At 41.2% G+C, this 57671-nt stretch carries 51 protein-coding genes and 3 pseudogenes (1 of these 54 running past the window's edge); 26 read left to right on the top strand and 28 right to left on the bottom strand.

The genetic code is table 11. The annotated features are described in order from the left end of the window. Positions 1-203: the 5' end (the start) of a hypothetical protein gene (locus H6H03_RS05495; RefSeq protein WP_190954142.1), read on the bottom strand. 451 nt of this gene lie to the left of the window's left edge; only the first 203 of its 654 coding nucleotides appear in the window; the start codon lies at positions 201-203; its stop codon lies beyond the left edge, outside the window. A gap of 602 nt (positions 204-805) precedes the next feature. Between H6H03_RS05495 and H6H03_RS05490 the strand changes: the two genes are divergently transcribed. Continuing rightward, positions 806-2257: an APC family permease gene (locus H6H03_RS05490; RefSeq protein WP_190954141.1), complete on the top strand. Its 1452-nt coding sequence runs from the start codon at positions 806-808 to the stop codon at positions 2255-2257. Here H6H03_RS05490 and H6H03_RS41155 read toward each other — a convergent pair. Continuing rightward, positions 2238-2369, bottom strand: a complete 132-nt coding sequence (locus tag H6H03_RS41155; RefSeq protein ID WP_277926145.1) for a hypothetical protein — start codon at positions 2367-2369, stop codon at positions 2238-2240. The genes H6H03_RS05490 and H6H03_RS41155 overlap by 20 nt on opposite strands. Before the next feature lie 26 nt (positions 2370-2395). On the opposite strand from H6H03_RS41155, the gene H6H03_RS05485 reads away from it, so the two are divergent. From H6H03_RS05485 to H6H03_RS05475, 3 genes are all read left to right on the top strand, one after another. After that, complete coding sequence (locus H6H03_RS05485) at positions 2396-3025, top strand: cadmium resistance transporter (RefSeq protein WP_190954140.1); 630 nt, start codon at positions 2396-2398, stop codon at positions 3023-3025. A gap of 110 nt (positions 3026-3135) precedes the next feature. Then, positions 3136-3972 carry a sulfite exporter TauE/SafE family protein gene (locus tag H6H03_RS05480; protein ID WP_190954139.1) on the top strand — a complete coding sequence of 279 codons (837 nt, stop codon included), beginning with the start codon at positions 3136-3138 and terminating at the stop codon, positions 3970-3972. A 1-nt stretch (position 3973) separates the two neighbouring features. Next, positions 3974-4531 (top strand): DUF1634 domain-containing protein, encoded by a 558-nt coding sequence (locus H6H03_RS05475; RefSeq protein WP_190954138.1) that lies wholly within the window; start codon positions 3974-3976, stop codon positions 4529-4531. A 199-nt stretch (positions 4532-4730) separates the two neighbouring features. On the opposite strand, the gene H6H03_RS05470 is transcribed toward H6H03_RS05475, so the two are convergent. Then, complete coding sequence (locus tag H6H03_RS05470; RefSeq protein WP_242057814.1) at positions 4731-5003, bottom strand: hypothetical protein; 273 nt, start codon at positions 5001-5003, stop codon at positions 4731-4733. Positions 5004-5251: 248 nt separating this feature from the next. Between H6H03_RS05470 and H6H03_RS05465 the strand changes: the two genes are divergently transcribed. Both H6H03_RS05465 and H6H03_RS05460 read left to right on the top strand, forming a co-directional pair. After that, a complete protein-coding gene (locus H6H03_RS05465; protein ID WP_190954137.1) occupies positions 5252-5713 on the top strand; it encodes a hypothetical protein in 462 nt (153 codons plus the stop codon). A 207-nt stretch (positions 5714-5920) separates the two neighbouring features. Next, entirely contained in the window at positions 5921-6751 is an 831-nt protein-coding gene (locus H6H03_RS05460; protein ID WP_190954136.1) for a class I SAM-dependent methyltransferase, read from the top strand. Between the two features lie 213 nt (positions 6752-6964). Here the strand turns inward: H6H03_RS05460 and H6H03_RS05455 are convergent, their stop codons facing one another. Continuing rightward, complete coding sequence (locus tag H6H03_RS05455) at positions 6965-7735, bottom strand: class I SAM-dependent methyltransferase (RefSeq protein ID WP_190954135.1); 771 nt, start codon at positions 7733-7735, stop codon at positions 6965-6967. Positions 7736-8590: 855 nt separating this feature from the next. On the opposite strand from H6H03_RS05455, the gene H6H03_RS05450 reads away from it, so the two are divergent. Next, a complete protein-coding gene (locus H6H03_RS05450; RefSeq protein WP_190954134.1) occupies positions 8591-10972 on the top strand; it encodes a beta strand repeat-containing protein in 2382 nt (793 codons plus the stop codon). Positions 10973-11077: 105 nt separating this feature from the next. On the opposite strand, the gene H6H03_RS05445 is transcribed toward H6H03_RS05450, so the two are convergent. The 6 genes from H6H03_RS05445 to trxA all read right to left on the bottom strand — a co-directional run bounded on the left by H6H03_RS05445 (position 11078) and on the right by trxA (position 16737). Further along, a complete protein-coding gene (locus H6H03_RS05445; protein WP_190954133.1) occupies positions 11078-11767 on the bottom strand; it encodes an SDR family NAD(P)-dependent oxidoreductase in 690 nt (229 codons plus the stop codon). 4 nt (positions 11768-11771) lie between these two features. Then, positions 11772-13085: an MFS transporter gene (locus H6H03_RS05440; RefSeq protein ID WP_313931795.1), complete on the bottom strand. Its 1314-nt coding sequence runs from the start codon at positions 13083-13085 to the stop codon at positions 11772-11774. A gap of 181 nt (positions 13086-13266) precedes the next feature. Further along, positions 13267-13932, bottom strand: a complete 666-nt coding sequence (locus H6H03_RS05435; RefSeq protein WP_190954132.1) for a nitroreductase family protein — start codon at positions 13930-13932, stop codon at positions 13267-13269. 258 nt (positions 13933-14190) lie between these two features. Beyond that, positions 14191-15303 (bottom strand): alkene reductase, encoded by a 1113-nt coding sequence (locus H6H03_RS05430; RefSeq protein WP_190954131.1) that lies wholly within the window; start codon positions 15301-15303, stop codon positions 14191-14193. A gap of 142 nt (positions 15304-15445) precedes the next feature. Further along, positions 15446-16399 carry an SDR family NAD(P)-dependent oxidoreductase gene (locus H6H03_RS05425; RefSeq protein WP_242057813.1) on the bottom strand — a complete coding sequence of 318 codons (954 nt, stop codon included), beginning with the start codon at positions 16397-16399 and terminating at the stop codon, positions 15446-15448. A gap of 14 nt (positions 16400-16413) precedes the next feature. Next, positions 16414-16737 (bottom strand): thioredoxin, encoded by a 324-nt coding sequence (trxA, locus tag H6H03_RS05420; protein WP_190954130.1) that lies wholly within the window; start codon positions 16735-16737, stop codon positions 16414-16416. Between the two features lie 81 nt (positions 16738-16818). Here trxA and H6H03_RS05415 point away from each other — a divergent pair, with 81 nt between their 5' ends. Next, the gene (locus H6H03_RS05415) at positions 16819-17178 is read left to right on the top strand and encodes an ArsR/SmtB family transcription factor (protein ID WP_190954129.1); all 360 of its coding nucleotides are present in this window, start codon (positions 16819-16821) and stop codon (positions 17176-17178) included. Positions 17179-17475: 297 nt separating this feature from the next. On the opposite strand, the gene H6H03_RS05410 is transcribed toward H6H03_RS05415, so the two are convergent. Continuing rightward, complete coding sequence (locus H6H03_RS05410; RefSeq protein ID WP_190954322.1) at positions 17476-18747, bottom strand: glycosyltransferase; 1272 nt, start codon at positions 18745-18747, stop codon at positions 17476-17478. A gap of 235 nt (positions 18748-18982) precedes the next feature. Here H6H03_RS05410 and shc point away from each other — a divergent pair, with 235 nt between their 5' ends. Beyond that, the gene (gene shc / locus H6H03_RS05405) at positions 18983-20896 is read left to right on the top strand and encodes a squalene--hopene cyclase (RefSeq protein ID WP_190954128.1); all 1914 of its coding nucleotides are present in this window, start codon (positions 18983-18985) and stop codon (positions 20894-20896) included. Between the two features lie 647 nt (positions 20897-21543). On the opposite strand, the gene H6H03_RS05400 is transcribed toward shc, so the two are convergent. From H6H03_RS05400 to tmk, 4 genes are all read right to left on the bottom strand, one after another. Next, a complete protein-coding gene (locus H6H03_RS05400; protein ID WP_190954127.1) occupies positions 21544-22035 on the bottom strand; it encodes an orange carotenoid protein N-terminal domain-containing protein in 492 nt (163 codons plus the stop codon). A gap of 704 nt (positions 22036-22739) precedes the next feature. After that, positions 22740-23180, bottom strand: coding sequence for an MAPEG family protein (locus H6H03_RS05395; RefSeq protein ID WP_190954126.1), 441 nt, complete (start codon positions 23178-23180; stop codon positions 22740-22742). Positions 23181-23250: 70 nt separating this feature from the next. After that, the gene (locus H6H03_RS05390) at positions 23251-24045 is read right to left on the bottom strand and encodes a hypothetical protein (protein WP_190954125.1); all 795 of its coding nucleotides are present in this window, start codon (positions 24043-24045) and stop codon (positions 23251-23253) included. A gap of 21 nt (positions 24046-24066) precedes the next feature. Continuing rightward, positions 24067-24702 (bottom strand): dTMP kinase, encoded by a 636-nt coding sequence (gene tmk, locus H6H03_RS05385; protein WP_190954124.1) that lies wholly within the window; start codon positions 24700-24702, stop codon positions 24067-24069. A 523-nt stretch (positions 24703-25225) separates the two neighbouring features. Here tmk and H6H03_RS05380 point away from each other — a divergent pair. Beyond that, positions 25226-25502 (top strand): annotated as a pseudogene (locus H6H03_RS05380) (ISAzo13 family transposase); the annotation flags it as partial. A gap of 36 nt (positions 25503-25538) precedes the next feature. On the opposite strand, the pseudogene H6H03_RS05375 reads toward H6H03_RS05380, so the two are convergent. Further along, positions 25539-26245, bottom strand: a pseudogene (locus H6H03_RS05375) (IS1 family transposase). Between the two features lie 32 nt (positions 26246-26277). On the opposite strand from H6H03_RS05375, the pseudogene H6H03_RS05370 reads away from it, so the two are divergent. The 3 genes and pseudogenes from H6H03_RS05370 to rnhA all read left to right on the top strand — a co-directional run. Next, positions 26278-26412, top strand: a pseudogene (locus H6H03_RS05370) (ISAzo13 family transposase); the annotation flags it as partial. Positions 26413-26756: 344 nt separating this feature from the next. Next, complete coding sequence (locus H6H03_RS05365) at positions 26757-27581, top strand: hypothetical protein (RefSeq protein WP_190954123.1); 825 nt, start codon at positions 26757-26759, stop codon at positions 27579-27581. Positions 27582-27618: 37 nt separating this feature from the next. Then, positions 27619-28527, top strand: coding sequence for a ribonuclease HI (rnhA, locus tag H6H03_RS05360; protein WP_190954122.1), 909 nt, complete (start codon positions 27619-27621; stop codon positions 28525-28527). Here rnhA and H6H03_RS05355 read toward each other — a convergent pair. The 3 genes from H6H03_RS05355 to cruF form a co-directional block, all read right to left on the bottom strand. Next, positions 28503-28676 carry a hypothetical protein gene (locus tag H6H03_RS05355; protein WP_190954121.1) on the bottom strand — a complete coding sequence of 58 codons (174 nt, stop codon included), beginning with the start codon at positions 28674-28676 and terminating at the stop codon, positions 28503-28505. The genes rnhA and H6H03_RS05355 overlap by 25 nt on opposite strands. Then, positions 28677-29903 carry a 2'-O-glycosyltransferase CruG gene (cruG, locus tag H6H03_RS05350; protein WP_190954120.1) on the bottom strand — a complete coding sequence of 409 codons (1227 nt, stop codon included), beginning with the start codon at positions 29901-29903 and terminating at the stop codon, positions 28677-28679. It abuts the gene before it with no gap. 134 nt (positions 29904-30037) lie between these two features. Then, positions 30038-30952 (bottom strand): gamma-carotene 1'-hydroxylase CruF, encoded by a 915-nt coding sequence (cruF, locus tag H6H03_RS05345; protein WP_190954119.1) that lies wholly within the window; start codon positions 30950-30952, stop codon positions 30038-30040. Positions 30953-31167: 215 nt separating this feature from the next. On the opposite strand from cruF, the gene H6H03_RS05340 reads away from it, so the two are divergent. Continuing rightward, a complete protein-coding gene (locus H6H03_RS05340) occupies positions 31168-31617 on the top strand; it encodes a hypothetical protein (RefSeq protein ID WP_190954118.1) in 450 nt (149 codons plus the stop codon). Positions 31618-31746: 129 nt separating this feature from the next. Here H6H03_RS05340 and H6H03_RS05335 read toward each other — a convergent pair whose 3' ends face one another. Next, entirely contained in the window at positions 31747-32520 is a 774-nt protein-coding gene (locus tag H6H03_RS05335; RefSeq protein WP_190954117.1) for an MlaE family lipid ABC transporter permease subunit, read from the bottom strand. Between the two features lie 350 nt (positions 32521-32870). On the opposite strand from H6H03_RS05335, the gene H6H03_RS05330 reads away from it, so the two are divergent. Both H6H03_RS05330 and H6H03_RS05325 read left to right on the top strand, forming a co-directional pair. Beyond that, positions 32871-35630, top strand: a complete 2760-nt coding sequence (locus H6H03_RS05330; protein ID WP_190954116.1) for a WD40 domain-containing protein — start codon at positions 32871-32873, stop codon at positions 35628-35630. Between the two features lie 191 nt (positions 35631-35821). After that, positions 35822-38710: a peptidoglycan-binding protein gene (locus H6H03_RS05325; protein ID WP_190954115.1), complete on the top strand. Its 2889-nt coding sequence runs from the start codon at positions 35822-35824 to the stop codon at positions 38708-38710. Between the two features lie 1401 nt (positions 38711-40111). Here H6H03_RS05325 and H6H03_RS05320 read toward each other — a convergent pair. From H6H03_RS05320 to H6H03_RS05290, 7 genes are all read right to left on the bottom strand, one after another. Then, a complete protein-coding gene (locus tag H6H03_RS05320) occupies positions 40112-41257 on the bottom strand; it encodes a SpoIID/LytB domain-containing protein (RefSeq protein WP_190954114.1) in 1146 nt (381 codons plus the stop codon). A gap of 457 nt (positions 41258-41714) precedes the next feature. Continuing rightward, entirely contained in the window at positions 41715-42470 is a 756-nt protein-coding gene (locus tag H6H03_RS05315) for a phosphatase PAP2 family protein (protein ID WP_190954113.1), read from the bottom strand. Between the two features lie 111 nt (positions 42471-42581). Further along, positions 42582-43829, bottom strand: a complete 1248-nt coding sequence (locus tag H6H03_RS05310) for a hypothetical protein (protein WP_190954112.1) — start codon at positions 43827-43829, stop codon at positions 42582-42584. 367 nt (positions 43830-44196) lie between these two features. Beyond that, positions 44197-44931 (bottom strand): redoxin family protein, encoded by a 735-nt coding sequence (locus tag H6H03_RS05305; protein ID WP_190954111.1) that lies wholly within the window; start codon positions 44929-44931, stop codon positions 44197-44199. A gap of 234 nt (positions 44932-45165) precedes the next feature. Then, a complete protein-coding gene (locus tag H6H03_RS05300) occupies positions 45166-46119 on the bottom strand; it encodes an alpha/beta fold hydrolase (RefSeq protein WP_190954110.1) in 954 nt (317 codons plus the stop codon). A gap of 21 nt (positions 46120-46140) precedes the next feature. Beyond that, complete coding sequence (locus tag H6H03_RS05295; protein ID WP_190954109.1) at positions 46141-46965, bottom strand: SDR family oxidoreductase; 825 nt, start codon at positions 46963-46965, stop codon at positions 46141-46143. Positions 46966-47345: 380 nt separating this feature from the next. After that, on the bottom strand, positions 47346-47831 hold the full coding sequence (locus tag H6H03_RS05290) for a glutathione peroxidase (protein ID WP_190954108.1): 486 nt from the start codon (positions 47829-47831) through the stop codon (positions 47346-47348). Between the two features lie 396 nt (positions 47832-48227). Between H6H03_RS05290 and H6H03_RS05285 the strand changes: the two genes are divergently transcribed. From H6H03_RS05285 to H6H03_RS05260, 6 genes are all read left to right on the top strand, one after another. Continuing rightward, the gene (locus H6H03_RS05285; protein ID WP_190954107.1) at positions 48228-48779 is read left to right on the top strand and encodes a 1,2-dihydroxy-3-keto-5-methylthiopentene dioxygenase; all 552 of its coding nucleotides are present in this window, start codon (positions 48228-48230) and stop codon (positions 48777-48779) included. Between the two features lie 36 nt (positions 48780-48815). Then, the gene (locus H6H03_RS05280) at positions 48816-49451 is read left to right on the top strand and encodes an HAD-IB family phosphatase (protein ID WP_190954106.1); all 636 of its coding nucleotides are present in this window, start codon (positions 48816-48818) and stop codon (positions 49449-49451) included. A gap of 103 nt (positions 49452-49554) precedes the next feature. After that, the gene (mtnB, locus tag H6H03_RS05275) at positions 49555-50208 is read left to right on the top strand and encodes a methylthioribulose 1-phosphate dehydratase (protein ID WP_190954105.1); all 654 of its coding nucleotides are present in this window, start codon (positions 49555-49557) and stop codon (positions 50206-50208) included. Between the two features lie 27 nt (positions 50209-50235). Then, a complete protein-coding gene (locus H6H03_RS05270; RefSeq protein WP_190954104.1) occupies positions 50236-50535 on the top strand; it encodes a putative quinol monooxygenase in 300 nt (99 codons plus the stop codon). Between the two features lie 178 nt (positions 50536-50713). Then, on the top strand, positions 50714-51493 hold the full coding sequence (locus tag H6H03_RS05265; protein WP_190954103.1) for a class II glutamine amidotransferase: 780 nt from the start codon (positions 50714-50716) through the stop codon (positions 51491-51493). A 651-nt stretch (positions 51494-52144) separates the two neighbouring features. Beyond that, a complete protein-coding gene (locus tag H6H03_RS05260) occupies positions 52145-52909 on the top strand; it encodes a sulfite exporter TauE/SafE family protein (protein ID WP_190954102.1) in 765 nt (254 codons plus the stop codon). Positions 52910-53118: 209 nt separating this feature from the next. Here H6H03_RS05260 and H6H03_RS05255 read toward each other — a convergent pair whose 3' ends face one another. Beyond that, the gene (locus tag H6H03_RS05255) at positions 53119-53811 is read right to left on the bottom strand and encodes a gamma-glutamylcyclotransferase (protein WP_190954101.1); all 693 of its coding nucleotides are present in this window, start codon (positions 53809-53811) and stop codon (positions 53119-53121) included. Positions 53812-54087: 276 nt separating this feature from the next. On the opposite strand from H6H03_RS05255, the gene H6H03_RS05250 reads away from it, so the two are divergent. The 4 genes from H6H03_RS05250 to H6H03_RS05235 all read left to right on the top strand — a co-directional run bounded on the left by H6H03_RS05250 (position 54088) and on the right by H6H03_RS05235 (position 57623). Then, on the top strand, positions 54088-55233 hold the full coding sequence (locus tag H6H03_RS05250) for a sulfate ABC transporter substrate-binding protein (RefSeq protein WP_190954100.1): 1146 nt from the start codon (positions 54088-54090) through the stop codon (positions 55231-55233). Between the two features lie 314 nt (positions 55234-55547). Further along, positions 55548-56408, top strand: a complete 861-nt coding sequence (gene cysT, locus H6H03_RS05245) for a sulfate ABC transporter permease subunit CysT (protein WP_190954099.1) — start codon at positions 55548-55550, stop codon at positions 56406-56408. Further along, positions 56395-57273 carry a sulfate ABC transporter permease subunit CysW gene (gene cysW, locus H6H03_RS05240; protein WP_190954098.1) on the top strand — a complete coding sequence of 293 codons (879 nt, stop codon included), beginning with the start codon at positions 56395-56397 and terminating at the stop codon, positions 57271-57273. Before cysT ends, cysW begins: the two co-directional genes overlap by 14 nt. Positions 57274-57374: 101 nt before the next feature. Then, entirely contained in the window at positions 57375-57623 is a 249-nt protein-coding gene (locus H6H03_RS05235) for an NIL domain-containing protein (RefSeq protein WP_190954097.1), read from the top strand. Positions 57624-57671: the final 48 nt, after the last annotated feature.

Below are 57671 nucleotides of genomic sequence, written 5' to 3'. Positions count from 1 at the left end.
ATTTTTTGGTCAATTTGCTCTGATGTTGCACCCTCTAATTTAGTTTGTGTTTCTTTGAGAGTTTGCAAATTATTTAACTCTTCAGTCAAATTTATATAATCGGGATTTTCCGAATATTCCGGGCGATCGGCTAAGGAAGGTTCAGCAAATACTAAATTTACAAGTAATAAAACCGCCATCAAAAAATATTTAAAGTTTTTCATGTTTTTTTCCAAATTTTAAAGATTGCAGCTGATGACATTTTAAACACAATTGTCAACATCATAACTAATCTTAAATCTTAAATCTTTCTCAAAAATCACCCCTAAGTCATCGGTTTTTTGGGAGATTACAAGTATTAATTTCTGTTTTACATATCATTTAAATGGTTTTTTGAAAATACCAAATTAGTAATTAATTTATACATCTACTTTTAAGTAATATGCCGAACTGTATTCTATTTGCCAGCTTTTGCAAGGATTTCGCCATCTATAAAAATTTAATTCCAATAATTCCTAGCGAGTAACCGGGTATTATTTTTAACTTAATTTATGATATACATTAGAAAAAATTAATTTGAAATATTTTGCAAATAAAAATTCAGTTCAAATTTTTACTAATGCTTGATTGTAGGAAATACATCAGGTAGTATTAAATCTATCTAGAGAAATACGACTAAAGACATAAGTATGTAAGTTAAAGATATATCAATACCCATAACTATAAATCGGCGGTTGGTCAAAGGATAATTTTACTCAAAAAATCAGATTTAATTACCTGTAACTCTATCGATATATGCGTCTTTTCAGAGATTAAAACTTACTCAATGAAAACAGAAAAATCATCCCATCAAAGTATTCATGGTTTAAAACCAGATTGTCTTTCTTTCTCAGAAGTATTGGCCCAATCTTTTGCTGTAATTGCACCGACGACAATACCAGCATCTAATATTGGTTTAATCGTTGCACTTTCAGGAAACGGCACTTGGCTGAGTTTTCTGATTGGTTTGATGGGGCTATTATTTGTGAGTATCAACATCAACCAATTTGCTAGTCGCTCGGCTTCTCCAGGTTCGCTATACTCTTATATTTCTAAAGGACTTGGTTCCACAGCAGGTGTGATTTGCGGTTGGAGTTTGGTGTTAGCTTATTTATTTACAGGGATGTCTGTTTTGTGCGGTTTTGCCAACTTCAGCGGTGTCTTAATTGGTCATTTGGGCATTCATCCCTCCAGTCTTACATTGCTGGCGATCGGCGCAGGAATTTCCTGGTATGCAGCCTATAAAGATATCCAACTTTCAGCTGTCGCGATGCTCTGGATGGAAGCAGCTTCAGTCCTATTGATTGCAATCTTATGCATCATTATTTGGGCACACAAAGGTTTTGCGTTGGATATGTCCCAACTAACCCTCTCTGGTACGACTCCAGGGAGTGTGGCCACAGGACTTGTATTGGTAATGTTTGCTTTCTCTGGCTTTGAAAGTGCTACATCGCTGGGTGATGAAGCAAAAAAACCATTACAAACAATCCCTAAATCTGTAATGGGTAGCGTTATCCTCGCGGGTCTGTTCTACATATCAACAACCTATATAGAAGTCTTAGGGTTTAGTGGTACTGGCGTCTCCATAAGTCAAACTGAAGAACCTCTAGGTTTTTTATCCCAACAAGCAGGAGTTGGCTTTTTGGGGCAACTTGTAGGTTTGGGTGCCTTATTTAGCTTCTTTGCTTGCATCCTTGGCAGTATCAACCCAGCCGCTAGAGTATCTTTCCTGATGGCACGTCATGGTGTATTCCATTCCTCATTGGGAACAGCACACTCATCCAATAAAACACCCCATGTTGCAGTCACGATGTGTTCTTTGATTACATTTTTCGTGCCTGCTGTTATGTCCCTATTTAACATCAAGTTGTTCGAGAGTATGGGCTATTTAGGGGCAATTTGTAGCTATGGATTTTTAACGGTGTACATTCTGATTTCCGTCGCAGCACCAGTTTACCTATACAAAATTAGAAAACTTCGGCGGCGAGATGTGGTGTTTTCTGTTCTCGGAGTTGGATTCATGATGATTCCGGTTTTAGGTAGCGTAGGAATTCCTGGCAGTACACTTTTTCCAGTTCCCGAAGCTCCTTACAATACTTTCCCCTACTTGTTTTTGTTATACATACTTGCCACTTGTGGGTGGTTCATCATCAAAAGACTACGTTCTCCAAACCTGGTTGTGAAAATGCGCCAAGGCATTGAAGAAATTCACAACAGATTCAGCGATAACAGGAATTGATTGTGGACTGGGGACTGGGGAGATGGGGGAGTGTGGGGAGTGTGGGGGGAAAGATTTCTTCCCCATCCTCCCACACCTCTTCATGCCCCATGCCCCATGCCCCATGCCCCATGCCCAAATCTAAAATCTAAAATTAATATGAGCGGATTAGTTACTGCAATTAGTACAGGTGCAGCTGCCTTCAGTGCCACAAATATCGATGATATTGTTATTTTGACGCTGTTTTTTTCCCAGGTGAATGCTAAGCTTCGACGTTGGCATATAGTCACTGGTCAGTATCTAGGTTTTACAGCGTTAGTAATGGCTAGCCTTCCTGCTTTCTTTGGCGGCTTAATCTTACCAAAACCTTGGATTGGACTATTTGGTTTAGTACCCATAGCAATTGGTATTAAGTGCTTGCTAAATAGAGAAGATGATGAATCAGAAGAAACAGAAACAGAGCAGTCTGAAAGCTCGTATTTAAGTAAATTTCTCAATTTTCAAACTTACAGCGTAGCAGCAGTCACCTTTGCTAATGGTACTGACAATATTAGTATTTATGTTCCTTTATTTGCTAGCAGTACTTGGGAGAGTCTGCTAATAATTCTGGGAGTGTTTTTTATGCTAGTAGGATTTCTATGCTATGTAGCGTACAAATTAACCCATAATACTGCGATCGCCACCCTTTTAACTCGTTACGGTAACGATTTTATGCCTTTTGTCTTAATGGGATTAGGCGCTTTTATCATTGTGGATAGCGGTAGTTTGTCATTAATCATTGGTCATTAGTAGAGACGCGATTAATCGCGTCTCTACAATAGTCAATGTCGTTTAAGTTTTAAAGAATACAAAAAATTATTTGGCATCCTGTTATACATTAAAAAAAAGAGGTATTAAATTTGTCAATTTTAGAATTTTCTTTATTAGTTTGGCTCGGTTCATTTAGTGCTGGCTTTTTAGGCGCGTTAACTGGGTTAGGGGGTGGAGTAGTAATTGTCCCTTTATTAACTTCAGTATTTGGCGTCGATATCCGATATGCGGTTGGTGCTTCTCTAGTATCTGTAATCGCTACTTCGTTGGGTGCAGCATCTACTTACATTAAAAAAGGCTATACCAATTTGCGATTGGGGATGTTTTTAGAAGTAGGGACAACTGTCGGCGCCATCGTCGGTGCGATAATTGCTACTTTTGTGTCTGTCAAAGCACTAACTATTGTATTGGCGATCGTTCTGATTTATTCAGCATACCTTTCACAACGACCAAGAATAGAAAACACTGAAGATGAACCCGCAGATCCTCTAGCAAATTATCTAAAACTAAATAACAGTTATCCAACTCCTGATGGACTGATGTCTTATCAAGTTCATTCAGTACCAATGGGGTTTGGCATGATGATTTTAGCTGGCGTGCTTTCTGGATTGCTGGGTATTGGTTCCGGCGGATTTAAGGTCTTAGCAATGGATCAAGCCATGCGTCTACCCTTCAAAGTTTCTACCACTACTAGCAATTTTATGATCGGCGTGACAGCAGCAGCCTCAGCCGGAGTTTATCTAGCACGAGGTTATATCGATCCGGGACTATCCATGCCGGTAATGTTGGGAGTGTTACCTGGTGCTTTTTTGGGCGCACGAGTCCTTGCAGGGACACAAACAGAGATTTTAAGAACTATTTTCAGCATTGTGCTAGTGGTAATGGCCTTAAAGATGGTCTACAACAATTTAATAGGGGGGCTGTAGAATGTATAAATTAAATGCTGGTTTTCGCTGGGCATTATCGGCACAGCCAGAGAGTAAAGTAATTGCACTAACCTTATCACCAGAAAATTCACACTCTGATATTGAGAAGTTAGAAGAACAGCAAGTTAACAAAGTGGCGCAATTATCAGATACTTCTGAAATTGATGCTAACAAGAATGTAACGAAAACATCAAGCGAACAACAATTAGAATATTTGCTCAGTAACCTACTTAAATATGGCGTTTTAATAGCTAGTGCTGTAGTTTTATTGGGGGGTATCCTCTACTTGATTCATCACGGTGCTGAACCTGCTAGATATCAGTTTTTTCGTGGAGAACCATTACAATTTCGCTCGCCAGTTGGTGTAGTGCAAGCAGTTTTATCAGGTAGCGACCGCGGTATTATTCAACTGGGACTATTACTACTAATTGCTACTCCAATTTTACGGGTAGTAATTTCTTTATTGGCTTTTCTAATAAAGCGAGAATTTATTTATGTAATTGTTACTCTATTAGTACTAGCTAGTCTGACTTACAGCCTTCTCGGAGCGTATTATTAATTCTACTTACAATAGTTCAAGGCTAAATTAGGAACTGACAAATCAAAAAATATCCAATTAACTATTGTGGGGTGGGCGTCTCGCCCGCCCTATTGATTGGGTGGCCTTTCCAAGCCACCCTACAAGTAGTACTAACTTATTTCTTGGAGTTTTATTAACACCTTTACCCTTAATCCCAAATTTCAATCTTTACCAATCATTATGAACCTTGTAAAAGTTCATTAATTGAGCTTAGACTCTGTTGAATTAGTTCTAGCAAATAAGTTCTTAATGAATCAAGATTGGCTACTGAAAAATTGAATAATCCCACCGCATATAAAAGGCTTGAAATCCCAATAATTAAAGCCAAGAATCTGCCAAAGCAACCTGGATTAATTTCAATAAAACCTAATTTAGATTGCCCGATGACAGCAATTGTTACAAACACAATTCCTGCTATGACAAATGTGTTATTTGCAGTTAAATCTGTCATTTTCCTATTCAGATAGTTCAGTAGTTTTATTGTAGCTATTATTATTTGAGATTTTTGCAACTGCTATATACATCCAACAGATGTGCAGACTATTGTACAGACAAGGGTTAATCACGTCTCTACTAATAACCAATGACAATTGGTAGAGCTTTTAGTGCCAACAGCCCAAAATGGTATCGCTTGTGTACTAGACTTTGGCCTACTTTTTAGATTAAACTACACTAAGTAGGTAGGAATAGTGGGTTTTTATGCAAAACGTCCAAAAAGTGAGTCAAGAGTTGAGCCTCGAAAACCAGACAATGACTGAGCAGTTAGAGCCAGCTATTTCAAAGGAGTTCAAAAGAGATATTTTCAAAAAGCTTAGAGGTGGGTTTTTTCTAGTACTGGGATATTTATTGTCACCACTATGTTGGTGGAATGACTTACTTTTTAATCTGCCAATAGCTTATGCTTTTGGCTATGGATGCAGTTTACTTTCCCCAAAATTACTTTTACCCTGTTCCATTATAGGGTATTGGCTCTCCAATATTGTGGGAATTCTGTTGATGCAATTTGGTTCTAAGGACATCTTTCAAAAAGAACCCAAAGAGCATAACCTCAAAAAAGAGTTATTTACTGGTCTAATTTCTTCAACAGTTTATACCTTGTTGATTTTGGTATTGATCCAATTGAAAATTCTCGATTCTCCGGTTTTATTCTCCAACGGTTAAATTAGTTTCTTCCTAACCTTCTCATTTTCAGATAGGAGGCAACAGGCAATGGGCAATGGGCAACAGGCAATGGGCAACAGGCAAAGAAAGGCTATTGATGTCTGTGTTTGATGGTCAGCTTATGTCCTAAAGTATGGTTTAACTGCTATGTAAACATATAGGATTTACGGAGGTGTTATATTTTTTTTTAAAGGAAAGGAGCAAAAAATGATGGGTGACCCTGCCATCGATCGCGAAGCATTCAAAGAGTTTGAGCGTGAGGGATTTTCCAGGGTGGCTCAAGGATATGATGGAGCGATCGCTCATGTAACGTCTCAAGCTAATGAAGGCATATTGGATGCTGTAGAAACCGGATCTGGTAGTCGATTGCTCGATGTCGCCTGTGGTACGGGATGGCTGAGTGCGGCGGCATTGAAGCGACAGGCTATAGTTACTGGATTAGACTACGCTGAGAATATGGTAGTGATTGGGCGATCGCGATTTCCTCAAATAGAATTTCACCTTGGAGATGCCGAGAACCTTCCCTTTGAGTCTAATAAGTTTGATGCGGTCGTATGTAATTTGGGCATTTTGCATTTTCCTGAACCAGAAAAAGCGATCGCCGAGTCTTTGCGAGTCCTCAAATCAGGTGGGCGCTATGCCTTCACTTGCTGGACACCACCAGCACGCAATCCTTTCATGGCCTTGATTCTGGGAGCAGTGCAGACTTATGGCATCATCGACGTGGATTTACCTCCAGGGCCGCCACTGTTTCGTTTCGGCGACCCCGACGAATGCCAAAAGATTTTAAGCGCCAGCGGATTTACGTCGGTGTCTGTCACCGAATTGCCAATAACATGGACTTTCTCTAAATCACAGGATGTAATGCCAACGATTATTGCAAGTTCGGCACGTCTTGGGCCGATGTTGGCAATGCAAACCCAAGAGCAAAGTCACGATATCGAGAATGCGATTATTCAGGGAGCCAAGAAGTACGCTACAGATAATGTTATTCAGATTCCCGCTTCTGTGGTTTTGGCTGTAGGCCGGAAACCATGAGTTATAGCAACAGCCAAGGTGGTTATAAGTAGGTCGGTGTTGAAAATTGTCGTTATGACAAGGCAGGAGGCAAAAGGCAGAAGGGAAGAGCTTTTTGGGCAACTTTACTTTTCGTTACATATTTTGGTTTTTTTACCCTGTTCTACTTACCAATTCTCTCTCCACTCGCACTCTAACTTAATCAGCAAATTTCTATGCAAGTTGCAATTATAACTACGGTTGCGGTGATTTAGCGATCGCTGCCCACACTCGATGATGCACTTGCAGAATTGGTGTAGGATATTTCGCTTCGAGTAATAACGCTAATTCCTGGTCAAATATTTCTACCTTTTCTGGTGTCAAACTCGCTCCCACGCCTGCACTAGCACGAATTCGTCCCCGCCAATCTTCATGGGTATAAGATACAAATACATCGTAAGAAAATGTGCGGATGTCTCGAAATCCGCCTTCTCCAATATCTTGTAACCACTGGGGATACAATCCATTACCGCCGCCGAGATTCCACGCGGGATTATGAGCCTTAATAAGTTGTTCTGTTGCTTCAACGACATTACCTTTTAAAGGTATCCAATCAAAATGAGCGATCGCAATTAAACCATTCGCTCTCAGTATTCTGGTAATTTCCTTGACAGCACGTACACGGTCAAACCAATGCCAACATTGTCCAGCGGTGACTACATCAGCACTTGCATCTGATAACTCAGTATTCTCAGCAGTGGCAACTCGATAATCTACTTTAATTTGGGCTGATTCGGTTAACTGTCTAGCTTGTTCTAGAAGTGAAACTGATGGGTCGATGCCAATCACATAAGCACCTCTATTAGCAAAACCCCGTGCTAGCGTTCCTGTTCCTGTACCCAGGTCAACAATGTTCTGCCCTGGTAAACCAATACCATATTCAGACAGTTTGTTAAATAATGAATTGGGAAAACCAGCGCGGTGTTTTGCGTAATCAACAGCAGTTGCACCAAAATCAATTTTCATAAGTTAGGAGTCATTGGTTAGTTGTGAGTATCTCCCTCTAATCCCCATTTTCCTTGAGTTCTAATTATATGTAACGTCTCCCACTAATCAATATAGAGCATTAGTGAGAGATTAAGACAATCTTTATTTTGTCAATTAGAAATTATGCTGAAAATTTAGGGAAAACGGAGGTATGAAGTTAACTATTTTACTTAATTTATGGGTCAAGAATAAATCATGCGTATGGGGAAAATTCTATTGCTTTACCTTTTCTTTCTTCCTTTTTACCCGACTTCTGCAACAAGTCTAATGTATCCCTTTTTGAACAACCGTAAAATTACTGTAACAATATACTTAAATCAAGCAAAAAGCTGTATTATAGAAAGTGATTTTTCTCAAAATTGCTGATAAAAAATAATTTTGACGCCTTCAAAAAAGCGTTGTCTTGGGAAATCGACTCTATTAATATCAAACCAAAGTGTGTGTTCCTCTGTCATTGCATGACCAGGAATTTTGAGAAAAATAGCACCAGTACTTACTGGTCAATATCGGGTAATAAATAAAACAATATTTGGGAAAATTACTGCTACAAGGAATGGCACTAAGTTAACGGCAAACCGATTATCTATAAGGCTTTGGGTTGGGGTATCGGGTGTCGGGTGTAGTAAACAACAGTAGTGAGCCAGAGATTTATTTGTGTCCGTACTTATATTTACTGTTGTTGAACTGTTCTCGATCTTTCCCTACACCCCACACCCTACCCCCAACACCTTGCCCTGACGACATTTGACGTTTTCTTAGTGCCATTCACTGCTACAAGTATGAGCTTTAGAGTCATCTGGATGCCCGATCGAAAAATTAGGAGTAACACCATCAATGTCTACATTTACAGTCAGCAACACACAAGACAGCGGTAGTGGTTCGCTACGGCAAGCAATATCACAGGCCAATACTTCAGCTGGATTAGACATCATCAATTTTGATGGTCTATTCGCCGACGACATCGCTGATTTGATTACTCTCGGTGGTAGTAGCCTGGTGATTACAGACGATCTCAGCATCAAGGGCACAGGTGCAGATTTACTCACAGTTAGCGGTAACAATGCCAGTCGTGTGTTTGAGATCGGTAGTGGTGTCACTGTAGAAATTGAAGGGCTGACTATTGACAATGGCAACTCTGGAGAAGGAGGTGGTATTTATAACTCTGGTTCCCTAACGCTAAGCAACAGTACCGTCAGTGGCTCTCAAGCTTCTCAGGGAGGCGGTATCTACAACGCTAGCAGTGGCATTATGACGGTGATTAAAAGCATCATCAGTGCTAACACGTCGATAAATGAGTTAGGTGGTGGCGTTTATAACTCTGGTTCCTTAACATTAAGCGATAGTACTGTCAGTGACTCTAATGGGGCTGTTAGAGGCGGTGGTATCTATAGCAGTGGCACTATGACGGTGACTAACAGTATCATCACTCGCAATAAATCAGATTTTGGCTCTGGTATTCTTAACTCTGGCTCCCTAACACTAACCAATAGTACTATTAGTGACAACTCCTCAAGAGATTTTGGTGATAATTTATATGGCGGTGGTATAGCTAACAGTGGTGTCATGAAGATATCTGACACTATCATCAGTGGCAACACTGCATTTGTGGGTGGTGGCGTTTATAACTCTGGCTACCTAACGTTAAGCGACAGTACCATCAGTGACTCTAAAGCGTTTGACGATTTTATCGGCGGTGGTGGCATTTATAACTCTGGCTCTTTAACGTTAATCAACAGTACTGTCAGTGATTCTGAAGCGTCTCAGGGAGGCGGTATCTACAACGCTGACAGTGGCATTATGACGGTGGCTAACAGCATCATAAGTCGCAATAACTCAGTTTTCGGCTCTGGTATTCTTAACTATGGCTCCCTAACACTAACTAAGAGTACTGTTAGTGGCAACTCGTCAGCGGGCAGTGGCGGCGGTATAGCTAACGGTGGTTTCCTCACGATGTCTAACAGTATCATCAGTGAAAATACTACATTTGAGGGTGGTGGTATTTTGAATAGAAACACATTGATAGTAAGCGACAGTACTATCAGTGGCAACACGGCAGATGGTGTTGGTGGTGGCATCTTGAACGATTCTGGTAGCTTGACGGTAAATAACAGCACTATTAGCAGCAACACTTCAGATAATTTCGGTGGCGGTATCTATGCGTTGTTTGGTAATGTGACAGTGAACAACAGTACTATCAATGGAAATACGGCATACAGTGGCGGTGGTATCTATATTACTATTAACTCCAACCTTCAGTCCGCTTATGTAACAGTAAACAACAGTACTATCAGTGGGAATACGGCAGATGGGACTGGCGGTGGTATAGCTAACTTAGGTCGTATAAATCTGTTGAACACTACTATAACTGGTAATACGGCAAACTCTGGCGGTGGCATCTACAACGACCGCATCGTAATAGTAAGCAATAGCATAATTGCTGGTAACTTTGACCCTTCCAAAAACGATCCAATAAATACCAGCAACTCGGATGTGTTCGGCAACTTTCTCAGCAATGGCTTTAACCTGATTGGCAGCATTAATGGTAGTACAGGCTTTGATGCTAACGAACAGTTAGACGTACCGATTACAGAGATCATAGATACCACCTTACGAGACAACGGTGGTGCAACTAAAACTCATGCACTCGTCACAGGTAGCAAAGCCATTAACGGTGGTAATAACGCAGATCTGCCCCTTGATACCACAGACCTAGATGGCGACGACAATACCACCGAACCAATACCTTTTGACCAGCGCGGTTCAAGCTTTAGTCGGATCTCCGATGGCAAGGTGGACATTGGTGCATTTGAAGTCCAAGTCAATGTTATCAATGGCAACTGTAAACCCAACACTCTCTATGGCACTGCTGGCAATGACATTATTACTGGCTACAAAGGGAAAGATTTCATCACAGGTGGTGCGGGTGCAGACTCGTTTGTTTATACAAATATTAAGGATGCGGGCGATACGATCGCTGACTTTGAATTAGGTACAGACAAGATTGTGCTGGGGCAACTTTTCCAGCAATATGGTCTGACCTTGGACTTTGCCAGTGCGATCGCTGGCGGGTACTTGAACTTTAAGACTCAGGGAACTAATGCCATCGTCTTAATTGACCAAGATGGTTCCTCTGGTGGGGGTCATGCAATTAAGTATATTCAGGTCAATAATGTGTCAGTGGCTGCTTTGAAAAACGCGATTAATTTTGCATTCTAAAGATTAAATCGGCAATAGACCTCTTGCAAAAGTGCTTTTCCCACTTCTGCAAGAAGTCTAATGAACAAGTGCGCTGTATAATTCTTGAGTAGGCAAAATATCTGGTCAAAAATGCTCTACCCACGGACGTAGTTCCACTTCCCATGTCCAAGCACTGCGGGGTTGCCGGAGGATATTGAGGTAAGTTTGGGCGATCGCATCCGGATCGAGAGTACTATCAGTATTATCTACTGGATCTGGGCGGACGGCCGAGCGAATTGCACCATCAATTATGAAATGTGCCACATGGATATTCTTTGGTGCTAGCTCTTTAGCAATGCTCTGAGCTAAACCCCGCAGTGCGAATTTACCCATTGCAAAGGGAGCAGAGTGAGGAAAACCCTTAATACTTGCTGTGGCTCCAGTAAAGAAAATCGCACCACCCCCCTGCTGCAACATCCGTTTGGCAGCAGCTTGGGCAACCAAAAAGCCGCCGTAGGCAGTAACTTCTAGAGTTTTTGCCACACCATCGGGATCTAGTTCAACCAAAGGCCCCCGGACGCGGAAACTAGGATTATAAATTACGATATTTGGCGAACCTAGCTGATTTTCAACATCAATAAATAATTTTTCTACATCATTTGGTTTTGAGGCATCAGCGGCGAAACTCAGCGCCCCAATTTCATTAGTTAGCTGAGTCAGTTTCTCAATTTGGCGAGCAGCTAAAGCCACACTTATTCCCTCTTTCGCAAAGACGCGGGCTAAAGAGGCACTTAGTCCGCTACCCGCTCCCACTATCAATGCTGTTGTTGCCATAATTTCAAGTTTCCTGTTTTAATAGCTGGGAATTGCCCTTAGTAGGAGTTTGACCAATCCGCAGTACGCAAACTGCCGCAATCAAGCAGAGAACGCCTGATAAAATAAACGCCTGTAAATAAGTGCCCATCCAAGTTCTTAACACTCCGGCTCCGAATGCTGCTGTGGCTGCACCAATTTGATGTCCTGCTACAATCCAGCCGAACATTACACCGACGTTTTCTTTACCAAAGGTATTAGCAATAAGACGTACTGTAGGCGGTACGGTGGCAATCCAATCAAGTCCATAGAAGACAGCGAAGGCCCAAAGTCCATAGAAGGAAAAATTAAAACTGAAGGGCAAGAAAATCAAAGACAAACCCCGCAGTCCGTAGTACCAGCACAATAAGTAGCGATTATTCCAGCGGTCAGATAGCCAACCGGAAATAGTTGTCCCCAGAAAATCAAATAGACCCATGATTGCCAAAAGCCCAGCAGCCTTGACTTCCGGGATACCGTTATCGATACAAGCGGGAATCAAATGAGTGCCAATTAATCCATTTGTGCTAGCACCACAGATAAAAAAGCTACCAAATAAAAGCCAAAAGTCGCGGTTACCCATTCCCAGCCAAAGGGCGTTGAAGGTAGAGGCGATGGAATTTGCTTTCGGCTGTAATACTTCAGCAGTTTCGCTGTTGTCACCAAAGGGTCGCAAACCGACTTCCGCGGGACGATCGCGCATAAAAATAGCGATCGCTGGAATAATTAAAACTGCTGCACCAGTGAGAATCCAAGCCGCAGTTCGCCAGCCAAAGCGATCGGTAATTGAAGCCAATATAGGTAAAAACACTAGTTGCCCAGTAGCTGTACTCGCAGTCAAGATACCTAAAACCAAACCCCGCCTTTCAAAAAACCAGCGATTGACAACAATCGCACCCAAAACCAGGGCGATAACTCCGCTACCACAACCGACAACTATGCCCCACAGCAAAACTAACTGCCAGGGCGCTGACATCAAAGTAGTTAAACCAACACCCATCGCAAGTGCAGCCAAGGCAAACACCATCATCCGACGAATGCCGATCCTTTCCATAACTGTGGCAGCAAAAGGGCCGATTAGTCCGTAAAGTACCAAGTTCAGCGAGATTGCCAAAGATATAGTAGCTCTACTCCAACCGAATTCCTGTTCGAGAGGCACAATAAAAACTCCGGGAGCAGACCGAATTCCGGCTCCCACCAACAAAGCTAAGAATGTTAAACCCGCGACGAAAAAGCCATAGTGGAATGAACGACGGGCGAGGAATGAGGGTAGGGGCATGGGGCATGGGGCATAGGGCACTTATACTGAGCGTACTTCGGCTCCGCTTACTACAAGTTCACGTAGCGTCTCCTAGAGAAGCCGAAGTATGGAGCATAGGGCATAGGTGCAGAGGGTATAGGCTATGGGGAGCGTGGGAAGTGTGGGGAGATTATAAAAAAGCTTCCCACCCCTGCCAATGCCCAATGCCCAATGCCCAAAATTAACCCTGATATGGGTTACCGATTCTGTCTACAGAAACGTTGTAGGAAAGTGGTAAACGACCGGGATTTAAACGTGGTTCTGCTGCATAGCCAACGGGGACTAAAACGGCGATCGCTAAATCTGGATTATCCGCAGCACCAATCACTTCTTTGACTTTTTCTTCAATCCAACCGTTCATAAAACAAGTTGACAAACCCAAACTTTCTGCTGCTAACACCAAATGGGTAGCGGCAATGATCGCATCTTTGATGGCATATTCGCGTCGCTTGTCGCCTAAACCACCTTGGAATTGTGGGATGGCGCTTTTAAAGTAGTCTACGGTCTTATCATTCCATGCCCCAGTCTGGAGTGCCTGCTCAAAAATAGGGGTCAAATCTTGTTCGCCTGCGTTAGGATTGGCAGCAAATACAAAGGTTACAGGTGCTTGAACAATTTGCTGTTGATTCCAAGATGCTGCTGATAGCGCCGCTTTTTGCGCCTCATCTTGCACAAGAATAATTTGCCAGTCTTGAATATTAAAACTGCTCGGTGCTGCCACAGTTAACTCTACCAATTGCTTGAGCAGTTCTGGAGCGATGGGGTCTGATTTAAAAGTTTTAATTGAACGACGTTGAGCGATCGCAGTTGGTACATCTAAAGGTTGGATTTGGGTGATTGGACTCATAAGATTCTCCTGATAGTTGAGTTAAACAATTTTGGATTTGAGATTTTGCCAAAAGCATAAGCGCAGATTTTATACGTCGTAGACGCTTTGCGGCGAGATGGAAGCATCAAAGCTTTTCAAGACAGATTTTAGATTCTTTCTACGTAGGTTTCTTGGAGCCGAGCCAGTAGAAATTCGCTTGCTCCCAAACATTTTTAAACCTTGGATGCAAGAATTGTAAATCTAAAATCCAAAATTTTAAATTCGGCGATCGGCAAATTATGAGTTGGCTACTGCTTCGCTAGCAGCCGACCAAAATGGATAGTCTGTATATCCCTTTTCATCGCCACCATAAAATGTGGCTTGATTTGGTTCATTTAGTGGTGCATTCAAAGCCAAGCGTCGAGGTAAATCTGGATTTGAGATAAATAATGTACCAAAGGCAACTAAATCTGCTGCTTTGCTTGTTATTACAGCATCGCCTTTTTCACGAGTATAACCACCATTGACAATGAGTGTATTTGTAAAGCGATCGCGTATATGACTAGTAGGCACAACAACCGTACCATGTCTGATATCTGCTTCTATTGCTTCAAAAATATGCAGATATGCCAAATTAAACTGGTTCAACGCACCAGCCGCATAACCAAATGTCTCCAGGGGATTGGAATCACGCATATCGTTAAAAGTCCCACTGGGAGAAAAACGTACTCCTACTCGGTGAGAATCCCACACACTAGTTACCGCTTCTGTCACCTCCAACAAAAATCGAGTGCGATTTTCAATGGAACCCCCATATTTATCTGTGCGCTGGTTGGTGCCATCCCGCAGAAACTGATCTATTAAATAACCATTAGCTGCGTGAATTTCTACCCCATCAAACCCAGCCGCCAAGGCATTCGCCGCTGCTTGACGATACTGTTCTACTATCTGCGGTATTTCTGAAGTTTCCAAAGCACGAGGAGTAACAAACGGTTTCGGCCCCTCAAAAGTTGAGGCTTCACCTTTAGCAGCAATGGCAGAAGGAGCCACAGGTAAAGCTCCATCCGGTTGTAAGTCAGGGTGGGAAATCCTGCCTACGTGCCATAGTTGCAGAAAAATTCTCCCTCCCTCCTGATGCACAGCATTGGTTACTAACTTCCAGCCCTCCACCTGTTCTGGTGAATGAATTCCTGGTGTAGCCGGATAGCCTTGTCCTTCTGGACTTACCTGTGTTGCTTCAGCAATAATCAGTCCAGCCGAAGCACGTTGAGCGTAGTAGGTAGCATTCAGTTGGTGTGGTACGTTTCCCTCCTTAGCCCTATTTCGGGTTAACGGTGCCATCACTATCCGATTCGGTAGTTCCAGATCCCCTAATTGATAAGGAGAAAATAAGTTAATATCAGTACTCATTGGTTATATCTCCAAATTGTCATTAATTATTGGGCATTGGGCATTGGGCATGGGAAGAGGCAGAGGAGCGGAGGGGCAGAGGGTATTGTCACTTCTCCCCTGCTCCCCTGCTTCCTGTGCCTCATCTCCCCACTCCGACGCACTAAACAATCGACCGAATAACACCACCATCTACTCGCAAAGCTGCACCATTGGTTGCTGAAGCTAGAGGACTCGATAGATAAACTACGAGCGCTGCTACTTCTTCATTAGTTGCAAAGCGTTTAATTAGGGAAGTTGGACGCACATTTTGGAAAAATTCAGCCTCAATTTCGCCTCGACTAGTACCACGTTCCTGCGCTAGGTTGGAAATAAATTCTTCAACGCCTTCTGAACGGGTTGGCCCCGGTAAGACAGAGTTCACAGTGACTCCAGTACCAATTGTCATTTCTGCTAAACCTCGCGCAATGGAAAGCTGCGCTGTTTTAGTTGTGCCATAGTGAATCATTTCCACAGGAATTTGAATGCCAGATTCACTAGAAATAAAAACAATCCGCCCCCAGTTTTGCTCTAGCTGCTTTTGAAGATATTGCCGACTCAAACGTATTCCACTGAGTACGTTGATTTCAAATATTTTTAACCAGTCTTCATCGCTAATCTCAAAGAAGGTTTTTGGTTCATAAATACCTAGATTGTTAATTAGGATATCAACCTGAGGAACTTGTTGAACAAGTTGTTCTACTCCTGCTTTTGTACCTGCATCAGCAACAACCCCAGAAACTTTCGCTTCGGGGATACTTTGCTGAATTTTGGCGATCGCCTGTGCTACTCTTTCCTCAGATCGACCGTTGATAATCACTGATGCACCCTCTTGAGCTAACCCTTGGGCTATAGCAAAACCAATGCCTGCCGTTGAGCCAGTTACCAGTGCGGATTTACCATGCAATTTCAAGTCCATTTGGCTTCCCCCGCTTATTTCCTCTAGTAATGGGGACTGGGGAGATGGCTTCGCTAAGGGAAAAGGAGAAAGCTTAAAGGGAAAAGGCAAAAGGAATAAATTTAATCTTTCCCCTTTTCCCCTTACCCCTTTCCCCATGCTCAATGCCCTATGCCCCATGCCCTTTACCTACATTAAAGATGCTGTGCTAAGGTCTTATTTAATGTGGTTTTCGGAACTGCCCCCACGACAGTATCGACTTGCCGACCCTCTTTAAAAACCATCAGGGTCGGAATGCTGCGAATTCCATAATGGCTGGCTACAGTAGGATTTTGATCGGTGTTCAGTTTGACTACTTTTACCTGTCCTTCGTATTCAGCAGCAACTTCGTCTACAACCGGAGCCACCATCCGACAAGGGCCACACCACGGTGCCCAAAAGTCCACTAAGACTGGAATTGTACTTTCCAAAACTTCTTGCTTGAATGTGGCTTCTGTGACATTTGTAATGGATGACATAAATTGCCTTCCTGATTTAATTCTATAATTCGATAATATCGAATAATAAAAATATATGCTACTTGATGAGATAATGCAACTATGAGATTCCTTTATCATCCAGATAGAAAAAATATTTCTTTGCCGGGAGTATTGTATGCATTGGGTGACCCGGTGCGGTTAGAGATTGTGCGGCTGTTGGCGAGTGAGGGGGAACAATGCTGTGCGAGGTTTGACTTTGCGATCGCCAAGTCTACCATGTCCAATCATTTTAAAATTTTACGGGAATCCGGGATAGTATTTACACGTAAAGAAGGTACACATCACATTAATATTCTGCGGCGTGAAGATTTAGAGATGCTGTTTCCAGGTTTACTGGATGCGGTATTGAAAGCAGCTCAACCATTGTCTGTTGACCCCGTTAGTAGTAAACAAACAGCCTCAACTAAAGGTAGGGGGTAAGGCTGGTGATGGTAAGGATGCGAGGGTTCCGCCACCGAAGTAAGCCGAACCCTTTCTAAGTAAGTAGGTAGTTGTGAATATTTATCGTCAGGATAAGGCAGGAGGCAGGAGGCAGGAGGCAGAAGGAAAGAGGTTTTTAGTTCACTTAACCTTTATTAACATAGTTTGATTTTTTCACACCAACTTACTTATGTCAGAATCTAAGCATTCAAGAACTGTGAGAATTTGATTATGGTGTTCTAACCTGAAGGTCATAAACAAACTTGCAACCAGGATTTATGCTGTCTGGCGAGTTCCTTAAGAAAATTCATTGGGATAAACTCTTCCTTTCCAGTTGCCGCCGCGTCCTTGCCAGTGGCGAAGTGCAGAATCTAGAGTCATCAGGGTATAGAGAAAAGCGATCGCAGGTAAACTAAAGGCTAGCCAAAAAGAACATTTATAAAAGCGGATGGTCGGGTAATAAGCCAAGGTCATTAATAACCAAGCAAATAAACCTGTAAATAAGATTCCCCAATTACTCCAAATTACACCCAAAATCAAACCCACAGGTGGAACTAAATAAATTAAGCTCATCCCTACCAAAGTTCCTAATAGTAATAATGGAGAATAATTCAATTGTGTATAAGCAGTACGAGCAACCATATCCCAAATCGTTGCCAAGGAATTATACGGACGCAAACTGCGAGTTAAAGTACTCAATCCCAGCCAGATACGCCCTGTTGGGGAAGACATGGAGATGGGGAGACGTGGGGACGCGGGGAAAGAAAATATCTCAGCGTCCTCGCGTCCCCGTGTCCCCGTGTCCTCTTCTTCCACTTTCACACTCCTCTTAACCGCCCCAGCCAAAGCGCAATCATCAATTAAAGCTTGGCGAATCACTTGAATACCACCGATTCGCTCTAAAGCTTCTTTGCGAATCAGAATCGAACCCCCAGCGGCGGCGGCTGTGGGATTTTTGGGATTATTCACCCAGCGGAAGGGATAGAGTTTTTGGAAGAAAAAGACGAAAGCGGGAATCAATAGTTTTTCCCAAAAGCTTTCACATCTGAGTCGCACCATTACTGAAACTAAATCTAAATTTTCCTGCTCAGCTTTAGCAACGAGTCGGCACAGATTACTCGCGTCATGTTCTATATCTGCATCGGTAAGGAAATAATAGTCAGGTGTCAATTTACTTGCATTTTTGATACCTTGCTCAACAGCCCAAAGTTTCCCTGACCAACCAGGAGGTAGTGGTTCTCCAGAGATGATATGCAATTGCTCGGATTTACCTAAAGCGTAGGCTACTCCCTGGGCGAAATTTGCTGTGCCATCTGTGCTGCGGTCGTCTACTAAAAACACGTCTAAAGAACCAGGATAATCTTGGAGTAAGAGCGATCGCAAGCTGATTGGTATTAATTCAGCTTCGTTACGCGCCGGAACCACCGCACAAACCACTGGTAAGGATTTTAGCCTAGTTTCCCTAACCTCTAATTGCTGGTCTAACCGCCAAAACTGTCCCCAAAAACAGAGTAACCCTAACCAAATTGTCAAGGATAAAAGCATCAATCCGAATACAATTACACCCATGACCGTCGCTTTGCTCCAATTCAAAATTCAAAATTCAAAAAAAAGAAAAGGATATAAACCTAGTAAATTAATTTATGGGTTTTTAATTTTTAATTCCTCCGAAGGGGGCTGACCTATTGCAAATTCTCAGTGACTCAGACAGAATACTATGTCTACTGATAGAGGAAAATAATTTTTTTCACCTGTACTGCCGTGTTGTTAACTAGTGTTGAGTGTTGAGGTTGAACGGTTTTTCATGCATACACAAGACAGGGTAAAAGTCAAGCAAGTCGCCCAAGCGATCGCAGCTAGCCAAGAATATCTGCTTTCAATTCAAAATCCGGCAGGTTATTGGTGGGCAGAGTTGGAATCTAACGTCACCATCACTGCTGAAGTTGTGCTTTTGCATAAGATTTGGGGAACAGACCAAAAAAGACCTTTGCACAAAGTTGCAGCCTATCTGCTTCAAGAACAACGGGAGCATGGCGGCTGGGAGCTTTTCTTTGGTGATGGCGGCGAACTTAGTACCTCAGTTGAAGCTTACATGGCGCTGAGACTGTTGGGTGTGCCAGCAAGCGATCCGGCACTGGTTCGGGCGCGAAAATTTATTCTCGAACGCGGTGGTGTCAGCAAAACTCGGATTTTTACCAAGTTGCACTTGGCGTTGATTGGCTGCTACAACTGGCGCGGTATTCCTTCGCTACCACCTTGGATAATGCTGCTGCCCGAAGCTTTCCCAGTTAATATTTACGAGATGTCTAGTTGGGCGCGTTCCAGCACTGTACCGTTGTTGATTGTATGCGATCGCAAACCGATTTTTCTCACTGACCAAGGTATCAACCTAGATGAACTATACGTTGAAGGTGTGGATAAAGTCCAATGGGAATTACCCAAAAATAACGATTGGACAGATTTATTTCTCACCTTGGATGATGGCTTCAAGTTAGCAGAACGCCTAAATTTAGTACCCTTCCGGGAAGAAGGCATCAAAGCCGCCGAAAAGTGGATTTTAGAACGGCAAGAAGCTACAGGCGACTGGGGTGGAATTATTCCGGCGATGCTCAATTCCATGCTGGCTTTGCGGTGTTTGGATTATGACCAAAACGACCCCATTGTCGAACGAGGGTTGCAAGCAATTGACAATTTTGCGATTGAAACAGAGGACTGCTACCGGGTACAGCCTTGTATTTCACCTATTTGGGATACAGCTTGGGCGATGCGTGCTTTGGTAGATTCTGGTTTTGCACCAGATCATCCGGCTGTGGTAAGAGCTGGCGAATGGTTGCTGCAAAAGCAAATTTTAGACTACGGAGATTGGGCTGTCAAAAATCGCCAGGGAAAACCAGGGGCTTGGGCGTTTGAGTTTGACAATCGCTTTTATCCCGATGTTGATGACTCGGCTGTAGTAGTCATGGCGCTGCATCAAGCGAAACTGCCTAATGAAAAAATCAAGCAGGCTGCGATCGCCCGTGCCTTAAAATGGATTGCATCTATGCAATGTAAACCAGGCGGTTGGGCTGCTTTTGATTTAGACAATGACCAAGATTGGCTTAACTCCATTCCCTATGGAGACTTGAAAGCCATGATTGACCCAAACACCGCAGATGTGACTGCTAGGGTAGTAGAAATGCTGGGTGCTTGTGGTTTGTCAATTGAACCGCGTAACCTAGACCGGGCAATGAGTTATCTTTTGAATGAACAAGAAACAGAAGGTTGTTGGTTTGGGCGTTGGGGCGTAAATTACATCTACGGCACTAGTGGCGTTTTGTCAGCTCTGGCCTTGATTGACCCTCAAAAGTATAAATTCGATATAGAACGCGGGGCAGCTTGGTTATTGGGATGTCAAAACCCAGATGGTGGTTGGGGCGAAACTTGCCGCAGCTACGACGATCCCAGCTTGAAAGGAAAAGGAAATAGTACAGCATCTCAAACTGCTTGGGCTTTAATTGGCTTGTTGGCAGCAGGTGAAGCAACTGGCAAATTAGCCCTGGAAGCTATTGAACGCGGAATTAACTACCTTGTGACAACTCAACAGCCGGATGGTACTTGGTTTGAGGCTGACTTTACTGGTACTGGCTTCCCTTGCCATTTTTATCTCAAATATCATATGTATCAACAATACTTTCCTTTAATTGCGCTAGGTCGCTATCAAAGGATGATTGATGATTAATGCTGATGACTGATGACTGATGACTGTTAACCGTCAACAGTCAACAGTCAACATTCACCACTTATGCGTAATCAAGTTAGCTTTGATGATAATTATTCAACTGAATTTGCGGTAAATTCTCTTAGTAATGTATTGATTAAAATATTGATTATTGTATCAAATCAAAGGTAGAAAATAAGCCTAAGAGTTTTTCGCGATCGCTGATATTAAATTCCTTAAAAGCTCACCCAGATTGCTTTCAACCTTCGATGATTTTAAGAAGGAGACTCACCTCTAGTAAATTATTTACATTTTTGTCTTGATAGGGAATGTAATGTAGTATTCAATATGAGAAAATCAGTTTAATTAACAACGTTAAAACTTTGACTATCTTGTTATGTCTTTATTAATATATCGGATGTTTTACTTGTAAATAAAAAGCTATAAAAAACCACGAAGATTAATCTAAAATCAACATATTTAAACCAACCAAAAGGCAGATTAAATCAGCTAGAATTGCCTTTAGTATATTGAATACAAAACAAAGGGCGTTAGGACTTGAGGGTGCAACTAACCCAAGGACATAGATAATCACAGAGTAAGAGTTTTGGTTTTTACTCTGTGTTTATTTGTTTATACCAATTCAAGCGTATTGCCTATTGCCTGCTCTAAATTTCTGCACCTGGTTTTGCTTCTGCACCCATTGGAGCAACGTAGTCGCGGAAAAGAGTAATCTGTTGCTCAAAAGGTAATGCTTGAATTCTGCTAAATAACGCTTGAGATCCTGAGCTAAGTCGATAATCGCCAGGTACAGGAATGACAGTGCGATTGTCCATACCTTGACTTAGTAGATACCAAAAAAGTAGCTTTGTAGTATCACCCAAAGAGCCATATTCGCGAGAAATTTGGGTATCAACTTTGTTAATCAAATCACGCTGAATTTGTAATTGTTGTTCGTGGGATAATTCTTTAACTTGATTAAACAAACCTTCAGCAATTTCTGAAGAAGCTGTACTCGCACCGGGGGCAGCTGGAGTAATTGATTTACCTATTTCTTTATAGATAAACCAAAACAAACCTAGCTGTTCATCTACATTTAATTGTCGCCAAGCTTCTACATGTTGACGAATAGTTGGATCGCCAGTTTGCGTATATGTCATTGTTAACTCCAATTGCAATCGATCGGTATTCAGTGTTATTTGCAACCTTATCAAATCTAGATCTGGAGTTTGACCCCACTGAAGACAGATGTATTTGAATCACAAAGAAGAGGAATTTAGAAACAAAATATAACTAAATTGGGGGAAGTATAAGTAATATCATGTTCTGTTAAGGATTTATCATTTATACCAGGAGGCAGGAGGCAGGAGGCAGGAGGCAGAAGGCAGGAGGCAGGAGGCAGGAGGCAGGAGGCAGAAGGTAAAAGTCTTACTATGCCTGGTATTCAAGTTTTTAAAATGTCCTAACCTATGTGACTACGGCTATAAAAGGCAGGAAAACAGAGGGAAAGAATTAGAGACTAATGGTTTGTATTAGATATTTTGAGTAATTGTCAAACTTTATACAAAAATCTACTGGTATAACTTTCAATGTTGACTCGGTTTCTTTAGCAAGCTACCAAAGAATCTTCACCCTGTGACTATTGTCAAAAACCACTCGTTTGAAGATTATCAAATAAAACAATGACCATGTAGAGACGTTGCAATGCAACGTCTCTACCAAGGGATTAGGTTTGACGTTGGTTTTTCCACATAACCTAAAAAGCCAATGATGAGCTATAAAAATTACAGTTATTTATCTTCAAATTATGCAAAATTCAAGCGTTTTTCTGGAAATAATAATAACGCCGCTATAGGATATTTCTTTAATTAGAAGTTCCTAAAAGCGCAGTCCAGAGAATATGGCCAGACAACACAATCATCACGGTAAGACCTAACTGATAAGCGCGAGTGCGAAGCGGTTGGATAGCCCGGAGAAAAGCTATGGTATGTGCAACGCGGGACAAAACAAACAGTGGAAAATAAATTAACGTACCTGTTTCCCAACAACCCAAGTTAACGTAAGCAGTCGCTAAAAACAAGAAAATCGGAATATTTTCGCCATCATTGTTGAGGATTTTAGTGGCGCGTTGCAGTAATTGAGACTCTTGTGTAACTCCAGTTGCCCCTTTGCCGATGGTACCAGAATCTTCTGGCGTAGAAAAATTGTTGGACTTGCGACGAGAATTAACTTGGATTAATACAATAGCCAACATTTTTAGAAATAAAGTAACAACAGTTATTCCGTAAATTTTCCAAGTAAACATAGCTGTCACTTATTCCTTAGCACACAACGGCAACAATAATCATCTCATTTTTTGATACACTTGTGCGATTTTAGATTTTGCCGAAAGCGTCTGAGCGTTTTATAAACTGCCAGAAGTCGTCAACAGCTGGGCTGGTAAGCCGTTCCCAAATCCATGAACGAGACTGCTTCTTGCCCGCTAAATAAAACCAAGGAGAGGTTGCATACTTGGAAATGTACAGCAAAATCTCCCAATCCTGGCTTGCTGCACAAAAGTCGAACGCATCGCTGAACCACATAACTTCCAAGCCATAGGTGCGTGCTAGTTCAGCTAGTTGAGAGGCTGCTTGGCAAGTGATGGGGTTGTAGGCTTGGATGTGCATATGATTGCTAATAATGTAACGGAATCCCCGTTTGTAAAGATGTCCAACCCAACTTTCGGCCCAGAACACCTTGGAGTCAGATACTTGGGTGAATACCCGGCCTGCGATACCTTCATAACATTCTAAAAAAACCTCTTCAAAATCCATTCCGAAAACGCCCACAGCTAAACATTGAGAAGGTGGACTTTCGCTCTCTTCCAATTGATAGCTATAGTACTCAAATAAACTTTCTATGTCTGGTGAAGCATCTTCCACAAAAGCACACCAAGGTATACGTTCGCCCCACCCAGGTCGAGAAGTGTCTACAAAGAACCCAGGAACGGATACGCCCATTTTCAAGAGAAAATTATAATAATCTAATGGCAAAGTGAGTGCCGAGACTTGATAGACAAGCTCAGCAAAAGCATCGATCTGTGCTACCGAAGCCCCTTGAATTATCTCTGGGAAGTCTGGGCGGTAGCGGGCAATCAGTTGAATAAAGCCATCAATACTGGCATCGCACATAATTAATTTTGACTTTTGACATCACAACTGAAGATGTGAGCGCAAAATTTCCTGAATTACTTGTTGTACAGCCTGTTTGCTCAAGCTACCATCTACCCGCACAATTCGTGAGGGATGGGATGCTGCGAGAGTTGCATATCCTTGCTGCACGCGGCGATGAAAAGCAATTGTCTCTTGTTCAATGCGGTCTAGACGTTGGAGTGTAACATCTTTACTTTTTCGGGACAGTCCCACCTCGACATCGACATCTAGCCAAATAGTTACGTCGCTTTCTAAGCCACCAGTGGCAATATAGTTGAGTTGATTGATTAAGCCGATGTTCAGGCCTCGACCATATCCTTGGTAAGCAATGGTAGAGTCAGTATAGCGATCGCATAAAATATATTTCCCAGCTGCAAGATTTGGCTTTAGTTCTTGTTCAACGTGTTGGGATCTATCAGCAGCATACAACAACAGTTCTGTCACTTCGGCAACTGGTTTATCTTCTGACTTTTCTAATAGCAAGCGCCGAAGATCTAAACCTAACTCTGTTCCCCCTGGTTCGCGAGTTACCACGACAGAAATACCTAAACTTTCCAACCACTGACAACAAAGCTGTATTTGGCTGGTTTTACCGCAGCCTTCCACCCCTTCAAATACAATTAATTTCCCACCCATGCTTTTTGCTGCAACAATAGCGCCGACTGTAAAATCCTAACCTGCAATTGCGATCGCTCAATGAAAAGGGTGTAGGGGTTAGGGTGTCGGAAACTTCATACTTAAAAGTAGGGGTTTCAAACAAGGACGCTTTAAAAACACCGCATTTTCAGTTACAACCTTTTTCAATGTATTTGAACCACATCTGTCGTAGGGGCGCAAGGCCTTGCGCCCCTACCGCGTGGTCTATTTACCTGAAAATTGCTCTCACAGCAGCAATGTTTCAGTAACTGCGTACAGCTTATATGCATCTATTACTTGGTGCAGAGATACAAAAAAACAATTATTTGGCAATTTGGCAGATCAATCATTTTTGACATTGGTATTTTTTAGTTTAGGGACTTCCAGAAAATAAACTATTCCATTGGCAATAATGATAATCATTTTAAAGGGGGATGAAGGGGCTGCCGTCGGCAGCCCCTTCATCCCCCTTTTGTAGTAATTTGAATAATGATTGAGTTTTTGAGTGTGGCAACTGGTGACTATAGTATTAACTGATTCTCTTAAAAAGTTGTTGATTGAAACTGCATCTCTTTTTAATTGGTGCAGCAAAGCGTAAATTTATGGCACAGACAGTTCAGGGCTTAGGTTTAGGAGGGCAAAGGCTTGCACAATCAGAATTAGGATGGAATCGAGACACAATTCGGAAAGGGACAAGAGAACTAAAAAGCGGTATTATTTGCGTTGATAACATGAGTGGTAAAGGACGTTATAAAGCAGAAGTTCATCTGCCAAATCTTTTAGAAGACATAAAAAATTTGGCGTTGCTGAATCCAAGTATGAATCATGCGATCGGCTCAAGAAATGTGGGCGCGTAGCGCCCGCAGCGCCACGGAACCGTACTTGAGATAATGTATTACTAATCGAATAGATAGTTTAAGCATTTCCTCGGTCTTAGAGTAACAAAAAGTTTTCCGATGTAGTCTCGCCAAATAATGCCGAAAACGGCTATTTTCGCCTTCTACCCGTGTCATATAAGTCTTACTAACAATATGATCTTCATTGCTGATAAAACCAGGGTAAACTGGGTAACCATCTGTTACATAAAAATAAGAATGCCAACAGCTTATAATTTGCCATAAAAGCTTAAAAGTTTTAGAACTGCGGTCACCTAAAACCCAGGCTATAACACAAGCGAGTATGCTTATTTACGGCTGTCCACAACCAAATTTTGTTTTTTTTTACCTACAAATGTTTCCAGTTCATCAACTTGAGTAATTTCCGGTATTGCATTATATTCAGGTGAATCTGGTAACGTCTTTCCAAGCTCTCTTACCCAATTGATTATAGTAGTATGATGTACTTTTTTCACTCGCTCAATTGCACGGAATCCTAAACCATTTACGTACATTTCTAAACATTCTTTTTTGACTTCTGCTGAATAACCTTGGTGGTCATAAGAATCTATAAACTGACGACCGCAAAAAACACAAATGTGATTTTGTTTACCATTTTTTCTGCCGTTCTTGCGGATATGAGTTGATGCACATCTTGGACACTGCATAGCGATCGCTCAAATTCATACTTCAATTATGCAACGCCAAAAATTTAGTTGACTTCCATAGTCAAACTGATCCGAGTTTTAAAAGTCAAAGACTATATACCAGACTCAGTGCAGCCGAAGTCAGAAAGCAATTAATCGAAAAATATGGTTATAGTGATGAAAATTTACATACATTCCTACAAAACATCCCTTATTTAGACTGTTTAACTTCAAAGCAGACGACAAGTGTATAGATTCTTCATGCATAGATGAGGGGGAGAAAAGGGGTTGCCGAGGGCAACCCCTTTTCTCCCCCCTTAAAATGATTATCATTCTTGAGAAAACCTGTCTCTTATTTTTCTTGGAATAATTTATTCTTTGGAAGTCCCTTTGGGGAAAGCTAACCGAAACTAAAACAGAGGCGGAAGTTGAAGAGATAGCTAAAGAATGCTACACCAAAATTGTCAGCGATTATAAATGGCAACGGGATTTTATTGGCAAAGGCAAGTTAGGAGAAGGAACGATTTTTGAATTGTGGTATTGCCCACAAAATTTAGGCGTAGATGGTAAAGAATTTTGGGATGAATTTAGAAAATTAAACTATCACATTTTAATTTGGTTGTTTCCCGAACATATTTCAACAGATGAAATGAGGAAACAAGTACAAAAGATATATTATGATTTTTTGCGCTTATGGCAATACCGTCATAAAGTAGTTTGGTCATACTATCAAAGTCGCTATCAAAAACAGATACTCAAAAGAGAATATATCGAAATTCAGCCATCGATTCAGCAGACAAGCGAATTACCAAAGCTACTGCAAACCAATAACCTAAAATTAAGCAAACTCCAAGAAAGTCTGACAAATAATTTAATCAATTTATCAGACTACACCATTGCCTTAAACTATTTAGAAAATCAAAGCCGAACAATTCAATTAAATTTAGAAAATTATCAATCTCATTTAGCAGACATCCAGCAAAAATACACAAATAGCGACTTAAAATTTCTCGAAAAATTTAGCGAAAGCGAATTTTATGGCAAAAAATATCAGAGACAAGTAGAAGTAGATTATGCAATTCTCAGCCCTGGATTAACGTTATTGCAAAATCTCAATAACACCATCCAAGGTATTATCGACCTAGAGCAAACTAAAAGCGATCGCACCCTCAATACTACTATAGCGATCGCAGGTGTCGGACTCGCCACCAGCCAAATAGCCTCCGCCGTCATTCTCGCCCAGCCAAATGATTATCAACAACATCTGCAGTTTCGGGCTGAAGTTTTTAGCTGGAGTGTAGGCATCGGTATTTTCTTTGCTGTGCTAATCTTTATTAGCCTGCGCTTTCGCCGCTAATTCCCTTAGCGTCCTGTGCTTATTGAATATCTTAATCATGTCCACCCAACCCACAATCCAAAGCATATACACAGACGGTGCTTGCACCGGGAACCCTGGCCCTGGTGGCTGGGGTGTTGTCGTCTACTTCAGTGATGGCTCAATTCACGAAATGGGCGATGCATCGCCTCACACCACTAATAATAAAATGGAGATGCAAGCGGCGATCGCTGCCCTTCAATTTCTGCAAACATCTCAACAAACTCAACCCATCACCCTCTATACTGATAGCGAATACCTCATTAACTGCGTTACCAAATGGGTGAAAAGCTGGAAACAGAAAGGCTGGAAAAAGTCAGACGGTAAGCCCGTCCAAAACCAAGACCTTTTGGAAACCTTAGATGAACTCAATAGCGAACAAGTAAAATGGCAATATGTCAGAGGACATTCTGGTAACATAGGGAACGAACGTTGTGATGCGATCGCTCGCACCTATGCCAGTGGCAAAATCCCTTCCTTACAACAATTTTCTCCCACAAATATTTATAAAAATTTACCTAACACAAATGAAATAAATGTAGCAAAAGTAGCTGATAATGACAAAAATTCTAGAATAATTAACCAAAATACACACCAAGTCACTACTTCTGCACCAAAAATAACTGTTATGGAACCATTAACTGGGCCAGCTGCAACCGCAACCGACGAAAAATCTCCAGAAATTAGGGTTTTGCAACTCCGTAACTTGGTTGAAACTCTACGTATAGCTGACGAAATTTCCGAAAAAGGCTACTTAATTACCAGTTCCGAATTAGCAGATTTAATGGATGTCCACGCCAGTGCTGTTACCAGTAGAGGGGATCAGTGGCGCTGGCGAAATTGGATAGTCTCACGGGTGCGCCGTGAAGGAAATCAAATTCTTTGGGAACTAGAACGCGGGGATCAAGTGGGGGGGGAAGAGGAGTGAGGGAGATGGGGAGATGAGGGAGATGGGTAAGTGTGGGGAGTGTGGGGAGATGGGGGAGTGTGGGGAGAAAGAGAATTTATGCCCCCGTCTGTTCCCACACCTCCCACACCTCTCACACCTCCCACACTCCTGTTTGCCCCATGCCCCACTCATATGTACTTTCTCCCGCGCCATTCCCGTGGGGTGCGGAATGCAGATAAGAAGATTCGTAGCACCGCTAGGGGATCGGCGAAAGGGGAAAGCCAGAATAACCAGCTGCCTTTGGCACTTTGGCGATCGTAGGAAGGTGCGATCGCCAATAGCATACCAAAGCGGATTGCTAGCAGGAATAAATTCAGACCCAATAAAACAAGTGAGGGAGTGTGTAGAGACGCGATTAATCGCGTCTGTGTCTCTATCCCGATTAATGGCGTCTGTTTTGAATGCGAGAGTGACACAGAAATCAACAAGTAGGTCAAGATTATTAAAAGTGGTAAACCTTGGACTGCAAAGAGTAGCCATAAATCTCCCCACAGTTGAGAACGAGAAGTTGCATCTTTAAGGTCAAGACTGCGCCCCCATTCCTTCCACGTCTCCATCGCCCCTTCATACATCCGTACTTTTAGTACTTTTGCGCCATCCAAAAAGCCTACTTTATAACCTTGAACAGCAATATTTCGTGCCAAGGTGACATCATCACAAAAAGAACTACTCGCGCTGCTGTAGCCGCCCACAGCCGCCAAGACGGAACGACGACACAAAAAACACTGCCCATTTGCCATTACCCGTTCCGGCTGCTGTGTATCGATCCCAGCTGGGTCAAATCGGTAAAGCAAAGTCATCAACAAAGCCGGTTGTAGCCAGCATTCCCCTGGATATTTGAGGATGAATTGGGGTGAAAGGGAAACTAAATCATAACCTCCTGCTTCGGCCGTCTTCATCAAGCCAGCAACCAACCCAGGATGCGGTTGAATATCAGCATCCAGCCCCAGAAACCACTCACTAGCTTCTGAGCTATGTAGAAAACCATTATGCAACGCCCAAGGACGCCCCACCCAACCAGGGGGTAAGGGGTCATCTGTCATGACGCGAAAGCGTGGATCTTTTTGCTGCATCGCCTTTACCAAATCGGGAGTACCATCACTGGAATTGCTATCCACAACAACAATTTCCCGAACTTCGTAACTTTGCAGACTCAAACCAGCTAACAGAGGGCTAATACGAAGCGCCTCATTTAGCGTCGGAACAACAACGCTCACCTTACCCAACAGTTCCGGTGTCGGCTGCTGCGGTTCTATTGGCGGATGGCGTCTTGGCCCCTTTAAGAGACGCGAAAGTAGAATCGCCGTAGCTGGTACTTGGATAGCTAGCAATAACAGGGAAATGGCATTAGTCATTAGTCATTAGTCATTGGGCATGGGGCATGGGGCATGGGGAAAGAGAAAAGGGTAAGGGGAAAAGGGGAAAGATTAAATTTATTCCTTTTCCCTTTAACCTTTTCCCCTGCCCTTCCTACTCCCCATCTATATGTTTATTTCAAAACAACTTTAACGCTTGCGCTTGCTGCTGAGGCTTCTTGAGGTAGTGGTTCAATACCAATTTGAGTGGGTGTGGTTGAGCTTCTCGACCACAGCGTCACGGCGGGAACCACACCTAGTACTGAGCCGAGTAATACAGGGATGAAAAACCCGCCTGCTAAGCTGAGTCCGGCGGCGAAGGCAAAGTTACTTAAATAAATTGCTAAGGGAAGATTAAGTTGCGATCGCTCTAATTTTATCGAAGTTTTTCTCCACAATAACCCTGCGATACTCATAAACACTGCACTAGTGCCAAACCAACCTGCATAGTTCTGGTAAGGTGTTCCAAAGAACTCTCCTGGTTGCTCCCAATACCAAAACGGTAAAGAAGATTGGCTCATTGCTGGCTCAAGGGCAAAGTCCCAGCAAGTGAACAGCAAGGCACCAACTCCTATAGCAGCAATATGGCGTCCCAAACTCGGTTTTTGGGCCACCTGCAAACCACATCTGGCAATTAAGTAAGACGACAACCCAACATAAAACCAAGACAAAGGAATTGTGAAAGGAACTAACCCACCAATCTTGTAACCTAAGCCACTCAAATAGCCATAATCGCCAAATGGAAAACCTGTGCTGGTTCCTAATAATTCGCTTCCCAAAGAGACAAACATAGCCGGGAGCATAAATGCCAGCCAAGTTCCTAATCCCAGCGTCCGGTAGGCATAAATAGAAACCGCCACTGTTCCGAAGATGATATCAACTACACCGCCGCTAGCCATACTTAATCCTATGGCAGTTTCTCCAACCTGGGATAATTTTAAAATTATTTCGGGATGAGGTAAGACCAGTAGCATCCCTGCTAGTCCAAAAGCCTTGGACAAGATATGAGCAATGAGGCATACGCGCTCAGCAATAACAATTTGTCTCATAATGATTCCTTAACTAAGATGTGACACGCGGCTACTCGGCTGCTAACAGTTTACAAATCTTTATCAATATATTTAACTACTTTGTGCTGTAATTCTCCACAAACTTGTTTGCCTTGCTTGGCAAAAGCATGGCAGGCTATAAGTGAAACTGAGTCTCTAGTGACTCGACTTAGCGATGAAATAACGCTTTAGCCCTGTACTGGCAATATCAACCCATGTCAATTTTGAAAAGAGTTCCTTGGGTGTCCCTAGCGGTAGTGCTGCTTAGCTACAGTACTTTGGGCTGGGTAATATCTGAAACACATCCTCCTATGTTTGTTTGGTCGGCGATCGTAGCTGCTATTTTGCTGTTAATACTAAGTTTGACAACTCCTTGGCCAAAAGTGACATATTACTACACTCTTGTCTTTGAATCAAATGTCAGAGCTTTTGGCATTGCCGTGTTAGCAGCTTTCTTGTTCTTTATTATGCTTGCCTGGTTTAGGATCTTTCTTGATACTTTACTGATTATTTCGGCAACTATATTACTCAGCATAGACTTTCAAATAGCCGATCTCAAGAGAAAAACAGCTTTTTGGAGTGCGTCTATTGCTTCATTGACAGGTTTGGTCTTCGGTGCACTAGTTTACAAGTTAGTAAATTCTGAAATTTTACTAAAATTCTGAAATAGAAAGTTCGATCGTTCCTTAAAACAGCCTTTACACTAAGGTTTGAGACTTAGATTGTATATTTCACTTTCTTGGAAATATCCTGTAAAATCCCCAAATTATGATAAAATCTGGGGATTTTATTGTTCAAAAATCAATGCGTTCAAATAGCAGCACAGACACAAAAAAATCCATAATAAAAATTGACAGCCAACTAGTAACAACTGCTTTTGTTGCTGATTCTCCTACTTCTTTTGCTCCTCCGTTAGTAGTTAATCCCCAACTACAGCCAATAACAGCAACTAGTACCCCGAAAATAAACCCTTTGAGTAAAATAATGAACAAATCTGAGGGTTCTAAAAAATCTCTGACTGATTCTAAAAAAATTTCTGGAGCAACTTCGTAAAACTGCCATGCAGCGAAAACTCCGCCGAGGATGCCCATAACTAAAGCAAAAACTGTCATTAAAGGCATCATCAAACAACAAGCAATTACTCTAGGAAGTACTAAATAATCAATGGGATCGGTTTTGAGCATATAAAGTGCATCAATTTGCTCTGTGACTCGCATCGTACCTATTTCGGCTGCAAAAGCAGAACCTACTTGTCCCGCTATAATACTAGCGGTCAAAATTGGAGCCAATTCTCTGCAAAAAGCCAATGCAAAAGCACCTCCCACAACATCGACCGCACCAAATCGCACTAATTCTCTCGCTGTCTGAATAGTAAAAATCATTCCTGCAAAACCGCCCACAAGCAAAACTGGAGAAATAGAATCCGGCCCCGCGGTCACCATATGTTGCATAATCTTGCGGTAGTAGGTTTTTCCCTGGAGTAAATGCAGCCAGACTTGACCAAAGAGCAGTATTGCTGCAAAAGAGCGTACAATCCAATATTCTTCAAAATTTGTTTTTGGTTGCAATTGAAAAAGTTTGAAATTTAATAATATTTCCCATAATGTAATGTTAATAATCGTTTATGAACAGGATAAGATATATTATTTTTGTGTTGCTATTAATACTCTCGTTTTTAGTGGTCTTTCCGGCTTTTGCATCTGTGTGCAAGAATTACGATGTCTACGATAGGCTATGCCCACGTCACCAGATTTGTATTCTCAATATTGACCGAAGTGCAAAAACTAACTTTAGCCAAGCTGTTACGCATTTAAATTGTATATTTCGTGCTTAGGTTGTCAAGAGTCCAGACATACGGTTCGGTTCAACTCCCCGTTTTCTCGAAATTTTATTTTATTAAGTATTTATAGAGAGTTAAATGACTGAGGCTTTTATTTCTTACTCCCGCAAAGATAAAGACTTCGTTAAAAGACTTCATGAAGCGCTCAAGCAACAGAAGCGTGATATTTGGGTGGATTGGGAGGGAATTCCGTTTACGGCAGATTGGCGCAAAGAAATTTATGAAGGAATTGAAAAAGCTAATAATTTTATCTTTATTATTAGTCCGAATTCAGTCGTTTCTGAAGTCTGCGGTGAAGAGATTGCATACGCCCTCAAACACAATAAACGTTTAGTACCAATAGTGTGGCAGTATGTTGAGGGTGTTCATCCTGAATTAGCCAAAATTAACTATATTTTCTTCCAGGAAAGTAATGATTTCAATACAGCCTTGCAATCATTACTCCAAGCGCTTGATACTGATTTAGCTCATGTTAAAGAGCATACCCGCTTACTCATGCTGGCTTTGGAGTGGGATCGAAAAAAACGCAACAATAGCTACTTGCTGCAAGGTAGCCAACTAGAACAAGCAGAACAGTGGTTCACTACAGGAGCAGGGAAAAAACCTTTAATTACACCACTCCAACAAGAGTATATCGGCGAAAGTCGTAAAGCCCAAAGGACACGTCACAGAACAAGACTCATTCTTTTTACTATAGGTTTGGTTATTTCAACAGGATCGGCTATTGTTGCAGCAATTGGGTGGAAGGAAGCCGATCGCCAGCGCATAGCAGCACAAAAATCCGAACTTCAAGCCGTAATTTCAGCGTCAGATGCGCGTTTTACCGTAAATAGAGATACTATTGATGCTTTAATAGAAGCTTTAAAAGCTGGGAAAAAACTCAAAGAACTGGACACAGCCAAAATCACGATTCCAAATCAGGAACGGGCAGAAGTGATGAAGGTATTGGGACAGGCGATTTATTGGGTCAGAGAACGCGATCGCTTGAACGAAAGCGATGCCATCATTAGCGTTAGTTTCAGTCCTGATGGCGAGATTCTTGCTACTGCTGGTGCAAACAGCACGGTGAAACTCTGGAATAAGCATGGTCTTTTACTCAAAACTTTAGAAGGGCATCAAGATCCTGTTATGAGTCTAAGTTTTAGCCCTGACAGTCAAATACTCGCTTCTGCCAGTTTAGACGGGACGGTGAAACTCTGGAGCAAACAAGGCAAGGAACTTAAAACTCCCGATCGGCTCAATACTGGAGTTCGCACTGTCAGTTTCAGCCCTGACGGCAAAACCCTTGCCTTTGGCAGTGACGACAACAATGTGAGCCTCTGGAATCGAAAGGATGGAAAATTCCAAATCCTCAAGGGTCATAATTATCAAGTCAATAGCGTGAGTTTCAGCCCCGATGGTCAGATATTACTCTCTGGTAGTGGAGACAGGAAGGTAAAACTGTGGAACAAACAAGGTAAGGAACTCAAGACCTTAGAAGAGCATACTGATGCAGTTACTAGCGTGAGTTTCAGTCCCAACGGCCGTATTTTTGCCTCCGCCAGTTTAGACAAAACAGTGAGACTCTGGAATCGAGATGGTAGCTTCATCCAAAAATTGAACACACAAAACAGACAGGGCAGTTTTATCTACGGTATAAGTTTTAGCTCTGATGGTCGGACTCTTGCCACAGCCAATGATGATAGCACTGTAACGCTCTGGGACATAACAAACCCCCAGAAACCCCAGGAACTAACTACCTTCAAAGGACATAGTAGTACAGTCAATAGCGTGAGTTTCAGCCCCAATAGTCCTACCCTGACTTTGGCCTCTGCTAGTAAAGATAAGACACTAAAACTATGGCAAATTGACTATCCTTGGCTAACCCTTCTTAAACACGATGATGCAGTCAATCGCGTCAGCTTCTCACCCGATGGAGAGGCGATCGCCACTGTCACTAATAACGGGATAGTAAAACTGTGGAACCCACACCAGAAGACGAGTAAAACCTTACAAGAGATTTTCTATCCAACATTGGATGTGAGTTTCAGTCCTGATAGTCAGATATTTGCTACTGCTAGTCAGGACGGGAAGGTGAGACTCTGGAATCGGCAGGGTAAGGTATTTAAGACTCTCAACCATATGAACTATAGCGATCGCGTTCGTTGTGTGAGTTTTAGCCCAGACGGCAAGATAATTGCCACCGCCGGTGACGACAATATGGTGAAACTCTGGAATCGCCAAGGACAGCTGTTAAAATCCCTCAAGCATAATGATGCTGTTTTGAGTGTGAGTTTTAGCCCCAACAGCAAGATGATTGCTAGCGCCAGTTTTGACAAGACTGTAAAATTCTGGAACCTTGAGGGGAAGGAGCTAAACTCCCAGAATTATGGTGATGTTATCCATAGCCTAAATTTTAGCCCCGACAGCAAAATAATTGCGATCGCTGTGGGCAATAGCGTCAAACTCAGGCAGCTTGATGGTGGTGAGATCGGCCTCAATGGACACACTGCTGCAATTTCGCAAGTAGCTTTCAGCCCTGATGGTCAAATGATTGCTACTGCTAGTGATGACAAAACGGTGAAACTTTGGCACAAAGACGGTACGGTGATTACTACTCTAATTGGGCACAATGGTGAAGTCAATACTATCAGTTTTAGCCCTGATAGTAAGACTCTCATCTCTGGTAGTAAAGATGGCACAGCAATTTTGTGGAATGTAGAAAATCTTAACTTAGATGGGCTAATGGGGCGAGGGTGCGATTGGCTACACGATTATTTCCATAATAATACTATTAATGGGAGTGATACCTACAATAAGCAACTTTGTGATGGAGTGAAAACTCAGACTGGCTCTTAATTCAGCCAAATTGTGCTTTTCTTATAAGTATATTGTAAATAATCCATTGATAAATCATTTGTGTTATTTTTTACATTTTATATAATCTCTAGCTTGATTTTATTGTTTATATGCTTAAAAAATCGAACTATTTTGCATAAAGTTTAGAGTAAAGCTAGTTAAATATAACAACATAAATATTAAAGGAAATCATGGTAGATAAAAAAGGGACAGGTTGGATACCAGATTACCCTGATGTTAGGGACTACCACATAGGCAAAATCAAAGATAAGCTAGGGACAAAATTTCAGGATCTACAAATAACCAACGACGCACAAGAACCTCTAGCTGAAATTTTAGATTTAATCAGAAATTCCCCAGGTATTTCCCAAGATAAAATTGAGAAGATTGAGAAAACGATACGTGGAAGTTTTAAGTTAGTCAAAGCTTTTACTTTGACTAACCAAACTTTTTTAATTTATGGAAGTGTAGGTTATGAAGTATATGAAATTCAAAAACTTTTACTAAAGCTTCTCAAATATAAAGATTATTTTCAAAATTCCACCAGTGAAATTTCTGATTTCATTAAATCACTCGATGAATTAAATCAAGTTTTTAACTTTAATTTCAATGAGGATTGTAAACTAGATAGTTCTCACTGTATTATTGAATATGGTTACTTTGGTAAAATCACCGAAAAAACTGTAAATAAATTCAATAGAGCGTTTATAAGTTTAGAGGAATCAACTAATAATATTGTTGATAAAAACACGCTTTATATACTAACATGTCTTAACCAAATTTTAGAAGCTAGATATCCAAGTAAAAGCCAGGAAGTGAAACTGGAATTAGAGCAATGGGAAAAAAAGCTGCAAGATATTCTAAATACAATATTAGAATTACCAAATTCCCAAGAGTTAAACAACAAAATATTTTCAAAATTATTGGAGCAATATAATTCATCAATCGAGATATCTCATGACGAACGCTTTAACTTAAATGATAACGAAGAAGATTATATTGGTAGTCGTAACAACAGAGTTGGAAAATTACAGTTACGGTTGATACAGTTAGAAGAATTCAATGGATTAGTAACAGGATATTTTGACTCACTGACAGAGCAAGCAGTTAGATATTTTCAAGCTAAGTATGGACTAAAAGTGGATGGTATAGTTGGCAAGGAGACTTGGAGAGTTGTAGATAACCTAGTTATTCTAAAAAATCTATCGCTAGGTTCAAAAACTCCAGAGTTAGATTCTCAAACTGTACAGAACAACAAGCTGTTAATTATTGCAGCCTCTTCACCAACACCTATTGTACTTTATGAAATAATTTTAAAAATTTTTCAAATAAGTGAATTGAAAGTAGAAGACTTTATTAGTGACAAAGGGTTTCAGCGAGCAACGCTTAACGATGAAAAAAATGAAGAAGAACTGAAAAAAGAATATTTTACTTCTGAAAATGAGTTTCAACGAGCAAAGAAAGATTTGCAACAAGCAATTGATTTTATAGTTAAATGGGTTTCTCGAATAATTTCTCCTGTGGCTCAATATACAAATCTTGAAACAGTTGTAAAGAATAGTTTGGAGCAGCTGGATAAATCATTTGATAAATGGTTATCTCACAAATTAGCTCAACCTCAAAAACAGCAAGATGAAGAAAAAATTAAAGTATTCATAGAGGTAATCAGAGAATTACAAAAACAAATTAATTCGGAAAAATCAAACATTTATTACGTAGAACAACAAACAAATTTCTTGAAAGAGTGGGATTTTAATCCATTATTTATACCTGTAGCCCTTTCCAGAATTTTAAGTTTCAAAGAAGCTGTTAACAATCTTAATAACAAGAGTATTAAATCATTACAGCAAAACAGGATATCCAATTCTCTACAAAAGATAGATGAAATATTTAAGTCTCTCGTTTGTTTACAACAGAAAATAGAAAATGATAATGTTAACTTAAATTTGCAAGAAAAGAGAGAAAGCAATAATAATCAATTCAAGCCAGAAGAAGAGAAAATAGAAGTTTTATATCGTAAAAATTTGAGAACAGTTATCCAAATCCTACCGCCGCAAACCCATGTCGAACCAGAATTAGAAAAAGAACCAGAATTTCAAGGTAATTTACAAACTATTCTCATAGAATGGGATTTGGAAAAAAGAATCAGAGAAAAACAACAAGGTCAGCCAAACGCTCAAAAAATTGTAAATTTATTATTACCAGAATTTGTAGATTTAAGCTTTTGGTGTTCTCCTATTGAAGACCAAGGCTCGCTGGATTCATGTACAGCACATGCTGGGATTGCCTTAATGGAGTATTTTGAAAAAAGAAGTTTTGATAGGCATATCGATGCTTCTCGACTGTTTCTTTACAAAGTGACACGCAATTTAATGCATCGCCAAGGTGATGTGGGAGCATCTCTTCGAGAAACAATGAAGGCAATGGCATTATTTGGTGTGCCTCCAGAGGAATACTGGCCTTATCAAGAAGATAAGTTTGATGAAGAACCAACTAACTTCTGCTACTCTTTCGCCCAGAGTTATCAAGCGCTGAAATACTTCCGTCTAAATCCTGCCGGTACTTCAGAAGATATATTGTTATTTCGGATTAAGGCGGTTTTAGCTGCTGGTTTTCCTTGTGCATTTGGGTTTACTATTTATGATTCCATCGACAATTACTCAAACCAAAGAGGTCATATCCCGTACCCACTTGAGAAAGATAAGGTAAAAGGGGGCCACGCTGCTGTTGCAGTTGGCTATGAAGACTATAAGGTAATAGAAAATGCTGATGGTATGGTGTCACAAGGAGCATTACTGATTAGAAACTCTTGGGGAAATGATTGGGGAGAAGGCGGTTATGGTTGGCTTCCCTATGACTATGTATTGAAAGGGCTGACAGCTGATTGGTGGTCGCTGCTCAAATCAGAGTGGTTTGAGACAAGAAACTTTGGGTTAGTAGACGAGAACAACTGGGCGTCTGATTTGGGAACCCAACCTCCGCCTTATCAAATTAAATCCAATCCCGTACCTCCTAGAAAGCCAAATAACCAAACGGAATCTGATGCCAAGAAAGTTAAAAAAAACAACCAACTCGACTAAATCGCTTAAAATAGAGCAAAAAATGGTTCCTTCCAAACTAGTTGATTTTTATTAGAATCGGGAATTGCGATCGCTCACGATTCGCCTGATATTAGGTTCGGATGAATACTTATAATTAGGACAGACCCTGAGACAGGGAAACGCGGAGAATTTTGAATTATAAGTAGTTAAACGAACTTGAAATGACACTGCAATCATGGGAAAGTAGCGATCGCTATTTTTAATTTTAGTATTTTAGAGGGTACAACAGACGGTTTATGTTTTTATGGAACTCCATCATAATTAAACCCAGACTAAACAAAAATATTTATAAACATGATGAAATATGCCACTTTTGTATTGCTATTAATACTCTCTTTTTCAGTGGCGCTTCCGGCTTTTGCATCTGTATGCAAGAATTACGAGGGTCATCAGATTTGTATTCTCAGTATTAATCGCAGTGCTAAAAACTATTGGGAATACAGGGCGTCTGTAAGCGTAGATGGAGTAAAAACGCCCATTGAGGTCTACAATTGCCGCCAAAAAGTTAAGATTCAACAAAATGGAAGTGTTTTGCCTTTTGAGCAAAACAGCGCTGGTGAAATGATATGCAGCTTTTTTAATTCTTCTGGGCGCTAAACACTCGCCAGATAATCAAGACCGTGAAACCTAGATAGGCTAGTACAGTTAACCATTCTTGCCAGCTACCGGATATATCGTTCATCAGCAAAAGCCAAAAATAAATATTTTTATAACAAGGAACAGGGTGATACAGAACAGGCTTAAAAGATGTAGTTGCTCTCAAACCTGTTTAATTTTACTTTTTACTCAGCACTGTTTCGGTGAAATTATCAAATACTCTTTTTTAGTACCCCTGCGTCCTCTGTAAACTGTTAGTTGCCTGCTGTATTTTGCTCACCAGCTTGGAGATCAAAATTACTCTAAAAATTTTTCGCTAATTTTCCGGAACCAACAATACTAGACTGGTATTACATATCAGAGCATCGATAATTATACTGAACTTCTATAACTAAGCTACGGGGAATATAGCCCCATTATTTCAAAAGCCCAGTTTTCATGACTGGGCTTTTGCTATTTAATACACTCATTTAAAAGGCAACAGGGAACGGGGAATGGGCAACAGTTATACCAATTCAAAATTCAAAATTAATAAAGCTAGATATCATAATGGTTTGAGCTTATGTATCTGTCGCATTCTTTTTTCAAATTAGTATTAAGTATCCGATAATTAAAATCCCCTGATTTTAATAAGGAGGCATTTAAACTATGTAAGCAATCTCGTTTCAAATATTTTTTTTGATTTTTCCCATTTGAACCTATTTATAAAGTAAAAATAAAATTACTGTAGGGTCACACATCTAGCTGTGCAACCCTAGACAATGGTTCAGTACAACAGTGGACTTACTTAGCCTGGATTGGTGTTAGAGCTACACCTTTGTAATAGTGGCCCAAAATTTGCAGGTGGTTCACTCCTTGACGAGCCAAATTGTATGCTCCCCATTGACTCATGCCTAAAGCGTGGCCGAAGCCAAGTCCTTGGAAGACAAAACTACCATCTGCTCCTTTAGAAACGCTAAACCGGGTACTTTTGAGTTTGAGGGCTGTCCGTACTTGTTCGCCCTGTAAAACTTTCGTGCCTTTGTTGCCGACAATTTTTAGGACTTTGACACTCCTAAAAGGCGAAAATGTTTCTGGAAAGATCCCCGTTACACTGCCTACTTCAGGAAATTTAGAGCTAATTTCACTGGGCGAGAAGCTTTTGACCCAATTACACTCGCTGATATTTTGGTCGTAGTCTTGAACAGCACGTAGGTAAGGTAAGTTATTTCCCCAAACATCTTCTACATTTTCGGTATGTCCGCCAGAACAAGCATGGAAAACTGAGAGAATAATTTTGTTTTTATAAGTTAGTACTTGCCCTGCTGTTTCATCGACTGCTTTGTAAGTAGCAGGAGATTCGCTAATTACACCTTTGTAAATTTGCCAGCGATCGGGGGTGTTGCCTAAATCGTAAACGGGATTATTCCGTTGTTTTTCTCGTTCGTAAAGGGCGTAGGTGCGGGCTGCGATCGCCTGGGCTTTCAAAGCTTCAACAGGCCAACTAGCATCCATTTCACCACCGAGAACGCTGTAGAGATACTCTTGGTCATCAACCCAGTTCACAGCAGTTAAACCTTTTTCTGTGGGGACAACCAAAGTTCTGCCCCGATACCAGCGATCGCCAATGTAAACAAATCCTTTACCTGTCGGCTCAATCCAAAATAAACCAGACTGCCATTTATCTAAAGCCACTCCGCCAGGAACCGCTTGAGCATAAAACGCACTCATGGCCGGCAATTGTCCCAAAGTCCGGCCAGTACTATCCTTAACGATTCCAGTTGTGGAACTGCCGACTTTTACTTGATTAACCCCCCTCTCGATTGCTACGCGCAAGATTACAGCCGCTTGAGCTGGGGCAACCAAAGCTATCCATAAGAGAACGCTTATCCACCAATGACGTACTTTAATTTGGGAAAGTAAAGAGCCTAAGTAAAGTTGGAATTTCATGCTGGTCATCTAAACATCACATTAGTATTGGTTTGACGCTCTCGATTGTGGCGTCTACTACTTTAAGATGAGACACTTCTCCAACGCAGGAGGTTGCCACCTCTTACTAATTATGCATTTAGGTTTAGCTATCGGATGGCAGCCCATAGTAAATACTTGCCAAAACATTACAGCTTGTGGCGATATAGCAGGAGGCAGGAGGCAGGAGGCAGGAGGCAGGAGGCAGGAGGCAGGAGGCAGGAGGCAGGAGGTAGGAGGTAAAAGTCCTAATATTCCTGGTATTCAAGCTTGTCATTATGTCCTAACCTATGTGACTACCGCGATATCTTGAGGGAAATCCAACAAAAAATTGTCCAATCTTGTGGAGTAGGCGTCTGGCTTGCCCAATGCTTAGGGCGGACAAGATGTCCACCCCACAAGAAAAATTGAATGTTTTTTTATTTGGAAGTCTCTTAGCTTACCAATTTTTTTCTTCGGGTAGTAAGGTAGTTTCCTCCTTGGCACGTTCTTCATCTACAGATTTGGCTGTAGTTAAATAGGGTTTGATAATTAGACTCACCCCAATTGCCCAAGCTGATGCAAGCATCCAACCGGCAAGAATATCGCTGGGAAAATGAACTCCCAAATAGAGACGACACCATGCAATAGATATTACATATAAGCTACCGAAGATGAAAACTAAACGACGCCAGGGGGTAGCCCAACTTAAGATGAGGAAAATAGCAACCAGAGTTATACTTGCTATGGCGTGACCACTGGGAAATGCAAAACTCAATTCAGGCGCAATGGAATTCCACAAATGGGGACGAACTCGATGCATTAATTCCTTACCCGTGCGACTGATGAGGACGCTTCCTACTGAAATTGTGAGTACATAAGCTAGCGATCGCCACCGTTTTTGAAGTAGTAATATTAGTGCGATGGCGGCTGCGATTACACTCGCTGTCCAAGGCGATCCAATTCTAGCTAGCATCACTGCTAAAACATCCAATTGTGGGTTTTGTGTAGAGTGAACTGCTAATAAAGTAGGCACATCCCACGGAAAACCTTCTCCATTTTCCCATACCTTAACTGCCAAGATTTCAAACACCTGCAAAGGTAAATATACTCCTATCAAGAGGAGTAAGAGCGATCGCCAACGGGCAATCAATAAATTTTTAATAAAAGAGAAGGGCGATCGACTTTCTTTATTTGGTTTTTTGACACTTTGCATATTCTGAACTTTGACTCCTGAACGCCAGTTGCTTCATTTAGGGAAATCCCAAGCCCGCACTGGTTCTTTGTGACTAATTTATTTCAACCAAGTATTAAATGCCATCTATCACTAGTTAATACTTTTACTCGAATTTTGAAAAGTTCCACAATGTTTGCAGTACGGCAAATGTTCATAAGTGAGATTATGGCAGTTTTCGCATTCTAAATATTGATAATAACCGCAGTGGGGACAGTAGGAATCGCTACGCCGAATTTTTTTAGCGCAGTTGACACAGAGTGATTTTTGAACTCTGTTAGCTGCTTGGACTTTAGGATTAAAGACAAATTTTTGGAAAAACTTGATAATTCCAAAACCAATAAGTGGAATCAGCAAGATATAAACATAATTAATTAAGAAAAGCAATCCGCCAAAAATCTGGCTAATAATATCAAATACAAATTGGAATATTGCGCCAATTTGTAAAAATTCAAAGACTTTAACTAACAGCGGTATAAAAAATATAACTAGCAAATGCCAGCTAATTAAGGAAATTAGCCCATATCCTCTTCCTTCGGCAAATCTATGAACTGATAAGGCAATGATAATCAGCGGTAGAAGAAAGAGGGACTGAAAACCAAGCTGAATACTTGGATACCAAAACGAGGCTTTTTGATAGCCTTTCTCAATTTCTACAAATTGATTTGTATCTTTAATAAAGGTGAGAAAACTAGTACTTTCCGGTTTGGCTAATAGTTGATTTTGAAGATTAGTATTTTCCTGTTTCAGGGTAGAAATTTGGCTGTTATTTTTATCTAACTCTTGTTTAGCTTTTTCAGCACTGACTTGATTAATTGATTGTTCGCGAGGCTGCCCTGCAATTTTTTCTAAGAGAGTGGAATCATATTTAGCACGAATATCGCGATTCGTTTGTTCCAATCTACTGATTTGGGCTTGTTTCTGTTCAATAGTTTTGATGATTTGCTGATTTTGCGGATTGTTAATCTTATCCTTATATTCACCATACTTCAAGCATGTTGATTCAACATTTCCGAGGTGTCCTGTTTGGGCTTGTTGATAGTTTTGCTGAAAACTATATTTATTGTTTGCGCTATAGGGAAATGAAAGCTTGACAATTTCATAATCCTTATCTTTAGTCTTTTTTTCCCGGTAATTTTGCCATTCCGAATAACATGGATAAGCCTCAGTCGGACTGATATGCCATCTGCTAATATCGTCCAGCCCTGTAAAAACATTGATTAAGATAAAAATATCAATGAAAATAATTACAATCAAACTCACTTTATTGAGTGGTTCGTTGTTGATTTTTCTTGATTTATTAAAAAATTGATTCAAAAAACGGCGGATTCTGGCAAACATATTGTGTTTTTTAATCGCTAGTAATTAATCAAGATTCATTTTATGCGATCGCCATGTAATGCCAATTCTCTGTAAACTTCCACCGAATAATTCTTAACTTATTTCTTCCTTTGCGTCCTTCTCTATCAGACGCTGCGCGTACCCTTCGGGAAGTGTCAACTTCAGCCGTGGCGAATAGAATTCACAGCTAAACAGGCAAAGTCCGCCTATCGCGCTTGCACTGCGCTTGGCACACCACGCGGACTAGCGGAAAATCAGGGTTTTGAAACCTACGGAGGTAGGTTTTGTTTGTGTAGACGCGGTTTCTAACCGCCCCTTTGGCGTCAAGTTGACTTTTGGGTAGCACACCTGTGCTACCCAATTAAACCTATTTCGCTGCGAAGTAGGCTTCTAGTGCTTCAGAACCGCCAATTAATTTACCATTGATAAACACTTGGGGAACTGTTGTCGCCCCTGTAACGGCTCGTAAAGAGCGTGTGGTAATATCCTTACCTAAGACAATTTCTTCGTAATCCATCCCATGTTCCTTGAGCATCGCCTTCGCACGGGCACAGAAGGGACAACCTACTTTTGCAAACAGAGAAACTATTTCTGGCTTGGCTGCTTGGGGGTTGATATATCTGAGCATTGTTTCAGCATCAGATACCTTAAAGGGATCTCCTGGTTCGTCTGGTTCAATAAACATCTGGTTAATGACACCATCTCTTACCAGCATAGAGTAACGCCACGATCGCTTGCCAAATCCCAAGTCTGATTTATCTACCAGCATTCCCATGCCTTCAGTAAATTCACCATTGCCATCGGGAATAAGTGTAATATTTTCTGCTTCTTGATCCTTTGCCCATTCGTTCATCACAAAAGCGTCATTCACAGAAATACAAATAATGTCATCGACACCATTTTCTTTGAAAACCTTAGCCAACTCGTTGTAACCAGGGAGGTGAGTTGATGAACAAGTCGGAGTATAAGCACCTGGTAAAGAAAAGACAACTACTGTCTTATTAGCAAATAACTCATCAGTTGTTACATTCACCCACTGATTATCTTTACGGGTACGAAAAGTGACATTGGGAACTCTTTGTCCTCGACGATTAGGCAACATAATTTTACTTTCTGAAGTAATCAATACCAGTAATAACGTATGATGAGATTACTGGACTACTTTAATTATCAATTAGCTAAAAAACTTCATTAATAAAGCAGTAGTCAGAATGGGTGAAGACTCGGCTCATCAATGAATGAAGCCTTAACAAGTCCGAATATTTGAATTTCGTTTTGTCCACAAGGGGTAAGGTTTTAAACCAATATTCATTATCCAAATGGACTAGACTCCAATTCATTCTGAATTCTGACTGCTGACTTCTGAATTCTTCTTGATAAATGGAGCGATCGCTGTTACAAATTCAGTAGTTGATTCGTATGGTAAAACATTGCGCCCATTTATTTTGATACCTCGACCTTGAGGTAAACGAGCCAAGTAGTCAGCCAAGCGTTCATCTGGCGTTTCTTTTTTTCCTTCTTCGCTAATACTTGATGCTGTTTGTCCTACAACTACTAGTGTTGGCTGTTGGATAGAAGCAATCAAACTACTATAATCTCGTCGCCAAAACCCTGCTAAAAAAGAAAACACTGCATGGCGACTAGCGAGATTTTCTGCACCTACAACTAACATATTTAACCACTCTGTATCGACAGCATTATCAGCAGCAAATAGTTGGCGAGTGGAGAAAGAACGTAAAAACTTTGGCGTGCGTGCATAACGATAAAAACCATTTCCAAAAGGCGAATCCAAAAGATTCCAAAGGAGTTTTTGCTGCCATTCGGGTGATTTTTTAGTAATTACAGCCCATGCTGGCGGCCCAGAAAGTACAAGTCCAGCGATTAAATTTGATGCCTTTTGAACTAATTCAACCGCAACTGGAAATAAGGCACCTTGTACAACTAAAATCACAGGCTTTTGCACTATTGTTTGCAAAAAGTATTGCAATTGTTCTGCCCAATCGCTAGGAGTGTAAGCCACATGGGGCATATCACTTTCACCACATCCTAATAAATCAGGATTATAAATCAAATTACTTTGACCTGAATTATACCACTCGCCTTGAAATCTTTGCCAAAATTGCCGCGATAATCCCACACCAATGGGATGAATTAATAGTAAAGGAATACCCCCAGGTATTGTATTACTTGGTTGATGAACTTCGTAAGCGCAACGATAATTCCGCCAAGTGTAAAATTGGCTAGGAGATGCTGTCAAATCGGTTGTGTTAGCTACAGCAGATGGTTGCATAATTCCTAGTTTTAATACTTGCTAAAAAATCATCTGTGGATGAATCAACTCATATCCAGCTTCTTTGAGCTTTTCATTAGATACCCAAGCATTATACGGACGATTACTGGTTACAGAAGTATCCCATATAACTTGAGGTAAATTATGCTTTGCAAATAAGCGATCGAGTAAATCTCGACTGGTGAGATGTGCATCATCTACTAAATTATAAATGCCTTCCAAGCGACGATGACGGGCAAATTCGATCGCACCAACAATATCATCCAGGTGAATCCAATTTGTGATATCCTCCCCATTACCGGGACGAGTTGTACCAGAATATCTACCAAATATCTTCACCAATTCCCTACCAGTCCCATAAATCCCTCCCAAACGAAAGATACAAACTCGCAAATTTTCGCTAGATGCTGATAACAACACATCCTCAGTTTTGCGGAGAATTTGGGCATTTAAATTAGCAGGTGCAAGTGGTGTTTCTTCGTCTACCCAGACACCATTTCTGTCACCATATACAGCATAACTTCCTGTGTAAATTAATTGCTTTACAGAGGGAATATGCCGCAAGAGTGAAACTAAAGTATTGGCAGTTTGCAAATAAGTTTCTTCATAAACTTCTGCGCCCTTTGCACCAACACTCAAAAGTACAACATCTTGATTTTGTAAAACCGATTTTAGGCTATCTAGGTCGTTACCTTTAGTAACTACAACTCTTTGGGCTACTAATTGTAGTACAGGAACACGCTCAGGAGAAGTTGTGGTTGCAGTGACAACAAGATTCATATTTTGCTGCCAATATTGAGCAACTTTATAACCAACATAACCACAACCAATAATTGCAACGTTCATGACAAGTTAAGTAGTTCTGCGTAAAAATTTGTCGTTGGTAGAGAGCCAGCAGCTATGCTATGAGCACCACAAAAAAGGATTTTAAGCTACTTTGTCATTCCTGATATAGTTTAGTTTAATTGTGTCCACTTCTTGAAGCAGAAATTAATTAAACTAAACCTCAGAGACAAGATTATCAATTAAGAAACGGGACGTAAATAAATTTAACAATCCCAATTCAATAGTCAATAGATTTTAGATTATCAATTTCGGATTTGTGTTATTTACAAAGCGTATTAGCCTTGTAGAACGCTAGTTAGGGATGAGCAAAATCAATCTAAAATCTAAAATTCGCAAAGTCAATAGCGAATCAAATAAACTATGTTACTAATGGCTATTAACTATTTTGCTAATTCGGACTCAATTGCGTTAATTAGCTCCGGTGAAGCTGGGTGAATATTACTTTTAAATCGAGCTACCACTTCACCTTGTTTATTCACTAAAAATTTTTCAAAATTCCAAGCAACAGCCTCCGTTGGCTGAACAGCTTTGGTAAGTCGCTCATAAAGTGGGTGCTGCTCTGAGCCTTTGGCATGAACTTTGTCGAATAATTCAAAGGTAACACCATATTGACTTGTGCAGAATTTGACAATCTGTTCATTGCTTCCGGGTTCCTGGGCCCCAAAATCGTTACAGGGGAATCCCAAAACCCTTAGCCCAGCTTCTTTATACTTTTGGTTCAAGTCTTCTAGTGCGCTGTATTGGGATGTATAACCACAGTAGGAAGCCACATTCACTATTAAAAGTACTTTTCCTGCGTAGTCGTTTAATTGCTTGTCCTGGCCGTTGATGGTTTTGACCACGATATCAGAAATTGTGTTACTCATCTGGAATCACAATCGATAGGGAATATTGCCAAGTCTCCCATATTACAGGTACTTTAAACTCGATTTGGTTGAGAAAACTAGGGGGACTGGGGGCTGGGGACTAGGGACTGGGGACTGGGGAATAGAAAATAAATAATTTAGGAATACTTTTTCAGTACCTAATACCCAGTCACCAGTCCCCAATCCCCAATCCCTTATAAACTTGTGATAACCTGTTTGTAAATTGCTCCATTAATCCGCTATTTCCAGAGAAATCTCAGAAATATGCGTTATTTTTAATACAAATACTCAATATTTTACTAATCAAATACCGAAGCACTCAACAGAGATGTCCGATCTCAGGAAGCCTTGCCTGAAGGTTATCTCTGGCTGAAATTAAGAAATATCAGGTGAGCTATGGCAATTCTCAAATTAGAAGATGATACAATCCTTACGGATATCAATGATATTAGTCAAGAACTCGCACCCTTAAACATCCAACTTAACCGCTGGGCTGTAGGAAATGATTCACAGTTACGTAGTTTGCTGGCACAAGATAGCCTCGACGAAGATAAAAAAGAACAGGTACTAAAAGCACTGGATGGCTATTTTAACCAACTGCAACAAATAGCAGGCTATCAGTCACGGGATCTGATTGTTCTGCATCCAAGAGTTCCCAACCTTGATGAACTAATGGTAAAGTTTGACCAAATCCACACCCATGCTGATGATGAGGTACGCTACGTCATTGATGGAGAAGCCATTTTTGGCTTTGTGCGTCCCGATGGTAGCCAAGTAGAACTGACAGTCCAAAAAGAAGAGTATATCAACGTACCAGCCGGAACCGAACATTGGTTCCACCTCACCCCAGCACGGCGAATTAAAGCGGTGCGCTATTTTATCAGCACTGAAGGTTGGGTTCCTCAGTACACAGATAAGGAAATTCGCCTTCATCGCGCACTAGCTTGAAAAATGCCGAAAAATGAAGAACTGGCAGGATAAAAAGTGAAGCGGATTGTTTTTTGCGACTTTGACGGTACTATCACAGTTGAGGAAACCTTTGTTGCAGTTTTGAAAAAGTTTGCCCCAGAACTGTCTGCAAAATTAATCCCAGAAATGTATGCACAACGACTCACACTCCGCCAAGGTGTGCGAGAAATCCTACAATCAATTCCATCTTCCAGCTATGCCGAAATTTTAGAATTTACTCGATCCCAAGCGATGCGCCCAGGATTTTTAGAACTGCTGGATTTTCTAGACTTTCAGGGAGTACCGCTAGTGGTAGTTTCCGGGGGACTGCGAGGAATGGTAGAAATTGTTTTGGGTACGATCCAACAGCGAGTTCATGCCATCCACGCCGTTGATGTAGATACCAGTGGTACTCTGTTAAAAGTCCGCTCAGATTATGAGGGAGAAACAGAACTGGTGGCGAAGGTACAGGTAATGGCAGAGTATCCCGCTGATAAGAAAATTGCCATTGGTGACTCGCTAACTGACCTGAATATGGGGCTTGAGGCATCTTTGGTATTTGCCCGCGATCGCCTAGCAGAGTATCTTAATCAACACCAAAAACCGTATATTCCCTGGAATGATTTCTTCGATATCCGCGATTATTTAGCGAAATCATGGAGGTCATTTTGATTTTATCGCACAGTAAACCCCAACCAACCGTTATTTGAGCAGTAATTACCAATTACGTTAGCGTAGCGGGATGTAGCCCATTACGAATTACGAATTATGAATTATGAATTATCTTGACCCTCGTCTTGAGTTAATCGCTACAGCCCGTCAGTTTTATCAACAAGGTTGGATGGTAGGAACTGCTGGCAATCTCTCAGTGGTTTTACCTGATGGTAGCTTCTGGATTACAGCCAGTGGTCGCTCTAAAGGAGAATTATCATTGAGTGACTTTGTTCGTATTTATCCAGATGGTAAGGACGATTCCTCAAATAATTTAAAAAATAATCTAAAACCCTCCGCCGAAACCGCTATTCATCAGGTACTTTATACACTGTTTCCCGAAGCAAATGCTTGCTACCACGTGCACTCAGTAGAGGCAAATTTAGTTTCTCGCTTTGTCACTGGAGACTCTTTACCCTTACCGCCTCTGGAAATGCTCAAAGGTTTGGGAATTTACCAAGAAAATCCCAATTGTCAAATTCCCATCTTTGCCAACCATTTACAGGTTCCCAAAATTGCGGCCGACATAAAAGAACGCTTCACAATTACCCCAGCCCAAATACCAGCCTTACTCATCCGCGACCACGGCGTTACAGTTTGGGCATCTTCTCCTGAGTCTGCCCGTAATTACATTGAGCTGGTAGAATACATTTTTCGGTATATGGTAGCTGCTTGGGCACTGGGGAGACGCGGGGACGCGGGGAATGATAATGACTAATGACTAATGACTAATGACTAATGACTAATGACTAACCAAACTATTCGCGTTGTTGCCCGTGTTATTGCTTTGCCTAACAAAGTAGAAGAACTTAAAGCTGTGTTGTTAGAACTCATTGAACCAACCAGACAGGAACCAGGTGCAATCAAGTATGAACTTTTGCAAAATCAGTACGACCCAACAGACTTTACTTTTGTGGAAGAGTGGACTTCTAATGAAGCTCTGAATACTCATATGGACTCACCGCATTTCCAAGCAGCAGCAGCTAAAATCGAAGGCTTGGTAGCTACTACGCCAGATATCCGCCGTTACCATCTTTTGGCATAGCGCAAAAACTACAGCCTCAAGCAAATAAACCAATGGTCAAACCCCTTGCCTATTGCCTCTTGCCTATTGCCTGTTTCAGCTAAATTCTGAGATTGAAGCGATCGCTCCAGAATCAAGCTTGATTCTGAAGTATCTTGAACAGCAAGGCCTTAGTCGAAAATTGAAAGCTGCAACATGTATGTGCCAATTGCTTGGAATGAATTGCAATGTCCCAACGGATATTTGCTTTTCTTTTGAAGGTTTTTCTGCGCGGGGAGGAAAAACAGATCATCATAGCGATGGTTGGGGTATTGCTTTCTTTGAAGGAAAGGGATGTCGGATGTTTTTAGATGCCCAACCTTCTGTTATTTCTCCAGTCGCAGAGTTTGTGCGGAGTTATCCCATTCACTCAACCCATGTCATCGCCCATATCCGCAAAGCCACTCAGGGCGAAGTTGCCTTACATAACTGCCATCCGTTCCGCAGAGAATTGTGGGGTAAGTATTGGGTATTTGCCCATAACGGTAATTTACCAGATTTTCAGCCAGAAAATATGGGCTTTTATAAAGCTGTAGGTGATACCGATAGCGAAAAAGCATTCTGTATGATGTTAGAAACATTACGAGAACGCTTTCCTGAAGGTGAGCCTTCTATTAAAGAACTCTATTCTGTGCTGCAAGAAATTACTGATGTTATTGCCAAACTAGGTATTTTTAACTACTTGCTATCAGATGGAGAACACTTTTTTGCTTATTGCTCAACCAAACTCAGCTATATTGTACGCCAAGCGCCCTTTGCTGCTGCCCATTTGATTGACCAAGATATGACTGTTGATTTTCGGGAAGTGACAACCGAACGCGATCGCGTCGCCGTCATCGCTACCACTCCCCTAACTGACAACGAAGTTTGGACACAAATCCAACCGGGAGAATTGCTACTATTTCAGGACGGATTACCCTTGAAATATGCTTCCAGTTAATAGTGGTATAGGTTGGGTAAATAGATAATATTACTCAACAAATACCTCGTAGTTTTCTTTATAGCAGGCAATAGGCAATAGGCAATAGCCAACAGCCAACAGGCAAAGAAAGTTTCTTGGTATTGGGGTTTGACGATGGGTTTATGTCCTAAACTATAGTTTCAATTGCTATAAAATATCTGAGCTAGCAATCTACCTTGATTTTGTTCAACTCACAAACTTTAGATTCCCGATTTATTTCATGAAGTCGGGAATCTTATTTGTCCACTGCTATAAAAATAGGCAATACCCAATAGACTTAAAATATCTACAAAATTGGGGCGTAAAGCTGTACGCTCCTACAGGCAATTCATGTATTGCAAATATATTTGGAAATTATATAACAACACTTTTATAGACACTTTTGTTTCGCTGTAATTCACCTATTGTAAAACCGCTACAATTTACCAATTTTTCAGAATCTACCCAACTTAGTTGTTACCAAAAAATTCACAGTAAATACCGTTTTAATTGGTATAAAAAATATATTTACACTCAATTTTAGGTGTATTAATATAGTGAAAATCAAAGCTTTAATTTTTATAGCTAAAAATATCTATTCGCTATTGTAAGCACTTGCTAAAAATGTATTGGTAACAACAAAAAATATTTATGTATGACATTCAATTAATATCGCTCATAGCAATTTTCTTTATCACAAGTGTTATTAGCGTGATTACAGGAAGCACTTCTTTAATTACCGTCCCTGTAATGTTGCAATTCAGTATTGAACCGCGCACTGCTCTTGCTACTAATATGCTGGCATTAACCTTTATGAGTGTTGGTGGTACATTGCCTTTTATTGGAAAAAAAATAATTGACTACGATCGCTTGCCAATCATCATTTTGTTAACAATTTTAGGCTCAATTATTGGTGCTTTACTTGTTTTAGTTATACCTTCAAAATCACTGCCTGTAATTATCTCTATTTTGATGATTATAGTGGCTATATTTTCAATTGCAAATCGTAACGCTGGAATCATTTCGCCAATAAGGAATGCATCACCAATAGTAGAAATTGGTGGATATGTGGCAACCTTTGTGCTTGGTGTTTATGGCGGTTTCTTTAGTGGTGGCTATGTCACAATGCTCACAGCAGCTTATATCAGCTTATTTGGGATGACATTTGTTCAAGCGGTAGCAAATACAAAGTTGATTAATATTTTTTCTTCGCTAATTGCCACCATCATTTTTCTAAGACAAGGAATAGTGGATTATAAGCTTGGTATTATTCTGAGTATTACTATGTTTATTGGCGGAATCGTCGGCTCAAAAATTGCCCTTAAACTCAACAATATCTGGTTAAGGCGTATATTTATCACCGCGGTTATCGCTCTTGGACTTAAGACTTTAGTTGATTTTCCGGCGCTACATTAACAAAAAGCGATCGCCAAATATTACATACATTATCCAAACTAGATTTTTCTTAATATATAGCAATCCTAAATGAGTCGTGAAAAATATGGATAAGGAAACGAACCGCCAAGGACGCAAAGGACGCAAAGGTAAAAAAGAACAAAGAGATATATAATTTTCACAAATGATTTAGGACTGCTATAGCAATCCTAAATCATTCGTGAGCAAATCTATTGCCTATTGCCGACTAAAAGTGCCTGTTGTTTCGCCAGCACTTGTTCGCGTAATGAGAGCAATTTTCTATCTTTAATGCCTTCTGCAATCAAACCATCGACAGTTCTCATCAGATAATCAGCGCAGGAACCTAATTTTCCAGATGCGGTGGCAATACTATTAATAGTGGTTGTTAATGGTATGCGATGAGCGTATCTGGGATGTTGACGATTGGCAACAAAAGCGATCGCTTTGAATTCCTGTGTACCATCAAACACCCTTACCCAACGAGCAAGATATACACCAGCCACCATTTCCCGTCGCCAAATCAACAGTAACTCCTTTGGGACATCGGCAGCAGCAATTCGATAAATCACACCACGGCAACTACCCCCGCGATCTAGTCCTAAGAGTAATCCGGGATTCTCTGGAGTTCCCAGACCGAGAATCATCCAGGTACAGAAGCGGCGATGCCAACCATAAATTATCCCAGCACGGCGCTCAACATATTTGATTAAGGGATTCCAAATCAGCGAACCGTAGGCAAATATCCAGATATCAGAATTTGCTGGTTGCTGTTGTAGTGTTTGATGGAGCGATCGCTGTAACTCTTCTTCACTGAGGGTAGTTAGCTTGATTCCAGAGTGTGATGCTTCTAATAGTCTCGTCTGTTCGTTTCCGGCTTCGAGGTCGCTACGACTCAGTGACATGTTGAACCCTCCTAATTTGGCGTAAGTATTGACTTACAAATTAGTTACTTAGTAGCAAATTGCTTGATCGCTTCTTGGTTTATTGTAATGACAATTTGATATTTGAAACTCAACTATTTCTAATTGTTCGCAGAACTGATAAAATCACCATATTTTCTATCGGGAATATGATGATTTTGTGTATTTATAACCAAATAGCTGCAAAACTCTAGTAATATACTACAGTATATAACTGTATTCCCATCTAGTAAGCGTAGATTTAGCGGAGGCAATAGGATGAGTTTGTGGCAACGCCCACTAAAAGTATTACAAGCGATCGCTGAACATAGAATTAATCGGTTCAGACTCAATTCGCTCAAAGGTTTTGTATCGCTCTTTTTGGTAGGAGCATTATTAAGTGTGGCACTTGCCGCTTGCTCAGGTGGAGAGGGGAGCAATTCTTCCACAGAAACCCCTAACGCTAGTCCTGTGGCTGCCACTAAGGGTAATGTTGAACTAACCCTCGTTTCATTTGCAGTTACCAAAGCTGCTCACGAAGCCATCATTCCTAAATTTGTAGAACAGTGGAAAAAAGACCATAACCAAACTGTCACCTTCAAACAAAGTTATGGTGGTTCTGGTTCTCAAACTCGCGCCGTCATCGATGGTTTGGAAGCAGATGTTGTTCACTTGGCACTAGCAGGAGACACCACAAAAATTCAGAAAGCTGGATTGATTGAACCAGGATGGGAAAAAGAAGTCCCCAATAACGGTATTGTCTCCAAATCTGTAGCAGCGATCATCACTCGCCCTGGTAACCCCAAAGGTATCAAGACTTGGGAAGATTTGGTCAAAAACGATGTCAAATTAATTACCGCTGACCCTAAAACCTCAGGCATTGCTCGTTGGAATTTTCTGGCACTTTGGAACTCCGTAATTAAAGCAGGTGGCGATGACACTAAAGCAACTGAATTTGTCACCAAAGTTTACAACAACGTGCCTATCTTGACTAAAGATGCACGGGAAGCCACCGACGCATTTGCGAAACAGGGTCAAGGAGATGTCTTAATTAACTACGAAAACGAAGTTATTCTCGCACAACAAAAAGGTGAGAAAGTTGATTATGTCATTCCCGATGTGAATATATCCATCGACAATCCCATCGCTGTAGTAGATAAAAACGTCGATAAGCACGGTACGCGGGAAGTTGCTGAAGGTTTTGTGAAATATCTCTATACTCAAGAAGCGCAAGAAGAATTTGTTAAATTAGGATTCAGACCTGCAAATGAGGAAGTAGCCCAAAGTAAAGCGGCTACAGATAAATTTCCTAAGGTGAAAACTTTAGGTACAGTTCAAGACTTTGGTGGCTGGGAAGAAATTGATAAAAAGTTCTTCGCAGATGGGGGTGTGTTTGATAAGATACAAGCCCAAAAGAAAAGGTAATTAAAAAGAAGAATTCAGAATTCACAATTCTGAATTCTGGAATCAGAAATTGTAGACCACAAAATTTTCAATTAGGTGCGAGTGCTTCACCGTTTATACTCCTAGATCGAAGCAAGCTACATCTGCCAGTCATACAGAATACCTAACTGAATTTTGGCTTCTGAACGGAGACGCTATGTTTCCGGTTTCCCTCCTGAATTCTTTATTCTTAAAAAAACTCAGGAGCCGCAATTAATTATTCTGAATTCTGAATTCTAACTCCTGAATTCTGATTCCTGAATTCTTCTTGAATTTGAACTTTTGGATTTTTGATTATGACGACTGTATCTCCTTCTGTAGAAGTCGAACGTAAAACATCATTTTGGAACAAATTGCAGCGAGTTCCGTGGACTTGGCGAATCACCATCGCATACCTGACGGTGATGTTGTTTATGCCCATAGTTGCCATGTTTCTCAAAGCGAGTACTGAACCTCCAGCTAGGTTTTGGGCGATCGCCACTAGTGATATTGCGTTAGCAACATATAATGTAACTTTTGTTACTTCAATATTCGCTGCCCTGCTCAATGGTATATTTGGTACCTTGATTGCTTGGGTTCTAGTCCGCTATGACTTTCCGTTAAAACGCTTGATTGACGCCACAGTAGATTTACCGTTCGCGTTGCCAACATCGGTAGCAGGTTTAACACTAGCAACAGTTTACAGCGATAACGGCTGGATAGGTTCTCTGCTATCACCGCTAGGAATTAAAGTATCTTTTACTCGCACAGGAGTAGCGGTGGCAATGATCTTTATCTCATTGCCTTTTGTTGTGAGAACCGTGCAACCTGTACTTCAAGAAATGGAACATGAAATTGAAGAAGCCGCCTGGTGTTTGGGTGCTTCTCAATGGCAGACCTTTTGGAAAGTGATTTTGCCACCATTATTTCCGACAATTTTGACAGGTGTTGCCTTGGGTTTTTCCCGTGCAGTTGGAGAATATGGTTCAACAGTAATTATTTCTTCTAATACGCCATTCCAAGACTTAATCGCACCTGTGTTGATTTTCCAAAGATTAGAGCAGTATGACTATTCTGGTGCAACAGTAATTGGCATAGTTCTACTATCAATTTCATTAATATTGCTATTGGCAATTAATTTCTTACAAGCATGGGCAAGGCGATATGACAGTAGATAAGCCAAGTTTTCACTCAACTGCATCTGATGATGTAGATATACCCAAGTCGAAAGAGCAGAACAAGTGGGTGCCAATAGTTTTAATTAGTATAGCGATCGCCTATTTAAGCTTAGTTCAATACCTGCCTGCAATTAACGTTTTTGTCCAAGCCTTCAGCAAAGGAGTCGGGCCGTTTTTATCTAACCTGACGAAACCAGCCTTTCTTCATGCAGCTTGGTTGACACTATTATTAGCTGCCATCGCTCTCCCATTAAATACAGTATTTGGTTTGTGTGCAGCTTGGGCGATCGCTCGCCATAAATTTCCCGGACGCGCCATAGTTTTGAGCATCATTGACCTGCCCTTTTCCATCTCCCCTGTAGTCGCAGGATTGATGATTGTCCTACTTTACGGACGCAATGGCTGGTTTGGCCCTTGGCTCCAGGCACACGATATCAAAATTATCTTTGCCTTTCCAGGTATGGTGCTGGCAACAGCCTTTGTCAGTATGCCCTTCGTAGCGCGAGAAGTAATTCCGGTTTTAGAAGAATTTGGCAAAGATCAAGAAGAAGCAGCCAGAACTTTAGGTGCTAAAGATTGGCAAATATTTTGGCGCGTCACCTTACCCAGCATCCGTTGGGGCTTACTCTACGGTTTAATTTTGACCAACGCCAGAGCAATGGGTGAATTCGGCGCAGTTTCAGTGGTATCAGGCAACATTGCCGACCAAACCCAAAGTTTACCACTGTTTGTGGAAGACGCTTACAAACAGTATGAAACCGAAGCTGCCTTTTCTGCCGCCGTACTGTTAGCCTTACTAGCAGTAGTCACCCTAGTGCTGAAAGAAATTTTAGAACGCAAAACCCGCATTAAAGATGTTGAATAGGCTGGGTATGGGGAGTTAGGAGTTAAGAGTTATTATTTTCCCCCCTGCCCCCTGCCCCCCTGCCCCCCTGCCCCCTGCCCCTCATCTCCCCACTCCCTTCTATGGCTAGTGACACACCTACAAATAAACGGATTCGACTCAGAATTCCTAAGGACTATCACCAGGAACCTGTGATTTCTCGGCTGGTTTCTGATTACAATCTGACTGTGAATATTACAGCAGCGATTCTGGGAGCCAATGCTGTCGGTGATGGTTGGTTTGACCTGGAACTCAAAGGAACAGAGGCACAAACCCGGATTTCTCACAAAGATATAAAAAAAAGGGGTCAAAAACTGCGAAAATGTATATAGGATAAGCATTTCAGCAGTTATTAAGCATGACCCCAGCATTTACAGATC

The organism is Nostoc paludosum FACHB-159, assembly GCF_014698835.1.
Classification (GTDB): Bacteria; Cyanobacteriota; Cyanobacteriia; order Cyanobacteriales; family Nostocaceae; genus Nostoc; species Nostoc paludosum.
Note: the sequence above shows the minus strand (reverse complement) of the source record. Positions and strands in the feature narration are given on the sequence as shown.

Coding starts and splice junctions, on each gene's coding strand:
- H6H03_RS05490 (WP_190954141.1), top strand. CDS start 806: ATGAAAACAGAAAAATCATCCCATCAAAGTATTCATGGTTTAAAACCA.
- H6H03_RS41155 (WP_277926145.1), bottom strand. CDS start 2,369: ATGGGGCATGGGGCATGGGGCATGGGGCATGAAGAGGTGTGGGAGGAT.
- H6H03_RS05485 (WP_190954140.1), top strand. CDS start 2,396: ATGAGCGGATTAGTTACTGCAATTAGTACAGGTGCAGCTGCCTTCAGT.
- H6H03_RS05475 (WP_190954138.1), top strand. CDS start 3,974: ATGTATAAATTAAATGCTGGTTTTCGCTGGGCATTATCGGCACAGCCA.
- H6H03_RS05470 (WP_242057814.1), bottom strand. CDS start 5,003: ATGACAGATTTAACTGCAAATAACACATTTGTCATAGCAGGAATTGTG.
- H6H03_RS05465 (WP_190954137.1), top strand. CDS start 5,252: ATGCAAAACGTCCAAAAAGTGAGTCAAGAGTTGAGCCTCGAAAACCAG.
- H6H03_RS05460 (WP_190954136.1), top strand. CDS start 5,921: ATGATGGGTGACCCTGCCATCGATCGCGAAGCATTCAAAGAGTTTGAG.
- H6H03_RS05455 (WP_190954135.1), bottom strand. CDS start 7,735: ATGAAAATTGATTTTGGTGCAACTGCTGTTGATTACGCAAAACACCGC.
- H6H03_RS05450 (WP_190954134.1), top strand. CDS start 8,591: ATGTCTACATTTACAGTCAGCAACACACAAGACAGCGGTAGTGGTTCG.
- H6H03_RS05445 (WP_190954133.1), bottom strand. CDS start 11,767: ATGGCAACAACAGCATTGATAGTGGGAGCGGGTAGCGGACTAAGTGCC.
- H6H03_RS05435 (WP_190954132.1), bottom strand. CDS start 13,932: ATGAGTCCAATCACCCAAATCCAACCTTTAGATGTACCAACTGCGATC.
- H6H03_RS05430 (WP_190954131.1), bottom strand. CDS start 15,303: ATGAGTACTGATATTAACTTATTTTCTCCTTATCAATTAGGGGATCTG.
- H6H03_RS05425 (WP_242057813.1), bottom strand. CDS start 16,399: ATGGGGCATAGGGCATTGAGCATGGGGAAAGGGGTAAGGGGAAAAGGG.
- trxA (WP_190954130.1), bottom strand. CDS start 16,737: ATGTCATCCATTACAAATGTCACAGAAGCCACATTCAAGCAAGAAGTT.
- H6H03_RS05415 (WP_190954129.1), top strand. CDS start 16,819: ATGAGATTCCTTTATCATCCAGATAGAAAAAATATTTCTTTGCCGGGA.
- H6H03_RS05410 (WP_190954322.1), bottom strand. CDS start 18,747: ATGGGTGTAATTGTATTCGGATTGATGCTTTTATCCTTGACAATTTGG.
- shc (WP_190954128.1), top strand. CDS start 18,983: ATGCATACACAAGACAGGGTAAAAGTCAAGCAAGTCGCCCAAGCGATC.
- H6H03_RS05400 (WP_190954127.1), bottom strand. CDS start 22,035: ATGACATATACGCAAACTGGCGATCCAACTATTCGTCAACATGTAGAA.
- H6H03_RS05395 (WP_190954126.1), bottom strand. CDS start 23,180: ATGTTTACTTGGAAAATTTACGGAATAACTGTTGTTACTTTATTTCTA.
- H6H03_RS05390 (WP_190954125.1), bottom strand. CDS start 24,045: ATGTGCGATGCCAGTATTGATGGCTTTATTCAACTGATTGCCCGCTAC.
- tmk (WP_190954124.1), bottom strand. CDS start 24,702: ATGGGTGGGAAATTAATTGTATTTGAAGGGGTGGAAGGCTGCGGTAAA.
- rnhA (WP_190954122.1), top strand. CDS start 27,619: ATGTCCACCCAACCCACAATCCAAAGCATATACACAGACGGTGCTTGC.
- cruG (WP_190954120.1), bottom strand. CDS start 29,903: ATGACTAATGCCATTTCCCTGTTATTGCTAGCTATCCAAGTACCAGCT.
- cruF (WP_190954119.1), bottom strand. CDS start 30,952: ATGAGACAAATTGTTATTGCTGAGCGCGTATGCCTCATTGCTCATATC.
- H6H03_RS05340 (WP_190954118.1), top strand. CDS start 31,168: ATGTCAATTTTGAAAAGAGTTCCTTGGGTGTCCCTAGCGGTAGTGCTG.
- H6H03_RS05330 (WP_190954116.1), top strand. CDS start 32,871: ATGACTGAGGCTTTTATTTCTTACTCCCGCAAAGATAAAGACTTCGTT.
- H6H03_RS05325 (WP_190954115.1), top strand. CDS start 35,822: ATGGTAGATAAAAAAGGGACAGGTTGGATACCAGATTACCCTGATGTT.
- H6H03_RS05320 (WP_190954114.1), bottom strand. CDS start 41,257: ATGAAATTCCAACTTTACTTAGGCTCTTTACTTTCCCAAATTAAAGTA.
- H6H03_RS05315 (WP_190954113.1), bottom strand. CDS start 42,470: ATGCAAAGTGTCAAAAAACCAAATAAAGAAAGTCGATCGCCCTTCTCT.
- H6H03_RS05310 (WP_190954112.1), bottom strand. CDS start 43,829: ATGTTTGCCAGAATCCGCCGTTTTTTGAATCAATTTTTTAATAAATCA.
- H6H03_RS05305 (WP_190954111.1), bottom strand. CDS start 44,931: ATGTTGCCTAATCGTCGAGGACAAAGAGTTCCCAATGTCACTTTTCGT.
- H6H03_RS05300 (WP_190954110.1), bottom strand. CDS start 46,119: ATGCAACCATCTGCTGTAGCTAACACAACCGATTTGACAGCATCTCCT.
- H6H03_RS05295 (WP_190954109.1), bottom strand. CDS start 46,965: ATGAACGTTGCAATTATTGGTTGTGGTTATGTTGGTTATAAAGTTGCT.
- H6H03_RS05290 (WP_190954108.1), bottom strand. CDS start 47,831: ATGAGTAACACAATTTCTGATATCGTGGTCAAAACCATCAACGGCCAG.
- H6H03_RS05285 (WP_190954107.1), top strand. CDS start 48,228: ATGGCAATTCTCAAATTAGAAGATGATACAATCCTTACGGATATCAAT.
- mtnB (WP_190954105.1), top strand. CDS start 49,555: ATGAATTATCTTGACCCTCGTCTTGAGTTAATCGCTACAGCCCGTCAG.
- H6H03_RS05270 (WP_190954104.1), top strand. CDS start 50,236: ATGACTAACCAAACTATTCGCGTTGTTGCCCGTGTTATTGCTTTGCCT.
- H6H03_RS05265 (WP_190954103.1), top strand. CDS start 50,714: ATGTGCCAATTGCTTGGAATGAATTGCAATGTCCCAACGGATATTTGC.
- H6H03_RS05260 (WP_190954102.1), top strand. CDS start 52,145: ATGTATGACATTCAATTAATATCGCTCATAGCAATTTTCTTTATCACA.
- H6H03_RS05255 (WP_190954101.1), bottom strand. CDS start 53,811: ATGTCACTGAGTCGTAGCGACCTCGAAGCCGGAAACGAACAGACGAGA.
- H6H03_RS05250 (WP_190954100.1), top strand. CDS start 54,088: ATGAGTTTGTGGCAACGCCCACTAAAAGTATTACAAGCGATCGCTGAA.
- cysT (WP_190954099.1), top strand. CDS start 55,548: ATGACGACTGTATCTCCTTCTGTAGAAGTCGAACGTAAAACATCATTT.
- cysW (WP_190954098.1), top strand. CDS start 56,395: ATGACAGTAGATAAGCCAAGTTTTCACTCAACTGCATCTGATGATGTA.
- H6H03_RS05235 (WP_190954097.1), top strand. CDS start 57,375: ATGGCTAGTGACACACCTACAAATAAACGGATTCGACTCAGAATTCCT.